Below are 42,750 nucleotides of genomic sequence, written 5' to 3' on the forward strand. Positions count from 1 at the left end.
AACTTCTAACTTCTAACTTCTAACTTCTAACTTCTAACTTCTAACTTCTAACTTCTACATCCCAGTTTTGTCTGCCTTATTGTCACCCTTTGTCATTTGGCAGAATGTTTGTCAGTAATAATGCAAATAAATATTGAATTATGGAAAATCAGGATATAAACGAAGAAAGCATCAATAATCAGGAAGAAACGAATATTCAGAACGAAGCTGCAACCGAAGACAATGTGACAGCAAAACCATCTGCAGAGGAACTTTTGGCAGAAGAAAAAGACCGTTACATCAGATTGTACGCAGAATTCGAAAACTATAAAAAAAGAACATCTAAGGAAAAAATGGAATTTTTCCAGTATGCGAATCAGGATATGATGGTCTCTATGCTGGGGGTTCTGGATGATTTTGAAAGAGCTTTAAAGGAAATTGGTAAAAATGGTAATCCTTCAGATCTTCAGGGTGTTGAACTGATTTATAATAAATTCAAAAGCAAACTGACAGAAAAAGGTTTGAAAGCTATGGAAGTAAGTGCAGGAGACGCTTTTAATGTGGACTTCCATGAAGCAATCACCCAGATTCCTGCCCCGTCAGAAGACCTGAAAGGTAAGATTGTGGATGTCATTGAAACAGGATATACTTTGGGAGATAAAGTGATCCGTTTTGCAAAAGTAGTAACAGGTAATTAAAATTTATGAATGATAAATGATGAGTGATAATTGATGTATATTCATTTATTTACCCATTTTAAATATCTATTATCATTTATCAATAATCAATTATAGAATAGACATGTCAAAAAGAGATTATTACGAGGTTCTTGAGATCAGCAAATCTGCATCAGCCGACGAAATAAAAAAAGCATACCGTAAAATGGCCATCAAATATCACCCTGATAAAAATCCGGGCGATAAAGAAGCCGAAGAAAAATTTAAAGAAGCAGCAGAAGCATATGAAGTGTTGAGTGATGAACAGAAACGTGCAAGATACGATCAGTTCGGCCACGCAGGTGTAGGCGGAAATGGTGGTTTCGGCGGTGGTTTCGGCGGCGGCGGAATGAATATGGAAGATATCTTCAGCCAGTTCGGTGATATTTTCGGTGGCGGTTTCGGAGGATTCGGCGGTGGCGGTGGCGGCCGTCAGCAGGTAAAAGGTTCTAATCTAAGAATCCGTATCAAGCTGAACCTTGACGAAATGGTAAACGGAACACAGAAGACCATTAAAGTCAAAAAAATGAAGACAGCACCTGGTGCTACTTCAAAAACCTGTCCTACCTGTGGAGGTTCGGGAGTTCAGCTCAAGGTAATGAATACCATGTTTGGACAGATGCAGACTCAAACTACCTGCGGAACGTGCCAGGGAATCGGTAAAGTTGCCGACAAAATTCCGGCAGGAGCCAACGCACAAGGTCTTATAAAAGATGAAGAAGAAGTTACCATCAACATTCCGGCAGGAGCAAGAGACGGCATTCAGCTTAATGTAAGAGGAAAAGGTAATGATGCCCCTTTTGGTGGTATTCCGGGAGATCTTTTGGTTATCATAGAAGAAGAGGTAGATAAAACCATCAAAAGAGAAGGCGATAATCTTCATCAGGAATTGTATATCTCATTTGCTGAAGCAGCATTAGGAACGAAAAGAGAAGTCCCTACTGTCGGAGGAAAAGTAAAAATAACAGTAGACGCAGGAACGCAGTCCGGTAAAATACTCAGACTTGCAGGAAAAGGTCTTCCAAGTATCGACAGCTACGGAACCGGAGATATGTTCATCCATATCAATGTATGGACTCCTCAGAAACTTACCAAAGAACAGAAAGATTTCTTTGAAAAGCAGATGAGCAGCGGAGAAATGGTGGCTGAACCATCCGGAAAGGAAAAAACTTTTTTTGATAAGGTGAAAGACTTATTCAATTAAAATATTTAAAGAGGCTGAGGCCTCTTTTTTTATACGCTTATGGCGGCTTCTTCGAAGCCGCCATAAGCGTATAAATCATTTAAGTATAAAAATCACTATTTCTTTTTAACCAAAGAAACCAATCCTTTTCCTGCTGTGAAAATAGCTACGGCAATAAGTCCACCGGCTAATCCGAAAACAAGTTCTTTCAGGATTGACGGCCAGGCTGGGAATAAATGGTGGAAATACTCTATTCTGTGGGCAAAAATTCCCCCGGCAACCAGAATCAGGGCAACGGTTCCGATAACACCCAATGCTTTGATGACAATTGGTAAAGCTTTTACCAACAGGTGTCCCAGCTTACCGAAGAATCCTTTATCATTACTCTTCTTAATTAATTTAAATCCGGCATCATCCATTCTAACGATAAGTGCAACAATTCCATACACGCCTACGGTAGCAATAAAGGCCACAAGGCTCGTTACCAGAATCTGCGTGATAAAAGGATGACTTTCTTCAAGCACTGTTCCCAAAGCAATGATTACAATCTCAATAGATAGAATAAAATCGGTGGTAATGGCTGATTTTACTTTTGCCTTTTCTATCTCTTCAGGACTCTTCCCTTTTGTTTCCTCGATTTTCGCCTCTACTTCATGCCCTTTTTTATCGCGGTGAAAAAGATATTCAATAATTTTTTCCATCCCTTCAAATGAAAGATACAAGCCACCAAGAATCAGCACATAATTGATCGCCGGGGCATATACCCAGTTCAATAAAAATACAATAGGCAGGATAATCAGTTTATTAAGAAAAGAGCCTTTTGTAATGGCCCACAATACCGGAAGTTCTCGGGAAGAAAGAAATCCCGTTGCCTTTTCGGCATTTACAGCCAGATCATCTCCCAGAATTCCTGCTGTTTTTTGAGTTGCAACTTTACTCGTAACCGCTACATCATCCATCAGCGCTGCGATATCATCCAAAATAGCAAAAAAACCAGATGCCATAGATTTTAATATTTTTTTAATAATTGTTAAACAAAAATAATTATTTAATTTGACTTTATATATGATTACAAAAGGTTTTGAAAGGAATTAACATTTATTGAATGCTGAGATTTTTAATTTCAAATAAAAGATTTGGTGGCCAGTATAAAACTTTCACAAACCAGTCTTTTTTACATATCATTGAATCTTAAAGACTCAAATTCAAGGCAGAAAGGCTCAACGACGAGTATAAAGAATTGAAAATCAGTCTTTTTTACTCAATGTTGAATCTTAAAGACTCAAATTCCAGGTAAAAAGACTCAATGACAAGGATAAAACAGTGAAACCGGTTCCAAAAAAGATAATTGCTGGTATTTTGTCTGTTTTAAAATTTCCGTAAATTTAATTCATGAAAAAGCTGGTTTTAAAGTATCATTTTTTCGTTCTGGGACTAATCAGCTTTGTATTCAATTCCTGCAATACAAAATTCAGAGTCTGGCTGGGACCGAATAACGAACAGAAAATATATAATCTCAAATACGGTGAAGATAAAAAGCAGAAAATGGATGTATTTCTTCCGTCTGATTATCCTGAAGATTCGCCGGTTGTCATTATGGTTCATGGCGGAGCATGGAAATACGGAAGAAAAGAGCATATGATTCAGATTCAGAAAATGCTTTTCAGCCATAATATTCCGAGCATTAATATGAATTACCGACTGGTTTCCAAATCAAAAAAGATTACGTATCGTGAACAGCTGGAAGATATTGGTAACGTGATAAAAAAATTCAATGAACTGGCAGGGAAAGCAGAACTGCAACCTAACAATTATATTCTTCTGGGCGAAAGTGCCGGCGGACATCTTACCTTATTGTATGGATATCAACACCCGGAACAGATCAAAAAAATTATTGCTCTGAGCGCACCTACCGACTTTTACTCTCCGGAATATCTGAGCTCTTTCTATTCCAGATATTCTTCGCCTACGATTCAAAAAGTTGTGGGGAGAAAATTTCACAGAAAAAATATATCTGAAGAGTTCATAAAGGCAAGTCCGATCGCCAATATTTCCGATGTTCCGACTCTGATATTCCAGGGAAATCAGGATTTTCTGGTGAATAAGAAACAAGGGTTAGCTTTAGATTCAGCATTAACGGCACAAAATGTTCCGCATAAACTTGTTTTTATGAAGAATACGGGACATGCGGCAAGATTCTTTAATAAGAAAAAAAGGGACAGCATTATTTATCCGAATATTCTGGAATGGATTATTAATAGTGATGAGTGATAAGTGATAAATGATAAGTGATGAAATGCGATACGTAAAAAAGCCTGCTCTTTAAGGGCAGGCTGGTATTTTTTAAAATTGAATTTTATTCTTCGTCGTCGAATTTATGGTTTTCATATTTTGAGAAATCCTGTTTTTTTCCAAACAAAAACTTAAGAATTACCGGTACGGTTGTTATTAAAACGATAACGATAATAATCAGTTCGAGTTTTTTCTTCAGATCAACTCCGAATTGATCGATGAACAGTTTATCCAGATAATGCCCTGCAAAAATCAATAAGAAAGACCAAAGTACAGCTCCTATGATATTATCTCTTAAGAAATCTTTTTTATCCATTTTTACGATTCCGGCAACGATCGGCGCAAAAGTTCTTACTACCGGTAGGAATCTTGCCATGATGATGGCCAGCGCTCCATTCTTTTCAAAAAAATCGTGAGCCTGATAGAGGTATTTCTTTTTAAACAACCAGGTATCCGGTCTTTTGTAAAGAGTAGAACCAGCTCTTCTTCCGAAATAATATCCCACTTCATTTCCAATAATAGCTGCAATTGCTACAGCAGAGGCTAAAATAAACGTGTCGAAGAAATCACTTCCCGTAGATCCGAAAGTTTCTCTTATAATGTCGATCGAATAAATTCCCGAAACAAAAAGCAGTGAATCTCCCGGTAAAAAAAATCCTACAAAAAGACCTGTTTCAGCAAAAATAATAAACAAAATAAGCCAAAATCCTCCAAGCTTTATATAAAACTCAGGATTTAATAAATCTTTCCAATTATTGAAATCTTCCATACGTTTTGATAAGTAACAAAAATAGGATTAATAAACGTCATTCCGAAATTTATTATAAGATTTTAACGAAATTTAAACATGAATTCTACAAGTCCATATCATCATCTGAAACTGCGGTTCCATCGGCCATGAGAAACGCTTTGAGGAATGGCGTAAGATTTCCGTTCATCACAGAATCCACATCGGAAGTTTCGTATCCTGAACGTACATCTTTTACCAATTTGTAAGGATGCATCACGTAATTACGGATCTGACTTCCCCACTCGATTTTCATCTTATTGGCTTCGATTTCGTTACGGGCTTTCATTCTTTCTTCCAATTCCATTTCATATAATCTTGAACGAAGCAACTGCATGGCTTTCTCCTTATTCTGAAGCTGTGAGCGTGATTCTGAGTTTTCGATAATAATTCCTGTCGGAGCGTGACGAAGACGAACAGCTGTTTCCACTTTGTTTACGTTCTGTCCACCTGCTCCGGAAGACCTCATCGTTTCAAAGGAAATATCGGCAGGATTAATATTGATTTCTATCGTATCATCAACCAATGGATAAACATATACCGAAACGAAACTTGTATGTCTTTTGGCGTTGGAATCAAAAGGTGAAATCCTTACCAACCTATGTACGCCGTTTTCGCCGCGAAGATATCCGAACGCAAATTCGCCTTCAATTTCGAGTGTTACTGTTTTTACACCTGCTACATCACCCTCCTGAAAGTTCAGTTCGCGGATCTTATAGCCTTGTTTTTCTGCCCACATGGTGTACATTCTCATCAGCATGGAAGCCCAGTCGCAGCTTTCAGTTCCTCCGGCTCCGGCTGTAATCTGCAATACCGCAGAAAGTTCATCGCCTTCATTGGACAGCATATTTTTGAATTCCAGATCTTCGATTTTCTCTACCAATTGAGGAAAAGTTTCATCTAGCTCTTTTTCAGAATCAGGATCTTCTTTGGCAAAATCTACCAAAACCTGAAGATCTTCAAACTGAGTATGAATTTCTTCATAGGCCTCTACCCATTTTTTCTTGGAGCGGAGCTGTTTCAGAAATGCTTCCGCCTCTTTCGGATTATCCCAAAATTCCGGCGCTGCTGTTTTCTCATCATCATTGGCTATTTCTATCTTTTTTTTATCGATCTGAAGATATTTATGGAGATCATCAATTCTTGACTGAATTTCTTTTATCTGGTCGCTGTTTATCACGATTTTTTATTTTTGCAAAAGTACAGATTTTTTGAAGTATAGGATAATTTTAAACAAGTCATCCTTTACTTTTATCTTCCTCTTCATTATGAGAAAAACCGATTACTCTTCTCGGCTCTTCAACAGTCCTATAGAAGTCGAGTTCGGTTTTCAGCTGTTTTACCCTATTCTGGAACTGATCGAAATTATTAATAATAACATCACTCAAAAATCTGGCAATCTGATCCAAGTATTCTGCCGTCAGCTTTCCTGCCGCATCCTTCAAAGCACCTCTCAAAAGATTTTGGTCGATCTTAAGATTTTCGTCTCTTGTTTTCTGGTAAAGATTTTTGATTCTTTTTTTAAGACTTTGGGTAAAGTCAATCAACATGGTATTGCTGAACACTTTCATTTGGGCAGAAATCTCGTGCCAGAAAGGGATTTTATCGGCTTTGTTATTTTTTAAAATTTTAAATAAAAGAGAATCTTTTTCGAGATTTCTTGTCATCATATACAAAATGATTTCTGATCTTTCTGCAAGGTTGGGCGGGAAAATGGGAATCATCACATCAAATCTTCCGGGAGCAAGAATTTCTTCATCTATTTCTGATACGGAATTCGCAGAACCCACCATTAAAAGCTCTTCCTGCTCAAATTTTGAAATGTAATGAAGTATAATTTCCTGTGTTTCAAGATTACATGAAGCGACGTTATTTTCTGCTTTTCTTGCCATCATGATATCATCAAAATCTTCAATGAAAAGCAATACCTTATCTTCTTTCATCATGGTTACCAGAAAATCATTGAAGTTGGTTTTACTACCGTTCACAAATGAAGTTCCGAAATAATGTTTCTTTACTTCTTTAAACTGGTAACCGATAATTTCAGCAATCTTCGTAGCCCAGAAGATTTTCCCACTTCCGGGAGGACCATATAAAATAATTCCGGCAGGTTTGTTGATTCCCCAATCTTTTACCTGTTGCGGATTCAGGAAAGGTTCCAGAACACTTGAAATATGAAAAAACAGATCTCTGTATCCTATAAAGTCTCTTTTCTGAAGGCTTGTTTTGCTTCCGAAATAATCATACACAAATTGATAATTTCCTCCCAGTCTGTTGTCTATTCCGTAACTTGATATTGAAGATTTAAACAAACCGTTATCAAAAATATTATGATCTGATTCTTTAATTGCTTTTTCAACCTTTTCTCTGGGCTGATTGATCTTTTCAGCAATCTGCTCCAAGGTTTTTGTTTTGTCAAGATCTTTTTCATAAAGCCTTAAAAATTCAATATTTTCCCGAACAAATTTTTCAAAGTCTTTTTTTATTTCAAAATTGGTACTGATACAATCTACAAGATCCAGATCAAAATGCTGAATGAATTGTTTTAATGCCTCCGCAGAAATATCAAGCTCTCTTGCCAAATCAACTAATTTCATAACTATCCATTAATACGATCAAAAATAACGTATTTGAAATTAAATATGAATTAATTTAACATAAAAACTGTAACAATTTACGATTAACATAGACTACTACTATGTAAAACAAATTACATGGAAAAAATTTTATCAGTAAAGAATCTTACTAAAAAATTCAAAAGAATTGTGGTGAACAATATTTCTTTTGATGTCGAAAAAGGGAATGTGTATGGTTTGCTGGGACCCAACGGAAGCGGAAAGTCTACTACTTTTGGAATGCTTCTTTCCACCATTAATCCTACAAGTGGCGACTGGTACTGGTTTGGGAAGAAAGGAACTGATCCGGATACGCTAAAAAAAATAGGTGCTATTATTGAGCAGCCTAATTTTTATCCTTATCTGAGCGCAGAGACGAATCTGAAAATCGTGGCAGAGATCAAAGGAACTCCTTACCGGAGAATTGATGAAGTCCTTCAGACTGTGGGCCTTCTGGAAAGAAAAAAAGACGCATTCAAAACCTATTCTTTAGGGATGAAACAGCGACTGGCCATTGCGTCTGCCATGCTGAATAATCCTGAAGTATTAATCTTAGATGAGCCAACAAACGGACTTGATCCTGAAGGAATTATCCAGATCCGTGAGATCATCAGCAATATTGCTAAAAAGGGAATCACCATCATTATTGCCAGCCATCTTTTAGACGAGATCGAAAAGATATGCAGCCATGTTATCGTTCTTAAAGAAGGAAATTCCATTTACTGCGGAAGGGTGGATGAAATGACCGCCAACAATGGTTATTTTGAATTGAAAGCAGACAACAATACATTGCTTTTGAATGCTTTGAATGAACTTCAATGGTTTACAGCGGTTAATCAGGACGGCGATATGCTGAAGGCGCAAATCCGTGATGATGCTTCGATTTCAGCATCAGCTCTGAACCAGAAACTTGCTGAACAGGGGATTTACCTATCGCATTTATCGAAGAAAAAGCTTTCCCTCGAATCTCAATTCCTTGAACTTGTAAAAAACACGAATTAATCATGATAAAATTATTAAAACTGGAATACTACAAAAACCTGAACTACAAACCGTTCAAGGTTTTCACGATACTTTATTTCGCCATTCTTATTGCTTTGCTTTTCATTGGACTGGTAGACTTTGATGTTTTTGGAGGGACTGTTAACTTAAAAGAACAGGGGATTTATAATTTCCCGGAAATCTGGAACTTCACCACCTGGATTGTTGCCTTATTGAAAATCTTCCTGGGACTGATTATTGTTTTCTCTATTTCGCAGGAGTTCAGCAACAGAATGTTCAAACAGAATACGATTGATGGACTGAGCAGAAAGGAATTCATCACTTCAAAATTACTGACAATAAGTATTTTCACCATTGTCTCAACAGTCATTGTATTGGGAATTACTTTATTTCTGGGATATCAATATTCGAATACAACAGAATCTGCAAAGGTTTTTGCTGAAATTTTCTTCATCGGAAATTACTTTGTCAAGCTATTCACTTTCTTCTGCTTCTTAATGTTCCTGTCCATTTTGCTGAGAAAATCAATTTTTGTATTTCTTGCTCTTTTTGTATTCTGGATCGGTGAAGGGATTTTAACAGCTGTTGAAGTTTTCACAAAAGTAAAAGGATTACAGGGTCCTGCAAGAAATGAGATTCTTCAGAATGACTTTTTTATCACGCATCTGTTGCCATTGGAAAGTATGTCCAGCCTGATTCCTAACCCGATGATGAGATTAAATATGGCCAAAATGATGGGTGTAAAATATGAATTCCACTACCCTACGGAAAGCCTTATCGCCTGTCTGGTATGGTGTGCTGTTTTTATATTCGGATCGTACTGGATTCTGAGAAAAAGAGATTGGTAGTTTTCAGTGTTGAAGATTAAAAGATTTAATTATTAAAATATTTAAACATTTTTTAAGTGGTTCGTTTTCGGATCACTTTTTTTTGGCTTAAAATTTTCATTCAATCCTTTTAAAAAACTAGCCATGAAAAGAATATACTACTTTCCGGGATTGATCAGTGCTATACTGATACCTGTTTTGTTCTGGTATTATGGAAGCAAGAGGGTTCAGCCACCGTATACTGTAATTGAACTGGGAATCCCAGCAAAAATAAGACCTAACATTCCACTAGATAATACTTTTGAACCCTATAGAAACTGGAATTACAAAAAAATCACAGTTAAGCCCAACACAGCACTTCAAAACCAAAATTTTTATGTTTCTGAACTGAAAAAACTGCAGAAAAGAAATGAGAAAGAGTCTGGTATTGAGTTTATTTTAGATCAGGATAATACATATGGAGATTTTGTCTCTATTTTGAATGATCTGGCGATCGCTAAACAAGAACAGTATGCAGTTGATCTGGAGAAAACAGGACACATTTTTGCTGTTTACAACTATATTGATCCTAAAATGCAAATTCCTGAATATGAATGTTTGCTTTGTAACGATACTATAGATGGGGGACCTGGGGAAACTGCAGATATTTTTGAATCTACCCGCTTTGGAAGGATCTTTAACCTGTTTACAACCGCTTCCAAAGAAACTTCCTACATTATTTTTGGATTCCTTATATTTTTGAATATCTCCATGTTCAGCATCAAAGAAAGATTTCAACTACATCATTAAATCCAAATAAAAAAGGCTGCCATCCGGCAGCCTTCCTTTCACATTACTTTTTATCTAACAACGGAAGATATTTTCCGTATCCTTTGCTTTCCATTTCTGCTTTTGGAATAAATTTCAGAGAAGCACTGTTGATACAGTAACGAAGTCCTCCTTTATCTTGCGGGCCATCTGTAAAAACGTGACCTAAATGGGCATCACCGGTTTTACTTCTTACCTCTACTCTTGTCATCCCGTGGGAACGGTCCATTTTTTCTTCAATCAGGCTTTTTGTAATCGGTTTTGAAAAGCTTGGCCATCCACATCCGGATTCAAATTTATCTGTAGAAACAAACAACGGTTCTCCTGTGGTGATATCTACATAAATTCCTTCACGGGTTTCATTCCAGTATTCGTTCTGGAAAGGTCTTTCCGTACCGTTTTCCTGAGTGACATTATATTGTTCAGCGGTCAGTTTTTCTTTTAAAACTTTTTTATCCTGTTTTTGATAGGCCGGTTTTGGAAGCGGATTGGCTTTTTTTGCCATTTCAAAAAGTCCCGGTTCAATGTGGCAATATCCGCCAGGGTTTTTATCCAGATAATCCTGATGATAGTCTTCTGCTTTATAAAAGTTTTTCAACGGAATAGTCTCTACCAGTATCGGCTTGCTGTAATTTTTTGCCAGCTTCTGAACTTCATCTTTTACTACCGCTTCATCGGATTTGTTGGTAAAATAAATCCCGGTTCTGTATTGGTTTCCTCTGTCATTTCCCTGCTGATCTTTACTGGTAGGATCAATTGTTTTAAAATACAGATCAATTAACAGTTTCAGATCTACCTGTTCCGGATCATACTTTACTTTTACTGTTTCTGCAAAACCTGTTGTATGGCTCACCACCTCTTCATAGGTAGGATTTTGAGTATTCCCGTTGGCGTATCCTACTTCTGTTCCTACAACACCACGAATCTGTTGAAAAAAATGTTCTGTTCCCCAGAAACATCCACCTGCAAAATAAATCTCTCTAACGTTTTTACTATCCATAATTTTCTCATTTTCTTTTTTTACTTCCACTATGCCGGGCTTCGTTTTTTTAAACAGTCCCGATCCTGCAGCAAATACTGCGATACCCAGAATGATTCCGAGTACGATTAATATATTTTTCATATTGAGCTTTTTATTCATTACTTATTATTTTGAACGATCATTAATCCAAATCCTAAAAGCATAAGGTCTTTTACAATAAAGAAATCCGTCACAGGCACTCCATCCACTATTTTCCACATTCCCGGAGTAGTAAACAGGTAGCTTAATGTTGTCAGGAAAATGATGATCATTCCTGTTCCCGCATACTTCTTCAGTACAGCAAATTTCGCACTAAATATCAGGAGTAATGCAATGATAATTTCTATCACTCCGATAAGATCAGACACTGCCTGGACGCTCATAATCTTATATACGAAAAAAGTTAAGAAATGGTTTTCCACCAAAGGTTTTATTGCGGCGGCTTCTGTAGGGGTAAATTTGAAGATACCGATCCACAGCAAAATAAGAGCTGCTCCGAAGAGTGAGAGGTAATACCCTGTCCGGGCTAACTGATTTTTAGATTTTTGTACTGTTCCGACCATGTTTTAAGATTTTAATTAATACTTTATCGTTTTCAAAAGTATAGTCGGAGCCTTTTTAAAATCCTGACAGAATTTTTATTCAGAAATTTAACTTATCGATCATTTTATTTTTAAAGTCCTGAATTTCAGAATCATTTATTTCTGTTTTCTGTTCAGTAAATGTTCTGGCGAGAATCTTATCCAGAACTTTCAGCTTCTGTTTGTACATCCTGCACCATTTACAGATCATCAGATGCATGGTAAGCTTTCTTTTTTCTTTGGCAGAAATGGTATCGGCATTACGTTTTTCCATGAGCAGTGTTGCTTCACTGCATGGTAAAAACAGGATATGTAGTATTTTTCTTATCATTTTATTTACGATCTTGAAAACCAGTTCAGTTCCAGGCATTCTCTGAGCTGTACCCGGCTTCGTTGAAGGATCTTCCAAAGGTTAGTCGTGGAAACATTCAATTCCTGACTTACTTCCGGAGCTTTTTTTTCTTCAATATAATACATTTTCAGCAGGATCTTCCATCTGGAGGGCAATTCCTCAATACATTCCTCCAATGTTTTATTAAAATCCTGGTTATCTAAAAGTTCGCTGCCTTCACCCGATACATTCCAGTCATTTAAAACATTATTATCTTTCCATGAACCGGTTTCATCAAAAAAATGATCAAGCTTGATATCAGGTTCCGATTTATATTTTTTCCGGTAAAAATCAGCAATTTTTCTGTTGAGAATAGCCATCATCCAGGTCAGAGGCTGACTCTTTCCTTCAAAAGAATCATATCCTGAATAAGCAGCCAGAAAAACTTCCTGAACCACATCCTGAGCATCCTCTTTATTGGATAGCAGATATAGTGCTTTTTTCAGAAGCGGCCCCGAATATTGCTCTATCCAGTTTTTCAACTCTTCATCTTTTGTCATGAGAAGGATTTTTTGTCTTATTTCAGATCACGACGAAGGTAATAAGTTAAACGGATATTGCAAAATCAGACAGATTATTATTGTTTTACATTCATTACAAAACTGCCATTACAAACCTTACAGGTTTTAAAAACCTGTAAGGTTTACTACCCATCATTGCCCAAAGTCTTTATCATTCAAAACATAGCATAAAATTATTACAAATCGCTTAAAAATAGTAAATTTGCATCTTATCAAAATTTGATACTAAAAAAGCAAAAGCAATACTATGACATCACAAGAGATACGTCAAAAATTTTTAGATTATTTTAAAAGTAAGGAGCACTTAATCGTTCCTTCAGCTCCTATTGTGCTGAAAGACGACCCTACCCTTATGTTTTCCAACTCCGGAATGACACAGTTCAAGGATTTTTTCCTTGGCTACAAAACCCCTACCGCACCTAGAATTGCCGATACACAAAAGTGTCTTAGAGTTTCAGGAAAGCACAATGACCTGGATGATGTAGGTAGAGATACTTACCACCACACCATGTTTGAAATGTTGGGAAACTGGTCTTTCGGGGATTACTTCAAAAAAGAGGCTATTGCTTTTGCCTGGGAACTACTTACTGAAGTATACGGAATTCCAAAAGAAAATTTATACGTTACCATTTTTGAAGGTGATGCTTCAGAAAATCTCGACAGAGACCAGGACGCTTATGATTTCTGGAAGTCTCATATTTCAGAGGACAGAATCATCAACGGAAATAAAAAAGATAACTTCTGGGAAATGGGTGAAAGCGGACCGTGCGGACCGTGCTCAGAAATCCATATTGACCTGAGAACTCCTGAAGAAAAAGCAGCTGTTCCGGGAATTTCCCTTGTGAATCAGGATCATCCTCAGGTTGTGGAAGTATGGAACCTGGTTTTCATGGAATTCAACAGAAAGGCAGATAAATCTTTAGAAAAGCTTCCTGCTCAGCACGTAGATACGGGAATGGGCTTTGAGCGTCTTTGTATGGCGCTTCAGGGAAAATCTTCCAACTATGATACTGATGTTTTCACTCCGCTTATTTCTAAAGTTGAGGAACTTTCAGGTAAAAAATACACCGGAATCTTAGAAGATGAAAAAGATATCGCCATCCGTGTTGTGGTAGACCACATCAGAGCGGTTTCTTTTGCTATTGCTGACGGACAGCTGCCATCAAACGGAGGTACCGGTTATGTAATCAGAAGAATTTTAAGAAGAGGAATTTCTTATTCTTACCGATTCCTGGATATGAAAGAGCCTTTCCTTTACAAACTGGTTGCTGTTCTGCAGGAACAGATGGGACCATTCTTCCCTGAAATCGAAAAGCAGGGTAAACTGGTTGCTGAAGTGATCAAAAGTGAAGAAGATTCATTCTTAAAAACAATTGAAAATGGTCTGATCAGAGTTGAAAAGCTGATCCAGCAGACAATTGCCAATAATCAGAAAGTATTACCAAGCGAAGAAGTATTTGAGCTGTATGATACTTATGGTTTCCCTGATGACTTAACAAGAATTATTGCTGAGGAAAAAGGATTAACGATTGATGAGGAAGGTTTCAAAGCTGAGATGGAAAAGCAAAAACTTCGTTCCAAGGCAGATTCTGCCCAGAAGGTTTATGACTGGGTTGTTTTAGAAGAAAAACCTGAATCATTCGTTGGATATGACCAGATTGAATCTGAAACGTATATTACAAGATACAGAAAGGTAGAAAATAAAGACGGAGAATTTTACCAGGTGGTATTAAGCAGCTCTCCATTCTACCCTGAAGGCGGTGGACAGGTTGGAGACAAAGGTGTTCTTGAAAACGCTGCTGAAAGCTTCGAAGTACTGGAAACTAAAAAGGAAAATGGTCTTATCATTTCTTTAATCAATGGTCTTCCAAAAGATGCAGGCGCTTTATTCTATGCTAAAGTTAATGCAACAGACAGAAAGAACTCTCAGGCCAACCACTCTGTGACCCACCTTCTGCATGAAGCTTTAAGAGATGTTTTAGGAACCCACGTGGAGCAGAAAGGTTCTTATGTAGGTCCTGATTATCTGCGTTTCGACTTCTCTCATTTCAACAAAATGACTGAAGAAGAAATCGCTTTAATTGAAGAAAAAGTAAACCACAAGATCAAGGAAAGCATTGCTTTACAGGAATTCAGAAATATTCCGATTCAGGAAGCACTGGACAAAGGGGCAATGGCTTTATTTGGCGAAAAATATGGTGACAATGTGAGAATGATCCAGTTTGGAAGCTCAAAAGAGCTTTGCGGGGGAACTCACGTAAAAAACACCAGCGAAATCGGTCATTTCAAGATCACTTCTGAAGGTTCTGCGGCTGCAGGAATCAGAAGGATTGAAGCCATTTCAGGAGATAAATCTGAAGAATACTTCAAAAACCTTGAAAAGCAGATCACTGAACTTTCCCAGTTATTAAAGTCTAAAGATGTGGTAAGATCTATCGAAAAACTGATCGAAGAAAATACTTTACTGAAGGCTGAGGTAGATGCTCTTAAAAAAGAAAAAGCAAAAGGAGAAATCGGAGAATGGAAGAATGCTTATGAACAGAAAGGTAATAAGCAGTTATTAGTGAAAAAGACTTCTTTAGACGCTGGTTCTGTTAAAGATATTGTATTCCAGCTCAAAAGAGAAATCCCGTTTTCAGTAACGATCATTCTTTCTGATGCAGACGGAAAACCAATGATTACTGTTGGGGTTTCTGATGATCTTGCTACAGATTACCAGGCTGGCGCTATCGTAAAGGATCTTGCAAAAGAAATCCAGGGCGGCGGCGGCGGTAACCCGGGCTTTGCTACGGCTGGTGGTAAAAACCTTGAAGGTTTAGAAAACGCTTACCAAAAAGCTTTGAATATTTAAGAATAGAATACCTATTATAAATTTTAGAACAGGCTGTTTCATTTTGAGACAGCCTGTTTCGTTTTAATTATTATCTTTTATTTAACGCTAAGATCGCAAGAAATTCTCATGCTATCATAAATATTTCCGTTCGCAAAGACGTTACACCCAGCTATGAAATGATTGTATTTTTTTGCTAAATGGAATGCCTTTGCGAATGAGAAAAGCAGGAAATAAAAACTTTGCGTACACTGCGTTATAATATATTATTCTTATTACGAACATTTTCATCAAAAGTCTCCCTATTTATATCCGTTCTAATTATTGACCTTATCTTAACAAACCATTACTTAATATTAAACTATTTGTTTTATCTTTTTAAAACTCAGTTAACACAGGACCTTTAGTTTTGCCATAATCGAAATTCAAAAAATGTAATTATGAAAATTAACAAAACTATCGGAGCTTTATTCCTTGCAGCTATTGTTTTTCAAAGCTGTAATGATGATAATAACGGGGATTCTAATACCCCTCCCAATGATAAAATCAAACTTGAAAACTTTTCTAAAGAACCTGCTTTCGTTTATGGAATGCAAGGTTTTGAAAATTTAAATATTACCACTCTTATTTCCAGTTCTGATGTTCTTCCAGGTTCTCCTGATTTCGTTTTCGGAGGTCAGCCGGACGGAATGGGAATTATGAAAGACCCTAACTCTGACGGTTATCTGATGATCACTAATCATGAAATCAAGCAATCCGTATCAAGAGTATACTTAGACAAGACTTTTAAGCCTGTAAAAGGAGAATATATCTTAAACGGAACCGGAGGAATGACAAGATTGTGTTCTGCAACACTGGCAACTCCGGAAATTCATGGTTTCAGCGCATTCCTTACTGCAGGAGAATCAGGTGAGGAAAGTATGGTTCATGCTTTAAACCCATTGGCACCGGTATCTCAGGCGGCTGATAAAACAAGAGTAAAGCCAGCTTTGGGAAAAGCTTCCATGGAAAATGCAGTTCCGCTTCCTAAAGATGTTTCTAACGGAAAAACTTATATTATTATTGGTGAAGACCAGTCTTATTCTTCTTCCCATCAGTCCGCAGGACAGCTGATCATGTATGTAGCCGATACCCAGGGAGATCTGGATAACGGTAAGCTGTATTCTTTAAGGAGAACAAACAGCAACTATACAGAAACGGATATGACGAAAGGAAACAGCTACGATGTAGAGTTTGTTGAAATTCCTAACGCCAAAAATCTTACAGGTGCACAGATCAATCAGAAAAATATTGATAATAACGCGATCCGTTTTTCAAGAGTGGAAGATGTAGACTACAGAAAAGGAGCTGGAAAAGGAAGAGAAATTTATTTTACCGCTACCGGAGAATCTTCTGATGGCATCAATCCAAAAGCAGGATTAACCATGTGGGGAAGAGTATATAAGCTTGTTCTGAACTCCAATAATATGCTTACAGGAAAATTAGAAGTAGTTGCTGAAGGAGACTCTAATCCTGGAAATAACCTTATCAATCCTGACAACTTATGTGTTACTGAAAACTTTGTTTACATTCAGGAAGACGGAGATTCTTACTACAAAAATGCCAACCACGATTCATACATCTGGCAGCTGAATATTGCCACCAAACAATATAAGCCATGGCTGAGTATGAAGCACAACAGAAATGACTCTGCATGGCAGACTGCTTACAACCAGTCCGGAGATCTACAGAAATTCGGTTCATGGGAATTCGGGGCGATGGTTGATATTTCAGACATCATCGGAGTTCCGAATACATTCTCTGTGAATATTCACTCTCATACGTGGCAGCTTGATAAATTCAAAAATCCTGACGGTTCCGGAATCAATGCCAATAAAGAAGGCGGACAGATTGTAATCATCAGAAACGTAGAAAAATAGTTTCAAATTCTTCATATCAAATTCAATTAAAGTATCAATAGAAATCTCTGTTGATACTTTTCATACTTATGAATACACTTTCAAAATATCCGATACTCCTCTTCCTGTACTCTGCTGCAGCATTTTCCACTCTTTCCTATTGTAAAAACGATAAGCAGCAGCCGGTATATGAAGATCTTGGTTCTGTAAAAAACACAATTCTCAAAACCAATACTGATTTTGAGAAACAGATCAACGAACTGAAAACCCTTGTTTCCAAAGATTCCGGTGAAAAACTTCTTCAGCAGAAATTCCAGGACATCAGAAAAACCTATAAAAAAATGGAATGGGCAGTAGAATATTTCCTTCCCCACTCCGCAAGGTTTATCAACGGCCCTGCTCTTCCGGAAATTGAGATGGATGAGCATACAGAGATAGAGCCCGAAGGCTTACAGGTATTGGAAGAGATGCTCTACCCTTACGAAAAAGTGAATAAAGAGGAAGTGATCAGAATGCTTAACAAGCTTATTAACAAAAGCAACACTATAAGCACCAACTTTCAGGTAATTACCATCAGTAAAGACCAGGTTTTTGATGCGTTAAGGCAGGAAACTTTCAGAATTTCAAGCTTAGGAATTTCAGGTTTTGACACCCCTGTTTCAGGAACGTTTTTACAGGAAATGCCTTCTTCTCTTCAGGGAGTTAAGGAAGCGCTTGAACAAATTTCTACTGAGCGGTCAAGAAACAAAGCATTAAAAAGTATCGAAGCAGAAATCAATATGGCAATTGAAGTTCTGAAAAAAAACACGGAGAAAAACACGTTTGATTACATCAGTTTTATCCCTGACCATCTGAATAAGATCACAGCCTTAATGCTTGAGTTTAAAGATCAGGAGAAAATCCCGGATGTTGAAGTAACAACCGCTTTAAACAAAAATGCAACTACTTTCTTTGCTAAAAATGCTTTTGATCCTAATGCCTTCACTCCAGGAAAAGAATATGCCTATTCTGAAGAAAAAGCCGTTCTGGGTCATCAGCTTTTTAATGATAAAATGCTATCCAACAATAATAACCGGAGCTGTGCAACCTGTCATATTCCGGAAAAAGCTTTTACTGACGGACTTGCCAAAGCAATGTCACTTGAAAATTCGGAACTGGCCAGAAACACGCCTTCTCTCAACTATGCGGGATATCAGCATGGTCAGTTTTGGGATATGAGAAAGGATGATCTGGAAGGACAGAGCTCCGATGTGATCTCCAATAAAGAAGAAATGCATGGTGATCTGAATGTTATTCTTGCCAGGATCAATCAGGATAAAAAATATCAGACGGCATTCAAAAATATTTATCATTCACAAAAAACTGAAGTTTGGCAGCTTCAGAATGTATTGGCCAGCTATATCCGGTCTCTGGCGAAATTCAATTCTGATTTTGATGAATATATGAGAGGAAATAAATCAGCGATGACGGATGACCAAAAACGGGGCTTTAATCTTTTTGTAGGAAAAGCGCAGTGTGCAATATGTCATTTCCTTCCTTTATTCAACGGTACAGTTCCCCCGAGCTTCAAGAAAACGGAACAGGAAGTTTTAGGATCAGCAGTAAACGGAGAAAATAAAACTTTTGACCATGATCCGGGAAGAGGAAGGTTTCACGAGACAGTTTCTTCATTACAGCATTCATTCAAAACACCAACCCTTCGGAACATCAGCAAAACAGCGCCTTATATGCACAATGGCGGTTATAAAACGTTGAAAGAAGTCATGAACTTTTATAATAAAGGTGGAGGAAAAGGTTTTGGATTTAAAGTAGACAACCAGACACTTTCTGACGCACCCTTGCAGCTTACAGATCAGGAGATCAATGATATTATTGAATTTATGAAAGCCCTTGATGACAAATAAAATACGATTCTAAAACACAAACAACGAAAAACAATTAAAACTCCCGGAATCAATTGTTCAGGGAGTTTTCTTATTGGTAATCTCAGGAAAATACAGAAAGACTATCTCAATCATTTTTTCATTTGGCCTAATCCCTGGAAAGTCCATAAAAACATTAGATTAAATCAATGTTATACTCTGTTAAAAACTTTTCTACCACAATAAATATTATTAATTTTGACCTAGTTTTTTTACATGAAAAGGGGTTTACTGTTAATATTTTTTCTGATCTGCTTTTTGGGGTATTCACAAACAAAAATTAAGGTTGTGGATGACGCCAGTCAAAAGCCTGTCTTTAAAGCTAAAGTATCCTGTGACAATATGCTTATCGGATATACCAATGAACAAGGTATCCTGGAATTTAAAACAGGATGCAAAAACATTGATATTGAAGCAGATTCCTATCAGAAAGAAAGCCTTACTGTAGAGAGCAGCATGGAAGTTTCCCTGCTGAAAAAAGCATCCAGAACCACCGATATTGAAGCGGTGGTGATTGAAGATAAAAGTGATCCCAGGGCTTTGGAAATTCTAAAAAAAGTAAACAAACTCTGGAAAGAAAACTCTCCGAAAAGCTTAGGTTCCTATTCTTACAAATCCTATGAAAAAATTTCCCTTGATATTGATGAGGACAGCCTTTCCCAATTTAACCAGTATTTTAATGATCTAAACATTTTCAGGAAAAAAAGGGAAAAAGACTCTTTGAATAATATTACCGCAAGTAAAATCTTTTCAAAAAGTAAGCTTTTTCTCTGGGAAAGGGCGCAGGAGTTTTTATATTCCAAAAAATATGGTGAAAAAATCAATATTCTGGACAACAGAATTTCAGGTCTGAAGCAGCCTATTTACGAAATGATCGCGCTTCAGCAAAGCAACAGGGATGTTGTACCCGAACAGGTAAAGCCGGAGAACAGAGGGCTATACAGATTCTTTCTTTCTGATACCGTTACCCTGGACGGAAGAAAAACCTTTGTGATCCGTTTCCGTGAAGTGAATTACAAAAAACCAGACAGGAAAAGAAAATATAACGGTGCCATCTATGTGGATACTGAAACGTATGGAATCAAAAAAATCGAAAATTTCAGTAAAAATAAAAACGAAGGAATCATTACCAGCACCTGGGTATTTTACAATAACAAATGGTTCCTTGCCCACGAAAAAGCCAAGCTGAAAATGGGTAAAATGGCTATGGATGACAAAGTGCATGCAGCTGATAAGAAAGACAAAAAAAGCTTTGGAACCTACGCTTTCCTCACTTCAAAATATTTTGATTTCGAATCTCCTATTGAAGAAGATCCCAAAGATTTCAAAGGCTATACTTTCTCGGTAAAAAATATTGACGGACAATCACTGGACCGCTACAGAACCGAAGCTCTTACTGAAAGAGAACAGAATACCTATAAAACTATTGACAGCTTAGGTAAAAAATATAAAATCGACAGCAAAGCACAGATCTTGTCAGGATTACTGAACGGACAGATCAGAGTGGGAGCTGTAGATTTTGCGGTGGATGAAATTGTGAATTACAACTCTTATGAAGGATTCAGACTAGGTTTAAAAGCCAAGCTTAATGAGAATTTTGATCCGCATTTTTCACCGGATTATTACTTTGCCTACGGGGTAAAGGACAGGAAATGGAAATACGGAATGGGACTGGATATGAAGACCACACTGGAAAAAAACTCTTTTTTCAGATTTGAGGTTTATGATGACGTAACGGCTTCCGGAGAGTTCAACCGAAAGCTATGGAATTTCAAGATGAGGATGATGAACTTCGGGAATAACCTTAATAATGACAAATATTTTCATTTTAAGGGAGCTACATTATCTTATATGAATGATGTCACCAACGGCCTTACTCTTGCCCTTGCCGTAAGAAGAAATACCGAAGAAGCAGAATTCGACTATCAGTTCAGGGACAGAGGTACTTCATACAGAAACTTCAATACCCTGTTTACCCTGAAGTATTCTCCGAATTCAACCAATATCATGACGCCTCAGGGAAAATCCCTGATCGATCAGAAGTATCCTGAACTGTACTTCAACTATGAGCAGAGCTACAAATTACTACAGGGAGATTTTAATTATTTCCGTTTTGATGCCCTGTTTGTTCATAATTTCAAAACACCCATCGGGACCACCGGTTTCAGACTGTATGGAGGAGTTGTTCTGGGAGGAGCACCAATCTGGAAAAACTTTACGATGAACGGACTTGCCTCTCCGGGAAAAGACTTTAATTTTAACCTAACTTCTTACCTTGGGTTTGCCACTCTGGAGGGCGGAAAATATTATAATGACAAATTCGTAGCCTATTATTTTACGCACAAGTTGCCCTGGTATTTAAAAAGCTTCGGACATAATATTTCCAGCTTTGATTTTGTCCTGAGAGGAACTATCGGAGATATGAAACACCCGGAATACCACCAGTTTAAATTCAGAAAGCTGGATCATCTTTATCAGGAAGTCGGGGTGGAATGGAGTAATTTCCTTTCCAGCTATTTCAATCTTGGTGTATTCTACAGAGTGGGTTATTATGCAACACCTCATTTCAAAGAAAATTTTGCTATTCAGTTTAAACTGAAATTTCTGGAATTTTAATATTCCCGATCTTTACAGCAAAAATCATACATTATACATTATACATTATACATTATACATTATACATTATACATTATACATAAATATCATGCAGAAAATCGAGATCAAAGCAGAACAGTTTTTTGAATTATTAAAATTAAAGGACACTCCGATGTGGGAGATTTTCTCACAGATGATTGATGGAAATGAAAAGGAAATTATCTTTTTAGACAATGAAGAAAAGATTCTTTTTAATTATATTTTACCTTCCACACAGGAGAAGCTGGAAGAAGACAGGAAGGAATTTTCAAAGCAGTTTTCAGAGAAATTAGCTAACTTTAATTAAAAAGTTTGTATGAATAAAAATTATGTTTGGTGTCTGTTAGGTCTTTTTCTTTTTACGATAGGAAGCGCCCAGACCTATAAAAAACCTTTGGTTTCCGCCATCAAAGAATCTGACCTCCGCACCGATATGTATCAGCTTGCTGCCGACCAGTTCTGGGGCCGTGAAGCAGGAACCCCGGACGAATTAAAGGTTTCCATGTGGCTTGCTGACAAAGCCAAAGAAGCGGGAATGAAACCTGCCGGAGATAACGGAACTTTTTTCCAGTTTTTTGATATGTACCGACATCAGGTAATCCCTCAAAGTAGCCTGAAAGTTGGAGACACCAACCTGAAACTATGGAAAGACTTTCTGGTAGCAGAACCTGTAAATGCTTCTGTGGATGCTGAAATAGTGTATGCCGGAAATGCGGAACCTGAAGATCTTGCCAGACTGAATATCAAAGGAAAGATCCTTGCAGTAAATGCTTCAGATAAAAATATCTCCAGAGATATGACTCTTTTCGTAAGGAGATATCCTGGGTTTGTAAGAAACAAATATTACAATAAAGCTGCTGAACTGGGAGCTAAAGCCATTATTTTCATCACCGATGACACTTCTGAACAAAGCTGGGTAGAAGTACTGCCTCAAATGACACGCGGAAGCTACGGCGTAGAAGGATTAAGAGAGAAAATCACGAATAATATTCCTGTCCTGTGGATCAAAAGAGAAAATGCAGGTTGGGTAAAAAACAGCCCCAAAGCTTCTCTGAACCTGATCACTGAAACCTACAAATATCCTTCAGTGAATATTATCGGAAAAATAGAAGGTACGGATCCGGTCCTTAAAAATGAATATGTTTTGCTAAGCGGACATCAGGATCATGACGGCATCAGACATCCTGTAAAGAATGATACCATCTATAACGGTGCTGATGATAATGCAAGTACATGCGTTGCAATGCTGGCTATGGCAAGAGCTTATAAAAAGCAGCCGGGAAAAAGAAGCATCCTGTTTGTTTTCCATGGAGCCGAAGAGAGGGGATTATTAGGATCGAGATGGCACGCAGCCCACCCTGTTGTTCCGAAAGAGAAAATTGTAGCCGTTCTGAACGGTGATATGATCGGAAGAAATGACAATAATGAAGCTGCTTTACTGGGAGGCAATGCTCCTCATAAAAATTCTGAAGAGCTTGTGAAAATGGCTGAAGAAGCCAATAATGAAAGTACAAAATTCAAATACCTGAAAGATTGGGATTCTCCAAGTCATGCTGAATATTTCTATTTCAGAAGTGATCATCTTCCGTATGCTAAAATCGGGATTCCGGCGATATTTTTCACCAGTGTGCTGCACGACCAGTACCACACTCCGCAGGATGAATCTGAAAATATCAATTACAAGAAGCTTTATAAAATGACTGAGTGGATGTACAGAACCTCCTGGAAAGTTGCTAATGAAACGGAACGTCCGAAAGTAATTTCGAATTTTTCGCTTGAAAGATAATTTGATTAGAGAATTAAACCATTAAGAAGAATTCAGATTATAAGGAAATTAAGATTCAAATTCATTTGAATGATGCGTTCTGCTTATTAAATATCGAAAGGTATTTTCTTCATTATTCTTAAAAACTTAATCATCCTTAATGGTTTAAAAATTCTTTCTAATTAATATCCTTCTTTTGTCTTGAAACAAAAGAATCAAAAATTCAAGACTTAGAAACTTCCGCTAAAAATGAAATCTGTTCTCTAAAACTCTAAACTCGTGCGGAAACAGTCTATATTGAGAATCAAAGATTGTCCCGCACTCAACAGTAGAGTTTTCTTAACGTTCACAGAATTCATTTTCTTAACGCATCAGTTTCTTATGTCGCTTTTTAATGTCATCAAAAAAAATATTTCTTTTTTTCAATCTATTTTTAAATAAGCAAATTCATCAGCGCAGGATCATTGTTCAGATAGTTGACAAAGAAATCATATTCCTTCATTTTACTCATCAAAGGAGGAAAATCTCTGTTTTTTTTCAACGCAATTCCCACCACTGCAATTCCTTTTTCTTTTGAATTTTTTTGGGTGTATTCAAAATAGGTAATATCATCATCCGGTCCCAGCACATCCATTACAAAAGTTTTTAATGCTCCGGGGCGCTGCGGAAACCTTACCAAGAAATAATGCTTTAGCCCTGCGTGCAGCAAAGCCTTTTCTTTGATTTCTTCCATACGGGTGATATCATTGTTGCTTCCGCTGATAATACACACTACATTTTTACCTTTTATCTCTTCTTTATATTTGTCCAATGCTGCTACTGAAAGAGCTCCGGCCGGTTCTACCACGATAGCATCTTTATTATACAGTGACAATATGGTTTCGCACACTAATCCTTCGTCTACTGTAGCCATGTCATACAGGATATTTTTACAACGTTCGAAAGTGATTTCTCCCACCTGCTGTACAGCTGCCCCGTCCACAAAACGGCTGATCTTTTCAAGAAGAACAGGTTTTCCCTTTTCCAGGGCTTTTTTCATGCTTGCAGCTGCTGAAGGTTCTACGCCAATAATTTTTGTTTGAGGAGACAAATGCTGAAATACAGTGCATATTCCTGCTGCCAGTCCACCACCACCTATCGGCACAAAAAGATAGTCAACCATACCTTCTGCCTGTTCCAGGATTTCCAGCGCTGTTGTAGCCTGTCCTTCAATAATCGCCGGATCATCAAAAGGATGAATAAATACACTGTCATGCTCTTTACAAAACCTCATCGCAGCATCTTTAGATTCATCGAATGTGTCTCCGAATAAAATAACATCGATATATTCTCCACCAAACATTTTTACCTGTTCGAGCTTTTGTCCGGGGGTTGGCAAAGGCATAAAAATCGTTCCTTTCACTTTCATAGTATGGCATGCAAAGGCTACTCCCTGCGCATGATTTCCGGCACTGGCACAAACAACTCCTCTGGAAAGTTCTTCCTGTGACATGGTTGCCATTTTATTGTATGCACCCCTTATTTTATAGGATCTTACTCTTTGCAGGTCTTCCCTTTTAAAGCTGATGTTTGCCTCATAAATGGCTGACAAATTATTATTGACAGCCAAAGGTGTTTTTACCACTACATCTTTTAATCGTTCCTCCGCTTTATAGACATGCTCTAAAACGGAGGAACTTACTTCCTCTTTCATCATCTTTAAGTAATTAATTGTTTTCGGGTCTCAGGCTGCGCACGGTCTTACCGGCTTTCCACATTTCGCTTTCTCTCAGCTCAGTAAGTTCGGCTTCCAGTTTTTCACGATAATCCGGTTTGCTGTTGCTGTCAATCGAGCGTTGTGCTTCATTTCCTTTAGCTACGTTGTCATACAATTCTTCAAACAAAGGCGAAGTAGCATCTCTGAAACGTTTCCACCAGTCCAGTGCACCTCTCTGAGCGGTTGTACTGCAGTTGGCATACATCCAGTCCATTCCGTTTTCTGCCACTAAAGGCATTAATGACTGGGTTAATTCTTCTACGGTTTCGTTAAAAGCTTCCGAAGGGCTGTGGCCATTTTTTCTCAATACATCATACTGAGCGGCAAATATTCCCTGTACAGCGCCCATCAGTGTGCCCCGTTCTCCGGCAAGGTCACTGTATACTTCTTTTTTAAAGTCGGTTTCAAACAGATACCCGCTTCCTATCGCGATTCCCAATGCGGTTACTCTTTCTCTGGCCTTCCCTGTAGCATCCTGATATACGGCAAAACTGCTGTTCAGACCTCTGTCCTGCAGAAACATTCTTCTCAATGATGTTCCTGAACCTTTTGGTGCTACCAGAAAAACATCTACATCGGCCGGAGGAACAATTCCTGTACGTTCGTTGAATGTAATCCCGAAACCATGTGAAAAATACAGCGCTTTTCCAGGGGTAAGATGCTGTTTTACTTTTGGCCAGTATTCAATTTGTGCAGCATCGCTCAGAAGATAACAGATAATGGTACCTTTTTCCAGAGCCTCTTCGATTTCAAATAATGTTTCTCCCGGTACAAACCCGTCCGCTACTGCTTTATCCCATGATTTGGAGTTTTTTCTCTGCCCTACAATGACATTAATTCCGTTATCTTTCTGATTCAACGCCTGTCCTGGTCCCTGTACTCCATATCCAATGACTGCCACAACTTCGTTTTTTAATACTTCCTGAGCTTTTTGCAACGGAAACTCTTCTCTTGTTACTACATTCTCCTCTACTCCTCCAAAATTCAATTTTGCCATTTTTTTTGATTTTATTTATTACTGATTATGATGTTAATTTCTGAGCTTAGCTCGCATGTTCTACTGCCGTCAGGTAAGGATTTCTATGATAATGTACTTCTAGAACGTCAACCTGCTTTTCCATCTGTCTGCTGATTTTCTGAACAGAATCTTCCGTTTCCCTGATCACGATGACAAACTTTTTTACTTTTTCCATTTCTGAAGGACCTACATTAAAGGTCACCATAGAAATTCTCCTTCTTGAAAAAATAGCATTGATACGGCTGATCAATCCTAAATAATCTTCGGTATACGCTGTAATGGTATATTCTTTATGGTCTGTTTTCATCTTTTTATTTTTTAAACTTTATTATTTAATACAATCTCCGAAACACTTTTCCCCTGGGGAATCATCGGAAATACATTGTGTTCTTTTCCTGTCATCACTTCAAGAAGGAAAGCTCCTTCATGATCAAGCATTTCACGGAGTGCCCATTTCAGATCTTCTCTTTCAGACACCCTGTTTCCCTGAATATTGTATCCTTTTGCCACCTGAACAAAATCAGGACTCTGAATATCTACCGAAGAATATCTTTCTTCGTGAAACAGTTCCTGCCACTGTCTTACCATTCCCAGATAGCAATTATTAAGAATTAAAATTTTCACCTCTGGATGATACTGCATAATGGTTCCCAGCTCCTGGATATTCATCTGTGCTCCGCCATCACCCATCACTGCAATAACAGGACGGCCGGTTTCCGCATAGGATGCACCTATTGCAGCGGGAAGACAGAACCCCATGGTTCCCAAGCCTCCACTTGTCACATTGGTTCTGGAATGTCTGAAATGAGAGTAGCGGCATGTTGCCATCTGATGCTGCCCTACGTCTGTCACAATTATAGCCTCACCTTGTGTCATTTCATTCAGATAACGGATCACTTCTCCCATGGTAATCTCTCCTTCATCGGGATAAAGCTCTGTATGAATCAGATTGATGCTTTCCACTTCGTGGCATTTTTTAAATCTTTCATGCCAGGCATGATGTTCTCTTTTTACAATCCTTTCCGTAAGAAGGGGAAGGGTATGTTTGCAGTTACCAAGAACCGGGACATCAACTTTTACGTTTTTATTGATCTCTGCTTTATCAATATCCAGATGAATAATTTTTGCCTGTTTTGCGTACTGATCCAATCTTCCTGTTACACGGTCGTCGAAACGCATTCCTACAGCAATCAGAACATCACATTCGTTGGTTAATATATTCGGGCCATAATTTCCATGCATTCCTACCATTCCTACAGCCTGCGGATGACTGGTAGGAATGGCGCTCATTCCTAAAACAGTCCATGCTACAGGAACTCCTGATTTTTCAGCAAATTTTAAAAATTCTTTTTCTGCTTTTCCCAGCATAATTCCCTGTCCTGCAATGATAAATGGTCTTTCAGCCTCATTTATTAATGATATTGCTTTTTCAATACTTTCAAAACATGGTTCGGGATCCGGTTTATAGCTTCTCAATGAATGGCAAGGAGTATATCCTTTATAATCAACAGACTGAAGCTGGGCATTTTTAGTCACATCAATCAATACAGGACCGGGAAGTCCTGACTTTGCAATATAAAATGCTTTTGCCAATACTTCGGGAAGCTCATTGGCGTCAGTGACCTGATAATTCCATTTGGTAACAGGGCTTGTAACGTTCATTACATCTATTTCCTGAAAGGCATCGGTTCCCAGAAGGTGCTCAAAAACCTGCCCTGTAATACAGACCAAAGGAGTGTTATCCAGCAGCGCATCTGCTAATCCTGTTACGAGATTGGTTGCTCCGGGTCCGCTGGTTGCCAGCACTACCCCTACTTCTCCTGATACTCTTGCCAGGCCCTGCGCTGCATGTACTGCTCCTGTTCATGGCGTACAAGAATATGCTTCAGTGTTTCCTTATAATCGTAAAGGGCATCATAAATAGGAATAATAGCTCCACCCGGATATCCGAAAACGGTTTTTACACCTTCCTGCAGAAACGCCTCGAGAATGATCCGGCTTCCGGTAAGTTGTATTTCTGTTGATAAATTCAGGTTTTCCATATACTTTTATTGAGTGATTTCGTCCGTTACACAGCCTTCTGCAGCCGATGATACTGTTAATGCATATTTATAAAGCAATCCCTTCTGTACTTTAAGAGGAGGTTTTTGCCATCCTTTTTTTCTTCTTTCTATTTCTTCTTCTGAAACTTTGAGCTGTATGGTGTTGTTTACCGCATCTATTTCGATCAGGTCATCATTATGTACAAAAGCAATAAGACCTCCTTCATGGGCTTCAGGTGTAATGTGCCCTACTACAAAGCCATGGGTTCCTCCACTGAAACGTCCATCTGTGATTAAAGCGACACTGCTTCCCAGGCCAGCTCCTATCAATGCACTTGTAGGTTTCAGCATTTCCGGCATTCCGGGAGCTCCTTTCGGGCCTTCATGGCGGATGACAATGACATCACCGTGATGTACGGTTCCATCCTGAATTCCTCTGATCAGGTTTTTTTCACCATCAAACACACGTGCTTTTCCTACAAAGCGCTCACCTTCTTTTCCTGTGATTTTAGCTACACTTCCCTTTTCCGCAAGATTTCCGTACAATATTCTCAGGTGTCCGGTAGCTTTTACAGGTTCTGAGAGTGGCTTTATAATTTTCTGAGTATTAAAGTCCAATCCCGGAACATCTGCCAGATTTTCAGCCACTGTTTTTCCGGTAACGGTAAGGCAGTCTCCATGCAGTAATCCCTGTTCCAGCAAATATTTCATCACCGCCGGGGTTCCTCCGTGTTCATGCAGGTCCTGCATCAGGTATTTTCCACTCGGCTTCAGGTCTGCCAATACCGGAGTCTGATCGCTCATCTTCTGAAAATCATCTTGGGTAAGGGGAACGCCCACACTTTTTGCCATAGCTATAAAATGCAGAACAGCATTTGTACTTCCTCCCAAAATAACAATAAGGCGGAGTGCATTTTCAAATGCTTTGCGGGTCATGATATCGGAAGGTTTAATGTCTTTTTCCAGTAGTACTTTCAGATATTTTCCGGCCTCAAGGCATTCTTCCTGCTTTTCTTTGCTCAAAGCCGGATTGGAAGAGGAATATGGAAGACTCATTCCTAATGCCTCTATGGCAGAAGCCATTGTATTGGCGGTATACATCCCTCCGCATGCTCCCGCTCCCGGGCAGGAATTTTTCACCACTCCATCAAAATCTTCTTCAGTGATTTCTCCTGCAATCTTTTTACCCAATGCTTCGAAAGCAGAAACGATGTTAAGCGCTTCCCCTTTGTAACAGCCTGGAGCAATAGTTCCTCCATACACCATGATGGATGGTCTGTTAAGCCTTCCCATCGCGATAATGGTTCCGGGCATATTTTTGTCACAGCCCGGCAGAGCGATCAGTCCGTCGTAATACTGTGCGCCGCAGATCGCTTCGATACTGTCTGCTATCACATCACGGCTTACCAGGGAATAGCGCATTCCATCTGTTCCGTTGCTCATTCCGTCACTTACGCCGATGATATTAAAAATCAATCCTGCCAATCCGTGCTCCCATGTTCCTTTTTTTACCACCTGAGCCAGATCATTCAGGTGCATATTGCAGGTATTCCCGTCATAGCCCATACTGGCAATTCCGACCTGGGCCTTGTGCATATCTTCTTCTGTAAATCCTATCCCGTACAACATGGCTTTAGCGGCGGGCTGTTCACTGTTTTGCGTGAATGTTTTTGAATATTTATTTAACATATTTATCCTGCATTTTCTGTTCTTTTCTTCTATTAAACTGAAGTTTTTTACTAAATTTTGATTCAAAACTACATTTTGTAATATTCTTTTCATTTTCAGTTTTTCTAAAAATTACAATATTCAACTGTTTATGAAATACATATATTTACTTGATTATTAAACATTTAAATCTTAAAAATTTACAATGACAGAACTCTTACCAATTTTAAATATGCCTGCTGTACTCTTCCACTTGCCGTATCTTCCCAGTTTCTGGTAAAAGGAACATCATCAAGTGAATCCAGAGCCACAATTTCTGCTGCTGTACCACAGAAAAAGCCGGCATCTGCACCACGCATTTCCTCCGGTTTAAAGAAGGTTTCTTTTATCGGAATTTCAAGCTCATTACAAATCTCCATAACAGTTTGTCTTGTGATTCCCGGAAGGATACTTCCTTTAGCCGGTGTATACAAAACCCCGTCCTTTTCGTAGAAGACATTGGCTCCTGAACTTTCGGCAACATTTCCGTTTTCATCCAATACCAGTGCTTCATCATAACCTTTGTCTTTGGCATCCTGGCAGGCTAATATTGAGTTTACATAATGCCCTCCTACTTTAGCTTCAACCTTGAAAGCTTTAGGATTAGGACGCTGAAAAGGGGAAGTCATGATTTTCATTTTATCTGCCAGATATCCGTTATTCCATTCCCAGGCAAGAAGTGACAGGTAAGATTTCTGTCCTTTTGAAAGTGACATATTGGGAGAGCACGTAACCAATGGACGGATATAAGCATCAGTAAATCCATTGCGTTCCAGAAGCTCATAGGTAAGATCTGTAAGCTGGTTTACAGAATAATCGAAGGGTATGTGCATCAGTTCCGCTGATCTTTTCAGTCTTTCATAATGTTCTTTTGCTTTGAAAATCCTGGTTCCGTGATCTGTGTTGTAAGATTTGATTCCTTCAAAAACCGAATAGCCATAGTGTAGAGATTGTCCGTAAAGATCTGTTCCAGCATCTTTCGCTTTCATAAATTTTCCGTCAAAATAGATGGTCGTGTCGTCGTTGTAATACATGTTATTGAGATTAAAAAAATTAACAAACGGGAATAAAAAAAGCCCTCTCACAGTGTGAGAGGGCTCAATATATGTACAGTCATACATCTTCCTTCTCACAGTCGCAAGGGAATAATAATGACGATAATAATTACTGATAAGAACTGATACATACTCTGTATTCTAAAAATTAAAACAAAAAAAAGCCGTTTCAAATATGAAACGGCCTATATATAATTTAAATTAAAATCTATTTAAAATGCCGTTTCCTTACTGTTGTTAATGACAACAGCAATAATAGAAATGACAATAATATTTTTCTGATTCGTAAAATTCATACTGCAAATGTATAAACTTTTTAATAACCCACAAGTTTTTTTGACACTTTTTATTTTCTTTGTAAAAAACGGGTCAAAGTTTCCTTAGCCTGAGCGACATCATGAACTCTTACAATCTTTGCCCCCTGCTCCAGCACTTTCATATGAAGTTTCTGGGTTTCTTCATTAATGTCCAAAGGTGATTTACCAAGAGGTTTATAAATAAATGACTTTCTGGAAATACCTATCAACAAAGGAAATCTGCCAAATCCGAGATATTCAACTTCGTGGATCATTTTCATCTGGTCTTCTACTGTTTTTCCGAAACCAAAACCGGGGTCAAGAATGATATCATTCACCCCTTTTTCTAAAAGTTCTTTTGTTTTTTGAGAAAAATACCGGTTAACTTCCAGCGTAATATCTTCAAATCTGATTTTATCATGCATGGTTTCATAAGACGGGTTTACATGCATCAGGATGTAAGGAAGTTTTGTCTGAGCGGCGGTATCAAACATTTCTGCATCATACTGTCCACCGGAAATATCATTGATCAGATCAATCCCTTCATTGAATCCGAATTTCACTGTTTCCGCATAAAAAGTATCCAGGGAGACCAAGGCTTCCGGAAATTCTTTCTTAATCAGAGAGATCATATTTCCGATCCTGTTTATCTCTTCTCCGGCGCTTAAAAATTCTGCGTTGGGACGCGTTGACTGTGGTCCGACATCCAGTATTTCAGCTCCTTCTTTCAATAGTTTTTCAGCATGTTCCAATGCTGATTTTTCATTATTGAATTTTCCGCCGTCAGAGAAAGAATCCGGTGTCAGATTGAGAATTCCCATGATCTTTGGGGTGTCCAGCTGTATCAGACGTCCATTGCAGTTGAGTGAGTAGGTTGGAGCGTTGGAGGGTTGGAGGGTTGTAGAGTTGGAAAGCATGGATCGTAAGATTTATAATTGATTGATGAATGGTTTTGTACTGCAAAATTAGTGATTTATGGCTTTTAAGAGATGAATTGGGGCTGGAAGTTGGAAGATGGAAGTTAGGCCAGACACTCCCCCCTTACCCTCAAACACTCCCACTCTTAACCACGTATCCCGTACCCCGTATCCCGAAACTAATCAAACTCTACAACTCTACAACCCTCAAACCCTCCCACTCACAAACTCAGCTCATCAAATTCAAAAATCTGAAACCGAATTCGTATATTTGGAAGATTAAGAAAATTTATGCTAAAAACATCAGTACAGTTCGGGAAAGTTATCAGTCAGTGCCGTGATCTTTTCGGTAAAAAATTACAGGATTACGGAGCAGCATGGAGGGTTTTAAGACCAAGCTCCATTACAGATCAGATTTATATCAAAGTTAACAGGATCCGTACGCTGCAGATGACCGATAAAAAAATGGTGGATGAGAGTGAGGAGGATGAATTTATCGCAATTGTCAACTACTCTATTATTGGGCTTATTCAGCTTGAGAAAGGCCTTTCCAATGATTTCAATGAAAATAAGGAAGAAATTTTAAGTCTGTATGACAAATATGCCAATGAAGCAATGGCTTTGATGGAAAGAAAAAATCATGATTACGGTGAAGCATGGAGAGATATGAGAATTTCTTCGATCACAGATCTTATTTATCAGAAAGTATTAAGAACCAAGCAGATTGAAGACAACCAGGGACAGACCATCGTTTCGGAAGGGCTTGATGCCAACTATTTCGACATGCTGAATTATGCTGTCTTCTGCCTGATCAAGTTCTCTGAAAAAGAAAATCAATTCGAACCCAAAAATATTTAATATGATCAAAGGTATATTACGCTTTATTATTGCTGTTATTTTTATCCTTTCAGGCTTTGTGAAAGCTGTGGATCTGGTAGGTTTTTCTTTCAAAATGGAAGAATATTTCGCTCCTCCGGTTTTCAATATGCCATTTTTGGAAAAGTTTGCCCTGCTGTTTTCCATTATAGTAGTGGTAATGGAGCTTTTCTTAGGATTCATGCTGCTGCTTAAACTAAAGCTTAAATTTACCTTATCCGTATTAATTGCCCTTTGTATTTTCTTTGGATTCCTTACTTTCTATTCGGCTTATTTTAATGTGGTCACAGACTGTGGATGTTTTGGCGACGCCATCAAATTTACGCCGTGGCAAAGCTTCCTTAAGGATGTTGTACTTCTTGTTGGGCTGATCATTTTATTCGTCCTGTATAGAAAAGAATTCCGTAAAAAAGATGCATATGGAGTTACTTCAAAAGAGTCCTCAAATACAGTAAAATATGTTCTGTTAGCAGTATTTTCTCTGGGTATGATCTATGTTATGGCCCAGGGAATTATGCATGAACCTATCATTGATTTCCGTGATTATAAAATCGGGACAGATATTAAAGCTGAAAAAGTTAAAATTGACAAAAATCCTTCTGAATACAAGACTTTTTATTCTCTGAAAAATGAGAAAACAGGAGAGGTTGTAAAAGTAAATCAGGATGATTATATTAAAAAAACAGAATACTGGGCAGAGGGTTCCCCATGGAAAATTGAGGATGGGAAAAATGAATCTGTACTGATCAAGGAAGGATACAAATCTGAAATTGTGAAATTCAAGATTGAAGATCCTACGGGAATGGATGTCACCAATGAAATCATTAATGCTCCAAAAGCCGTTCTGATTTTCTCCTATCATCCAAAAGATGTTCCGGCTGATCTGCTTCAGAAAGTAGAAGCAAAAGTAAATACCCAGAAAGGAGCCCTTATCTACGGAATTTCCACAGAGCCTAACACTTTCAAAACTATCAGGAATCTATTGATGGATGGAACTGCCATTAAAACAATAGCGAGAAGCAATCCTTTTGTCCTGATCCTTGAAAACGGAAAAATTGTAGATAAACAGCCTGCTAAGGACTACGTTAACTAATTATAAATGATGAATGATGAATGATCTTTTTGACGAAAGCTAATCGTGGATCTATTATCTATTATCTATTATCTATTTAAACACTAAACTTAAACATATAAAAGCACATGCAAAAATCAAATAAATCAATCGCCGGTTACCACTTATTAATGATCCTTTCTTCTGTAGACGGAGAGTTTGCTCCTGAGGAAGGAATGCTGGTACAGCAATATCTGGCGGATGAATTCCCGTTCAGAATGAATCTTGACAACGAGCTGGAAACCCTGGCTCTTTTACAGCCGGAAGAATGGAAAGATCATTTTGAATTCCATGCAAGATGTTTTCATGAAGATTCTACAGAGGACGAACGTATGAAATTCGTTCAGTTTGCAAAATCTTTGATCAAAGCTGATAATAAGGTAACTGAAGAGGAACATACATTCTATGTTTTGCTGAAAAACCTTTGGGGATTATAACCTAACGAAAAATTAAATCAATCAATATATAAATCTTATGAGAAGAAAAATAGTTGCAGGCAACTGGAAAATGAACAAAAATGTAATTGATGCACAACAATTAATGATTCAGTTACTAAGCTATAAAAATAATAATGCTACCAACTGTGAAGTTTGGATTGCTCCCCCTTCATTATATCTGATGATGGCGAAAGACATCTTTGAAAAGGATGAAATCGGTGTATTTTCTCAGGATATGAGCGAGCATGAAAGTGGTGCTTACACCGGTGAGATTTCTGCAGATATGCTGGAATCCATTGATGCTACAGGTTCTTTGATCGGGCATTCTGAAAGAAGACAATACCACGGGGAAACTGATTCTCACTGTAACAGAAAAATCAAACTGGCTCTTGATAAAGGTCTTATTCCTGTTTACTGTAACGGAGAGACTCTGGAGCAGAGAAAAGCAGGGCAGCACCTTGAAGTTGTAAAAAATCAGACTGAAGTGGCGCTTTTCACGCTTTCTGCTGAAGAAATTAAAAAAGTGGTGATTGCTTACGAACCGGTTTGGGCTATCGGAACGGGAGAAACAGCAAGCCCGGAGCAGGCTCAGGAAATCCACGCTCACATCAGAAACATTATTGCTGCGAAATACGGACAGGAAGTTGCTGATGAAGTTTCAATCCTTTATGGAGGTTCTGTAAAACCGGATAATGCAAAAGAAATCTTCTCTCAGCCGGATATCGACGGAGGTCTGATTGGAGGAGCTGCTTTGAAGCTGGAAGACTTCTCTAAAATTATTGAAGCTTTTAACTAAAATTTCATTGATCTAAAAATAAAAACGGCGGAATCGAAGATTCCGCCGTTTTCTTTAAAAAAATCTAATTATTGAATATCGACTACATACATAGTTCCTTTGTCTACTTTACCTGTTTTAGGTAAAATTTTGGCTTTGGGGTTTCCGTTTCCGTCATCCACCACTCCGAAGTCATCATCATTGAAAACAGCCAGTTTATTGTTTCCTAAGTAGACAATTCCCTCAAATTTATCGTGCTCATAGCCCAGTCTTGCTACCAGATCCACCGCCAATGTTTTGGTAATTGTTTTTATTCCAGCATTCGTAATTTCATCCCATGAACATTGTTCCAAAGCTTTTCCATTCACTTTCATTCCGTCAACAGCATTAATATCTGGTCCGTTTACATCCGTTGCATTGCTCAGATTGATTCTGTAGACTTTTTTGATTCCTCCCTGAGATCCGAAATTTCCGTCTCTTTCAATGACTAAGAATTCACTGTTGCTTATTGCTGTAATATCACACACTGAATCAGAAGCTCCTCCTTCCTGTTTATAAAAAACTGTTTAGTCTGCCCTGTAACCGTATCAAATGTGACAATTCTCGTTAAAGTTTTATTGGTTGCCAATGCTTTGCTGGGCACATACATCATAGACTGTATGGTTCCTACCAATGTTCTGCCGTCCGGAGCCATACAAAGTCCTTCCATTCCTCTGTTCGCTCTTCTTTTCGCTAAAACAGCAGGCAATTTTCTTGGGCCCGTATTTACACCAACCGGGCTTATTCTTTCCATTTCAATTCCATCTGCACTGTAATGTACAATGTGCGGACCGTACTCATCAGAAACCCAGAATGTACCATCAGCTGCTGCTACAATACTTTCACTGTCAAGACCGTACTTATCAGTACCTAAAACATTTCCTGAAGCATCATATGCAATCTCTCCTGTACTCCCCATTCCTGCAGGGTTTGGAAGCCCTGTAATAGGCTGCCCGGAAGGATTTTTAAGCTTAATATATTTGATCACCTCAACATTTCCGTCTGCATTGATTTTAAAATGCATAATGGTTGGGGTAAAGTTAGGGACAAGGAATTTTTTACCGTTCTGAAAATCAGTATTAGGACCTCTGTCTGTAATGACATAAAATACACCTTTTCTTGTAGGATGAGCGGCTGCTCCGGAACCAAAACCGCCATTGATAACATCTACTCCGTTTATCGTAGCCAGTTTTGTAAATGGAAACTCCTGAGGCAGCTTGGAATAATTAATGTCCTGATTAATTATTGTTGTATCATCGTCACTTTTACATGACGCCAATACTGCCAGCACTACAGCAGACAATAGTAATTTTTTCATATTCACTTTTATGGCAGCGAAAGTATAAATTGATTGTAAACTGATCTTGAATATAATGATAATTGTATTTTAACAATGTTGAGTGGTTGTGACCTTTAAAACCACCCCGTCAAAAATTCTTTGAATTTTAGCCACCCCTCCAAAGAAGGGGAATTCTTACGTCTTAAGTTAGGAATTTGGTCTGGATTGCAGATTTCTTCTGATGCATTTCTTCATGAGTGATTATAGCTGGATTCCTCCGGAATGACACAATTGAAATAATAGTTTATCCATACAGTTTGTCATTCTGTAGGTACTACAAGTATGCAATGTGCTACTTTTATATTTTCCTCTGAAAATGCAATAAAATATTTGTATACAATCTATTAATAGTACTTTTGTAAGTAATCTTCATTGCAGTAGATTTTATATCATTTCATAAACAGGCGAAAATATTGACACAAATTTTGACACACTGTTTAGTTTGAATATCTTTGTTTTTAAATATTCAATATGGCAACAGTAAAATACTATCTGCGTAGCAAAACAAAAGGCAGTACAATCCAAATTCAGCTATCAATATCGAAAGATCTTAAAATGCGAAACTCTACAGGCTTGCAGATTGATTATTCTGACTGGAGTGATAAGACTTCTCTTCCCAAGCAAAACAACCCTCATAATAAAAATCTGACTTCTGATTTAAACGATTTAGAAAAGTTTATATTAAAATCGTATAATGATGATCTAACCGGAGGTGTTTTATTTGATTCTCATTGGCTTAAAAATAAGATCAGTCTTTTTTTTGATAGAATAGATGTAAAGACCAGTGACGATATTGTGGTCAACTACATGAAAAGCTTTAACGAGCTTCGGGCATTAGCGAAAACAAAAAAGACGACCGATCATCAGTACCTTATGCTTGAGGATAAATTTTCACGATTTCAGGATGTCCAGAAAAAGAACTATGTATTTGCTGAGGTTGACAAACGGGTAATACTTGAATTTAAGAACTGGCTTATGGTAAAAGACAAGCTAATGGAATCAACGGCTAACAGAACCTTAAAAAACCTAAAAACAGTATTGCTTGATGCCAGAGCAAATGGGAAGCTGCTTCACCCTCAGGTTGATAAGTTTACCATTGAGAGTGTGACCTCTATAAAAGTGTTTTTAAACTTTGAGGAACTTTCAAAAATCAAAAACGCAAATATAATAGGGGAAGACCTGCTTCATGCCCGTGACTGGCTTTTGATTGGCTGCTATACAGGACAGCGTGTGAGTGACCTGTTGGATATGACCCCATCAAAAATTTTCACCAAAACAGATTCTCAAGGGGAAAGCTTCCGATTTATAGACCTTGTCCAGCGTAAGACCGGTAAAGATGTTAGCATACCAATGCATGATGAGGTTGAGCAGATCCTCAAAAAGTATGAGGGTTATTTTCCACCTTTATTCAGAGGCACGACTCTGGGAAGCAATGCAACTACTTTCAACAGCCTTATTAAGAAAGTCTGCGAACTTTCCGGGATTAATCAAATCTTAAAAGGCAGGATCTATAATGAAAAGCTAAAACGCAATGAAATTGTAGAGACAGAAAAATATAATCTGGTAAGTACCCATATTTGCAGAAGAAGCTTTGCTACCAATTTCTATGGAGACAAGAGATTCACCACGTCACAGGTCATGGCTATAACAGGACATAAAACAGAAACCACCTTTTTACAGTATATTGGTAAAACCTCATCAGACCACGCCTTGAATACAGCAAGAACCTTTAGGGAATTATCAAACAAAAAAACTAAAATATCTTAATGATAAAATATACCCACCTCGACCAACTGAAAGAAGAACTAAACCATTTGCGACAAAACCACAGCGAGAAAGTAGCAAAGGCGTTTGATATAGAATACACCTACGAGAGCAACAAAATAGAAGGTAACCCACTGACTTTGCAGGAAACCGCATTGGTTATTGAAAAAGGATTAACCATAGGCGGAAAATTTCTAAACGAGCATTTGGAAGCAATCAACCACCAACACGCCATAGAAACAACAAACAGCCATTTATTGACCTCATCACAGAGAATGTAAAGGAAACAATGGAAAGAATTATAAAAGTATCGGGGAATTAACCCAAAGGTAACCAATTAAAAACTGTTCAAAATATGAAGACACCATTTTATTACTCTTTTAAAGAATTTGAGGCTAATTATAATAATGATTTTAAAGAATGGCAAAAAAAATATCCCGATGGTTTAGAAAATGATTATTTGTCTTTATTAAAAGATAACTATTCTCAATATGCAAAATGGTCTGACAATTATTATTTTATTGAAGAAAACATAAAAATAACTATACATTCAGAGGAAAAACTAATTACAATAGATGAATTTCGTTTACTCATTCAAAAAAAATATGATGATTTTATTAACTCTCCTACAGATGAATCTAATAGAGCATTAAAAGAAGAAAAGGATTACAAATCAGTATTAATGAATTTATTTTTTACTGATTTATTTTTCAAAAAAGGTTTTTATTTTGATTTATTTACTTTAGAATATTGTTTGTGTTTTTTTTTTGATGAAATGACGGAAATAAAAACCAATTTTAGTAAACCTGTTAATATGATATCGCTAAATGATACAAAGTATATAAACTTTCGCTATGCTGTAGTGAGAATTGTAAAATGGATAGATGAAAAACTAAAACTAAAAAGTAAAACAGAAGCAACTATAAACAATACACAGGAAAACACAGACGAAAAAACTCAAAGTAAATTTACCGTTCCGCAAAAAATAAAAATTTTAGACAAATTAAATATCAAAGGAATGATGCAAGAAAAAGGATTTACCGATTTTCAAACCGTACAATTATTAGCAGATATTTTTGAACGTTCCGAAAAATCAATCCGAAATAATTTTGATAATCAAAACCATACAACGATCGCAGAAAATTATATTTCTGAGCTTAAAAATTTAACCGCAAAACGGTAATTAAAACTACACTATTCAACGAAAAACAAAAATGGGAATATCAATGGGAATATTCCCATAACTATTTAAAAACACATTCTAAACACCTTTGCAATAACAATTTAAAATTATTGCAAATGAGCATAATTCAATTTATCGGGACAAACCCGACCGACCTCATCACAGAATTAAAAAATTCTTTGATACCTGAGTTAACAGCGCAACTCTCCGCACAATTCCAACCCAAAGAACCAACAGAATACCTTACACGGTCGGAGGTCTGCAAACTTCTCAAAATAGACCTTTCCACACTTCACAGATGGCGCAAAGACGGTACAATTCCGAGTTTCGGGATGGGAAACCGTGTATTTTTCAAACGTTCAGAAATTGAGCAGATTATTAACCAAAACAAATTGAGTTAATATGAAGAATAATTTCATCTCACAGCTTTTAGAAATTGCAAGGCAATCCAGATTGTACTCAAAGGTATCAAAAGGGGAACTCTCTGTCATGAAGCGAAGCAAACGCCTGTACTTTTCCCGTACTGAATTACTGGAATACCTAAAAGAGGGAGGTAAAAAGAAGTCAAACGCTGAAATAAAAGCGGAAGCAGAAGCGTATTTATTGAACAATAAAAAAGGCTGAACAATGGAAAATAACCCAAAGAACAGCCTCTGTTTTTCGCATAAAGAGCAAAGCAAAGGTAAATGTTTTCAGGCACAAATGAAAAGGTTATTTGCCGCTCTTTACAGACCGTCCAAAACTATATTGATCACTTCTATTGAAACCGGCATTTTGAGGGCTAATATTTGCCGTTACGTTGCTGAATGGGAAAAAGAAAACCTTATTTGTATAGTACAGAAAGGCATTTGCCCTATTTCCAAATACCGTGCAGGGGTTTACACCACCACCCTTGAATTTTTCCCTTTTATTGTTGAACCTTCAAATACTGTTAAGTTATGAAACTGAATCCTGTATTTGAAGACCTCAACAACCCTTTGGAAGAGCCCGAAGTTTGGAGTAACCATATTGAGGAACTAAAAGGCAAAAGCGAAGCAACCCCACACGCTGAAATATTAAACCAACTTATTGAACAGTTTGAGCCGTTGGACTTTGAAGTATTGGCGTTTCCACAGGCAGAAAAGTTAAGGGAACAATTGGAGCAACTGGATAGGACATTAACCAACCCGGACGGAAGTTTTAATACCGACAAAGCATTAGACAAACAGCGGGTACAATGGAAGGATTTAAACAAGCAGTTGGATAAACTGAAATTGAACAGTAAGCATTATTTGGTTTTATCAATTGAAAACGCCTTACTGTTCGCAGAAAAAAACCGTTGGGGCTTATGCAAAAACCACGATTTTATTTACCTGTACAACGGTACGTTTTGGGCTGAAATTGACAAAGAAACATTCCAAAAATTTTTAGGTGAAGCAGCCGAAAAAATGAACGTTGCTAAATTCTCAGCAAGGTTTTACCAATTTAGGGAACAGCTTTTTAAACAGTTCCTTGCAACGGCATATTTACCCACACCCGAAAGCAATAAAGATACAGTACTGATTAATTTACAAAACGGAACATTTGAAATAAGCCCACAAGGTACGAAATTAAGACCGTTTGACCGTTCGGACTTCATCACCTACCAATTACCGTTTGAATACAATCCACAGGCAGAATCACCATTATTTGACGCGTATTTGAATAAGGTATTACCCGATCCCGAACGCCAAAGGGTATTAGCCGAATATTTAGGCTTTGTATTCATTAAGCACGGGAGCAATGCACTAAAAGAGGAAAAAGCCTTAATTCTTTATGGTACTGGAGCAAATGGGAAAAGCGTATTTTTTGAAGTTGTAAACGCCTTATTGGGTACTGATAATGTTAGCAGTTATTCATTACAGAGCCTTACCAATGATAACGGTTATTTCCGGGCGAAGTTGGCTAATAAGTTAGTAAACTATGCAAGTGAAATAAACGGCAATTTGGAAGCCTCAATATTCAAACAATTGGTTTCGGGCGAACCTGTTGAAGCTCGTTTACCTTATGGGCAGCCATTTATTTTGAAGCAATACGCAAAACTAATTTTCAATTGTAATGAACTACCCAAAGACGTTGAACATACAAACGCTTATTTCAGACGGTTTTTAATTATTCCCTTTGATGTTACCATTCCACCAGAGGAACAAGATAAAAATCTACATACCAAAATTATTGATAACGAACTCTCAGGAGTCTTTAACTGGGTACTGGAAGGATTGAACAGATTATTGGAACAGAAAAGATTTTCAGATTGTCAGGCAGCCCAACAAGCCGTTGAACAATACAAAATTGAAAGTAACAGCGTACAGATGTTTTTGAATGAAAACCAATACAAAATGAGTTTAACCAATTACAAGTTAATCAAAGACCTGTACCCGGAATATAGAGCCTTTTGTATTGATGATGGAGTGACACCTTTTAAAAAAAACAATTTCATAAAGCAGTTACGGGCTTTGAGTTTGGTTGTAGATAGGGTTTCACAAAACCAATTGGCGATATTTATTGAACAAGATTTTTAACGCAAATAAAAAAAAGGTTTTTTCAATGAGTAACTTTAATAACTTTAGTAACCAACCCCATCGATACAGTTTAGAAAAAGGCAGTAAAAAACACCATTGCCCGGGATGTGGTAAAAAACGGTTT

The 42,750-nt window shown here is 37.7% G+C and carries 39 protein-coding genes and 1 pseudogene; 23 read left to right on the forward strand and 17 right to left on the reverse strand.

From position 1 onward, the window contains the following. Positions 1–140: 140 nt before the first annotated feature. Both ACE3RB_RS14190 and dnaJ read left to right on the forward strand, forming a co-directional pair. Positions 141–677 carry a nucleotide exchange factor GrpE gene (locus ACE3RB_RS14190; protein ID WP_374460194.1) on the forward strand — a complete coding sequence of 179 codons (537 nt, stop codon included), beginning with the start codon at positions 141–143 and terminating at the stop codon, positions 675–677. Between the two features lie 103 nt (positions 678–780). After that, positions 781–1,899: a molecular chaperone DnaJ gene (gene dnaJ / locus ACE3RB_RS14195; RefSeq protein WP_089858774.1), complete on the forward strand. Its 1,119-nt coding sequence runs from the start codon at positions 781–783 to the stop codon at positions 1,897–1,899. A gap of 95 nt (positions 1,900–1,994) precedes the next feature. On the opposite strand, the gene ACE3RB_RS14200 is transcribed toward dnaJ, so the two are convergent. Beyond that, a complete protein-coding gene (locus tag ACE3RB_RS14200; protein WP_374460193.1) occupies positions 1,995–2,882 on the reverse strand; it encodes a DUF808 domain-containing protein in 888 nt (295 codons plus the stop codon). Positions 2,883–3,270: 388 nt separating this feature from the next. Between ACE3RB_RS14200 and ACE3RB_RS14205 the strand changes: the two genes are divergently transcribed. Continuing rightward, the gene (locus tag ACE3RB_RS14205; protein WP_374460192.1) at positions 3,271–4,149 is read left to right on the forward strand and encodes an alpha/beta hydrolase; all 879 of its coding nucleotides are present in this window, start codon (positions 3,271–3,273) and stop codon (positions 4,147–4,149) included. An 85-nt stretch (positions 4,150–4,234) separates the two neighbouring features. Here the strand turns inward: ACE3RB_RS14205 and ACE3RB_RS14210 are convergent, their stop codons facing one another. The 3 genes from ACE3RB_RS14210 to ACE3RB_RS14220 all read right to left on the reverse strand — a co-directional run bounded on the left by ACE3RB_RS14210 (position 4,235) and on the right by ACE3RB_RS14220 (position 7,554). After that, entirely contained in the window at positions 4,235–4,939 is a 705-nt protein-coding gene (locus ACE3RB_RS14210) for a DedA family protein (protein ID WP_374460191.1), read from the reverse strand. An 85-nt stretch (positions 4,940–5,024) separates the two neighbouring features. Further along, on the reverse strand, positions 5,025–6,137 hold the full coding sequence (gene prfB / locus ACE3RB_RS14215) for a peptide chain release factor 2 (RefSeq protein ID WP_089858795.1): 1,113 nt from the start codon (positions 6,135–6,137) through the stop codon (positions 5,025–5,027). Between the two features lie 58 nt (positions 6,138–6,195). Beyond that, complete coding sequence (locus ACE3RB_RS14220) at positions 6,196–7,554, reverse strand: ATP-binding protein (protein ID WP_374460189.1); 1,359 nt, start codon at positions 7,552–7,554, stop codon at positions 6,196–6,198. 117 nt (positions 7,555–7,671) lie between these two features. Between ACE3RB_RS14220 and ACE3RB_RS14225 the strand changes: the two genes are divergently transcribed. The 3 genes from ACE3RB_RS14225 to ACE3RB_RS14235 all read left to right on the forward strand — a co-directional run bounded on the left by ACE3RB_RS14225 (position 7,672) and on the right by ACE3RB_RS14235 (position 10,190). Then, positions 7,672–8,574: an ABC transporter ATP-binding protein gene (locus tag ACE3RB_RS14225; RefSeq protein WP_089858804.1), complete on the forward strand. Its 903-nt coding sequence runs from the start codon at positions 7,672–7,674 to the stop codon at positions 8,572–8,574. Positions 8,575–8,576: 2 nt separating this feature from the next. After that, the gene (locus ACE3RB_RS14230) at positions 8,577–9,422 is read left to right on the forward strand and encodes an ABC transporter permease (protein ID WP_374464806.1); all 846 of its coding nucleotides are present in this window, start codon (positions 8,577–8,579) and stop codon (positions 9,420–9,422) included. Positions 9,423–9,545: 123 nt separating this feature from the next. Next, positions 9,546–10,190, forward strand: a complete 645-nt coding sequence (locus ACE3RB_RS14235) for a hypothetical protein (protein WP_374464807.1) — start codon at positions 9,546–9,548, stop codon at positions 10,188–10,190. A 43-nt stretch (positions 10,191–10,233) separates the two neighbouring features. Here the strand turns inward: ACE3RB_RS14235 and msrB are convergent, their stop codons facing one another. The 4 genes from msrB to ACE3RB_RS14255 all read right to left on the reverse strand — a co-directional run bounded on the left by msrB (position 10,234) and on the right by ACE3RB_RS14255 (position 12,701). Next, complete coding sequence (msrB, locus tag ACE3RB_RS14240; RefSeq protein ID WP_374464808.1) at positions 10,234–11,331, reverse strand: peptide-methionine (R)-S-oxide reductase MsrB; 1,098 nt, start codon at positions 11,329–11,331, stop codon at positions 10,234–10,236. A 17-nt stretch (positions 11,332–11,348) separates the two neighbouring features. Continuing rightward, a complete protein-coding gene (locus ACE3RB_RS14245) occupies positions 11,349–11,792 on the reverse strand; it encodes a DUF417 family protein (protein WP_374464809.1) in 444 nt (147 codons plus the stop codon). Positions 11,793–11,871: 79 nt separating this feature from the next. Then, positions 11,872–12,141, reverse strand: a complete 270-nt coding sequence (locus tag ACE3RB_RS14250) for a hypothetical protein (protein ID WP_374464810.1) — start codon at positions 12,139–12,141, stop codon at positions 11,872–11,874. 5 nt (positions 12,142–12,146) lie between these two features. Then, complete coding sequence (locus tag ACE3RB_RS14255) at positions 12,147–12,701, reverse strand: sigma-70 family RNA polymerase sigma factor (RefSeq protein WP_374464811.1); 555 nt, start codon at positions 12,699–12,701, stop codon at positions 12,147–12,149. 268 nt (positions 12,702–12,969) lie between these two features. On the opposite strand from ACE3RB_RS14255, the gene alaS reads away from it, so the two are divergent. The 6 genes from alaS to ACE3RB_RS14285 all read left to right on the forward strand — a co-directional run bounded on the left by alaS (position 12,970) and on the right by ACE3RB_RS14285 (position 23,792). Next, complete coding sequence (gene alaS / locus ACE3RB_RS14260) at positions 12,970–15,573, forward strand: alanine--tRNA ligase (protein WP_374464812.1); 2,604 nt, start codon at positions 12,970–12,972, stop codon at positions 15,571–15,573. 419 nt (positions 15,574–15,992) lie between these two features. Next, positions 15,993–17,471 carry a hypothetical protein gene (locus ACE3RB_RS14265; protein ID WP_374464813.1) on the forward strand — a complete coding sequence of 493 codons (1,479 nt, stop codon included), beginning with the start codon at positions 15,993–15,995 and terminating at the stop codon, positions 17,469–17,471. A gap of 68 nt (positions 17,472–17,539) precedes the next feature. Further along, a complete protein-coding gene (locus tag ACE3RB_RS14270) occupies positions 17,540–19,354 on the forward strand; it encodes a cytochrome-c peroxidase (RefSeq protein WP_374464814.1) in 1,815 nt (604 codons plus the stop codon). 306 nt (positions 19,355–19,660) lie between these two features. After that, positions 19,661–21,988, forward strand: coding sequence for a hypothetical protein (locus tag ACE3RB_RS14275; RefSeq protein ID WP_374464815.1), 2,328 nt, complete (start codon positions 19,661–19,663; stop codon positions 21,986–21,988). An 88-nt stretch (positions 21,989–22,076) separates the two neighbouring features. Beyond that, complete coding sequence (locus ACE3RB_RS14280) at positions 22,077–22,313, forward strand: hypothetical protein (RefSeq protein WP_002980821.1); 237 nt, start codon at positions 22,077–22,079, stop codon at positions 22,311–22,313. 9 nt (positions 22,314–22,322) lie between these two features. Further along, positions 22,323–23,792: a M20/M25/M40 family metallo-hydrolase gene (locus ACE3RB_RS14285; protein WP_374464816.1), complete on the forward strand. Its 1,470-nt coding sequence runs from the start codon at positions 22,323–22,325 to the stop codon at positions 23,790–23,792. A gap of 412 nt (positions 23,793–24,204) precedes the next feature. Here the strand turns inward: ACE3RB_RS14285 and ilvA are convergent, their stop codons facing one another. The 7 genes and pseudogenes from ilvA to folP form a co-directional block, all read right to left on the reverse strand. Next, positions 24,205–25,467 carry a threonine ammonia-lyase IlvA gene (gene ilvA, locus ACE3RB_RS14290; RefSeq protein WP_374464817.1) on the reverse strand — a complete coding sequence of 421 codons (1,263 nt, stop codon included), beginning with the start codon at positions 25,465–25,467 and terminating at the stop codon, positions 24,205–24,207. A 10-nt stretch (positions 25,468–25,477) separates the two neighbouring features. Beyond that, a complete protein-coding gene (gene ilvC / locus ACE3RB_RS14295) occupies positions 25,478–26,524 on the reverse strand; it encodes a ketol-acid reductoisomerase (protein ID WP_374464818.1) in 1,047 nt (348 codons plus the stop codon). 46 nt (positions 26,525–26,570) lie between these two features. Next, positions 26,571–26,852 carry a hypothetical protein gene (locus ACE3RB_RS14300; protein ID WP_002980829.1) on the reverse strand — a complete coding sequence of 94 codons (282 nt, stop codon included), beginning with the start codon at positions 26,850–26,852 and terminating at the stop codon, positions 26,571–26,573. Positions 26,853–26,863: 11 nt separating this feature from the next. Next, positions 26,864–28,587: pseudogene (ilvB, locus tag ACE3RB_RS14305) on the reverse strand (biosynthetic-type acetolactate synthase large subunit). A gap of 6 nt (positions 28,588–28,593) precedes the next feature. After that, entirely contained in the window at positions 28,594–30,276 is a 1,683-nt protein-coding gene (gene ilvD, locus ACE3RB_RS14310; RefSeq protein WP_374464819.1) for a dihydroxy-acid dehydratase, read from the reverse strand. Positions 30,277–30,455: 179 nt separating this feature from the next. Continuing rightward, entirely contained in the window at positions 30,456–31,328 is an 873-nt protein-coding gene (gene ilvE, locus ACE3RB_RS14315) for a branched-chain-amino-acid transaminase (protein ID WP_374464820.1), read from the reverse strand. Positions 31,329–31,695: 367 nt separating this feature from the next. After that, the gene (gene folP, locus ACE3RB_RS14320) at positions 31,696–32,466 is read right to left on the reverse strand and encodes a dihydropteroate synthase (RefSeq protein ID WP_374464832.1); all 771 of its coding nucleotides are present in this window, start codon (positions 32,464–32,466) and stop codon (positions 31,696–31,698) included. Positions 32,467–32,853: 387 nt separating this feature from the next. Between folP and ACE3RB_RS14325 the strand changes: the two genes are divergently transcribed. The 4 genes from ACE3RB_RS14325 to tpiA all read left to right on the forward strand — a co-directional run bounded on the left by ACE3RB_RS14325 (position 32,854) and on the right by tpiA (position 35,782). Further along, positions 32,854–33,420 carry a DUF1599 domain-containing protein gene (locus tag ACE3RB_RS14325; protein WP_332389085.1) on the forward strand — a complete coding sequence of 189 codons (567 nt, stop codon included), beginning with the start codon at positions 32,854–32,856 and terminating at the stop codon, positions 33,418–33,420. 1 nt (position 33,421) lies between these two features. After that, entirely contained in the window at positions 33,422–34,531 is a 1,110-nt protein-coding gene (locus ACE3RB_RS14330) for a BT_3928 family protein (RefSeq protein WP_374464821.1), read from the forward strand. 107 nt (positions 34,532–34,638) lie between these two features. Next, the gene (locus tag ACE3RB_RS14335) at positions 34,639–34,986 is read left to right on the forward strand and encodes a TerB family tellurite resistance protein (protein WP_374464822.1); all 348 of its coding nucleotides are present in this window, start codon (positions 34,639–34,641) and stop codon (positions 34,984–34,986) included. Between the two features lie 37 nt (positions 34,987–35,023). Next, positions 35,024–35,782 carry a triose-phosphate isomerase gene (gene tpiA / locus ACE3RB_RS14340; RefSeq protein ID WP_002980856.1) on the forward strand — a complete coding sequence of 253 codons (759 nt, stop codon included), beginning with the start codon at positions 35,024–35,026 and terminating at the stop codon, positions 35,780–35,782. A gap of 68 nt (positions 35,783–35,850) precedes the next feature. Here the strand turns inward: tpiA and ACE3RB_RS14345 are convergent, their stop codons facing one another. Beyond that, positions 35,851–36,288: an esterase-like activity of phytase family protein gene (locus tag ACE3RB_RS14345; protein WP_374464823.1), complete on the reverse strand. Its 438-nt coding sequence runs from the start codon at positions 36,286–36,288 to the stop codon at positions 35,851–35,853. Continuing rightward, on the reverse strand, positions 36,267–37,118 hold the full coding sequence (locus ACE3RB_RS14350; RefSeq protein WP_374464824.1) for an esterase-like activity of phytase family protein: 852 nt from the start codon (positions 37,116–37,118) through the stop codon (positions 36,267–36,269). Before ACE3RB_RS14350 ends, ACE3RB_RS14345 begins: the two co-directional genes overlap by 22 nt. 492 nt (positions 37,119–37,610) lie before the next feature. Between ACE3RB_RS14350 and ACE3RB_RS14355 the strand changes: the two genes are divergently transcribed. From ACE3RB_RS14355 to ACE3RB_RS14385, 7 genes are all read left to right on the forward strand, one after another. Further along, the gene (locus ACE3RB_RS14355; protein WP_374464825.1) at positions 37,611–38,906 is read left to right on the forward strand and encodes a phage integrase SAM-like domain-containing protein; all 1,296 of its coding nucleotides are present in this window, start codon (positions 37,611–37,613) and stop codon (positions 38,904–38,906) included. Between the two features lie 47 nt (positions 38,907–38,953). Continuing rightward, on the forward strand, positions 38,954–39,184 hold the full coding sequence (locus ACE3RB_RS14360; RefSeq protein WP_374464826.1) for a hypothetical protein: 231 nt from the start codon (positions 38,954–38,956) through the stop codon (positions 39,182–39,184). Between the two features lie 74 nt (positions 39,185–39,258). Next, positions 39,259–40,086 (forward strand): hypothetical protein, encoded by an 828-nt coding sequence (locus ACE3RB_RS14365; protein WP_374464827.1) that lies wholly within the window; start codon positions 39,259–39,261, stop codon positions 40,084–40,086. Positions 40,087–40,202: 116 nt separating this feature from the next. Further along, positions 40,203–40,487: a helix-turn-helix domain-containing protein gene (locus ACE3RB_RS14370; RefSeq protein ID WP_374464828.1), complete on the forward strand. Its 285-nt coding sequence runs from the start codon at positions 40,203–40,205 to the stop codon at positions 40,485–40,487. A 1-nt stretch (position 40,488) separates the two neighbouring features. Next, positions 40,489–40,710: a hypothetical protein gene (locus tag ACE3RB_RS14375; RefSeq protein ID WP_374464829.1), complete on the forward strand. Its 222-nt coding sequence runs from the start codon at positions 40,489–40,491 to the stop codon at positions 40,708–40,710. A 3-nt stretch (positions 40,711–40,713) separates the two neighbouring features. Next, positions 40,714–41,028, forward strand: a complete 315-nt coding sequence (locus tag ACE3RB_RS14380) for a hypothetical protein (protein WP_374464830.1) — start codon at positions 40,714–40,716, stop codon at positions 41,026–41,028. After that, a complete protein-coding gene (locus tag ACE3RB_RS14385) occupies positions 41,025–42,626 on the forward strand; it encodes a phage/plasmid primase, P4 family (protein WP_374464831.1) in 1,602 nt (533 codons plus the stop codon). Before ACE3RB_RS14380 ends, ACE3RB_RS14385 begins: the two co-directional genes overlap by 4 nt. The last annotated feature ends 124 nt before the right edge of the window (positions 42,627–42,750 follow it).

This window comes from Chryseobacterium sp. (genome assembly GCF_041914225.1).
In the GTDB taxonomy this organism is placed as follows: domain Bacteria; phylum Bacteroidota; class Bacteroidia; order Flavobacteriales; family Weeksellaceae; genus Chryseobacterium.

Coding starts and splice junctions, on each gene's coding strand:
- ACE3RB_RS14190 (WP_374460194.1), top strand. CDS start 141: ATGGAAAATCAGGATATAAACGAAGAAAGCATCAATAATCAGGAAGAA.
- dnaJ (WP_089858774.1), top strand. CDS start 781: ATGTCAAAAAGAGATTATTACGAGGTTCTTGAGATCAGCAAATCTGCA.
- ACE3RB_RS14200 (WP_374460193.1), bottom strand. CDS start 2,882: ATGGCATCTGGTTTTTTTGCTATTTTGGATGATATCGCAGCGCTGATG.
- ACE3RB_RS14205 (WP_374460192.1), top strand. CDS start 3,271: ATGAAAAAGCTGGTTTTAAAGTATCATTTTTTCGTTCTGGGACTAATC.
- ACE3RB_RS14210 (WP_374460191.1), bottom strand. CDS start 4,939: ATGGAAGATTTCAATAATTGGAAAGATTTATTAAATCCTGAGTTTTAT.
- ACE3RB_RS14220 (WP_374460189.1), bottom strand. CDS start 7,554: ATGAAATTAGTTGATTTGGCAAGAGAGCTTGATATTTCTGCGGAGGCA.
- ACE3RB_RS14225 (WP_089858804.1), top strand. CDS start 7,672: ATGGAAAAAATTTTATCAGTAAAGAATCTTACTAAAAAATTCAAAAGA.
- ACE3RB_RS14230 (WP_374464806.1), top strand. CDS start 8,577: ATGATAAAATTATTAAAACTGGAATACTACAAAAACCTGAACTACAAA.
- ACE3RB_RS14235 (WP_374464807.1), top strand. CDS start 9,546: ATGAAAAGAATATACTACTTTCCGGGATTGATCAGTGCTATACTGATA.
- msrB (WP_374464808.1), bottom strand. CDS start 11,331: ATGAAAAATATATTAATCGTACTCGGAATCATTCTGGGTATCGCAGTA.
- ACE3RB_RS14245 (WP_374464809.1), bottom strand. CDS start 11,792: ATGGTCGGAACAGTACAAAAATCTAAAAATCAGTTAGCCCGGACAGGG.
- ACE3RB_RS14250 (WP_374464810.1), bottom strand. CDS start 12,141: ATGATAAGAAAAATACTACATATCCTGTTTTTACCATGCAGTGAAGCA.
- ACE3RB_RS14255 (WP_374464811.1), bottom strand. CDS start 12,701: ATGACAAAAGATGAAGAGTTGAAAAACTGGATAGAGCAATATTCGGGG.
- alaS (WP_374464812.1), top strand. CDS start 12,970: ATGACATCACAAGAGATACGTCAAAAATTTTTAGATTATTTTAAAAGT.
- ACE3RB_RS14265 (WP_374464813.1), top strand. CDS start 15,993: ATGAAAATTAACAAAACTATCGGAGCTTTATTCCTTGCAGCTATTGTT.
- ACE3RB_RS14270 (WP_374464814.1), top strand. CDS start 17,540: ATGAATACACTTTCAAAATATCCGATACTCCTCTTCCTGTACTCTGCT.
- ACE3RB_RS14280 (WP_002980821.1), top strand. CDS start 22,077: ATGCAGAAAATCGAGATCAAAGCAGAACAGTTTTTTGAATTATTAAAA.
- ACE3RB_RS14285 (WP_374464816.1), top strand. CDS start 22,323: ATGAATAAAAATTATGTTTGGTGTCTGTTAGGTCTTTTTCTTTTTACG.
- ilvA (WP_374464817.1), bottom strand. CDS start 25,467: ATGATGAAAGAGGAAGTAAGTTCCTCCGTTTTAGAGCATGTCTATAAA.
- ilvC (WP_374464818.1), bottom strand. CDS start 26,524: ATGGCAAAATTGAATTTTGGAGGAGTAGAGGAGAATGTAGTAACAAGA.
- ACE3RB_RS14300 (WP_002980829.1), bottom strand. CDS start 26,852: ATGAAAACAGACCATAAAGAATATACCATTACAGCGTATACCGAAGAT.
- ilvD (WP_374464819.1), bottom strand. CDS start 30,276: ATGTTAAATAAATATTCAAAAACATTCACGCAAAACAGTGAACAGCCC.
- ilvE (WP_374464820.1), bottom strand. CDS start 31,328: ATGTATTACAACGACGACACGACCATCTATTTTGACGGAAAATTTATG.
- folP (WP_374464832.1), bottom strand. CDS start 32,466: ATGGGAATTCTCAATCTGACACCGGATTCTTTCTCTGACGGCGGAAAA.
- ACE3RB_RS14325 (WP_332389085.1), top strand. CDS start 32,854: ATGCTAAAAACATCAGTACAGTTCGGGAAAGTTATCAGTCAGTGCCGT.
- ACE3RB_RS14330 (WP_374464821.1), top strand. CDS start 33,422: ATGATCAAAGGTATATTACGCTTTATTATTGCTGTTATTTTTATCCTT.
- ACE3RB_RS14335 (WP_374464822.1), top strand. CDS start 34,639: ATGCAAAAATCAAATAAATCAATCGCCGGTTACCACTTATTAATGATC.
- tpiA (WP_002980856.1), top strand. CDS start 35,024: ATGAGAAGAAAAATAGTTGCAGGCAACTGGAAAATGAACAAAAATGTA.
- ACE3RB_RS14350 (WP_374464824.1), bottom strand. CDS start 37,118: ATGAAAAAATTACTATTGTCTGCTGTAGTGCTGGCAGTATTGGCGTCA.
- ACE3RB_RS14355 (WP_374464825.1), top strand. CDS start 37,611: ATGGCAACAGTAAAATACTATCTGCGTAGCAAAACAAAAGGCAGTACA.
- ACE3RB_RS14365 (WP_374464827.1), top strand. CDS start 39,259: ATGAAGACACCATTTTATTACTCTTTTAAAGAATTTGAGGCTAATTAT.
- ACE3RB_RS14370 (WP_374464828.1), top strand. CDS start 40,203: ATGAGCATAATTCAATTTATCGGGACAAACCCGACCGACCTCATCACA.
- ACE3RB_RS14375 (WP_374464829.1), top strand. CDS start 40,489: ATGAAGAATAATTTCATCTCACAGCTTTTAGAAATTGCAAGGCAATCC.
- ACE3RB_RS14380 (WP_374464830.1), top strand. CDS start 40,714: ATGGAAAATAACCCAAAGAACAGCCTCTGTTTTTCGCATAAAGAGCAA.
- ACE3RB_RS14385 (WP_374464831.1), top strand. CDS start 41,025: ATGAAACTGAATCCTGTATTTGAAGACCTCAACAACCCTTTGGAAGAG.